This is a genomic window from Stenotrophomonas sp. SMYL11, from assembly GCF_036320005.1.
Classification (GTDB): domain Bacteria; phylum Pseudomonadota; class Gammaproteobacteria; order Xanthomonadales; family Xanthomonadaceae; genus Stenotrophomonas; species Stenotrophomonas maltophilia_A.
This window is the reverse complement of the sequence record NZ_JAWIRS010000008.1, coordinates 145,109-186,544: the sequence shown is the minus strand read 5'-3', so window position 1 is coordinate 186,544 and position 41,436 is coordinate 145,109. Positions and strand designations below refer to the sequence as shown.

The window sequence follows — 41,436 nt, the reverse complement described above, 5'->3', positions numbered from 1 at the left end:
CCGCCCCACCTCCGACAGATTCCCGCTGCTGTGGGTAGGTGTCGACCTTGGTCGACACGATAGATCCACGCCATGCGTGGATGCTCTTCGTTCAATCTTCGAAATAATAGATTTCGATGAAGATTCATCCACGCATGGCGTGGATCTACAGAAAGCAATGCCCGACAGATCGCAGAAATCTGTCGAAGGCGGGGTGGGTCCGGTTGCGGGGGGCGTGAGCGCCATGGATGGCGCGACCGAGCCTACACGGACGTATCTACGGCGCCCCCCGCAGCCGGACCCACCCCGCCATCCCACGGAATGCACGCTGTTGCTGTTGCTGTTGAGGTTGCCGGCCAGCGGCCGGCACTACCGCAGGTGCCGGGCGCAGCCCGGCCGAACACCCCCAACAGGCAGGCGGCGCCCGGAACAGGTACCCTATGCCGCCATCAGATAGCCAACGTGACATGACCGACGCCATCGTCGCTCCGCAGTGGGCCTCCCGCCTGCGCGACATCGCCGACTTCCCCAAGCCCGGCATCCTCTTCAAGGACATCATGCCGCTGCTCGCCCACGGCGAGGACTTCCGAGGTGCCATCACCGCGATGGCCGACCGCTGGCGCGACCAGAAGCTGGACGCGGTGATCGGTATCGAATCGCGTGGCTTCATCCTCGGCGCCGCGATGGCGCTGGAACTGGGCGTGGGCTTCGTGCCGGTGCGCAAGCCTGGCAAGCTGCCGGGCCAGGTGCTGCGCGAGGAATACACGCTGGAATACCGCAGCGACTGCATCGAAGTGCACGCCGATGCGCTGTCGGCCGGTGCCCGCGTAGCGATCATCGATGACGTGCTGGCCACTGGCGGCACCCTGGTCGCCGCGCTGTCGCTGGTGCGCCGCCTGGGCGTTGACGTGGTCGGCGCCGGTGTACTGGTCGAGCTCGATGGCCTCGGCGGTCGTGCGCGCTGGGAAGCGCATCTGCCGTTGCACACCGAACTGGTGTTCTGATCGAAGGGTAGCTGCGAACCGGTAGTTGCCAACCTTGGTTGGCAGCGCCTTTCGCGACTGGCGCCACGGAGGGGCCAACCAAGGTTGGCCGCCACCAGGTCAGATCGTTGCCAACCGTGGTTGGCAACGTTGCTTCAATCACATCATCCGCACGCGGAACCGACGGCCCTTGATCTTGCCGGCTTCCAGCTTGGCCACGGCCTTGTTGGCCTGCTCACGCGCGATCGCCACATAGGAGCGGGTCGGGAAGATCGCGATCTTGCCGATGAACTTGCTCGACAGGCCGGCGTCGCCGGTCAGTGCACCGAGGATGTCGCCCGGGCGCAGCTTGTCGGTCTTGCCGCCGTCGATCCGCAGCGTGCGCATCGCGGCCTGCGGCAGCTCGGCCGGGCGCGAAGTCGCCAGCGGCGTCTTCTGCCAGTCCAGCGGCTGACCCATCTGCGCTTCGATGGCTTCGGCGCGGGTCTTCTCGCGGCCGGCCACCAGGCTGATCGCCAGGCCGCTGGCACCGGCACGGCCAGTACGGCCCACGCGGTGCTGATAGCTCTCCACGTCGGTCGGTAGCTCGTAGTTGATCACCGCCGCCAGCTCTTCCACGTCCAGCCCGCGCGCAGCCACGTCGCTGGCTACCAGCACGTTGCAGCTGCGGTTGGCCAGCAACAGCAAGACTTCCTCGCGGTCGCGCTGCTCCATGTCGCCGTGCAGGGCCAGTGCGGAGAAGCCGAACTGCTGCAGCGAGTTGGCCACTTCGTCCACGTCCTTGCGGGTGTTGCAGAACACCACCGCCGATTCCGGCGTGTACTTCAGCAGCAGGCCGGCCAGCGCCTTCTGGCGATGCGCCGGTTCCACCTCGCAGAACAGGTGGCGGATGGCCGGTGCCTGGTCGGCGCCTTCCACAGTTACTTCCACTGCCTCGCGCAGCAGGTCACGCGCCATCGCGCGGATGCTGTCCGGGAAGGTAGCGGAGAACAGCAGGCTCTGCCGGTCCCTGTGGGTGCGACCGGCGATTTCGCGGATCGGCTCCTCGAAGCCCATGTCGAGCATGCGATCGGCCTCATCCAGCACCAGCGTGCGCACCGCGCCCAGGTTCAGCGCGCGCTTGCGTGCCAGCTCCTGCACGCGGCCGGGCGTACCGACCACCACGTGCGGGTCGTGGCCTTCCAGCGACGCCAGCTGCGGGCCCAGCGGCACACCGCCGACCAACAGCAGCAGCTTCAGGTTGGGGATGCCGGTGGCCAGCTTGCGGATCTGCTTGCCGACCTGGTCGGCCAGTTCGCGGGTCGGGCACAGCACCAGCGCCTGCACGCGGATCACGCTGGGGTCGATGGACTGCAGCAGGCCCAGGCCGAAGGCGGCGGTCTTGCCGCTGCCGGTCGGCGCCTGTGCGATCACATCGCGGCCATCGAGGATGGCCGGCAGGCTCTGCGCCTGCACGGGGGTGAGGGTGGTGTAGCCGAGGGCATCCAGGCCGGGCTGCAGGGCCGGGCTCAGCGGCAGGGTCGAGAAGTCAGTCATGGCGCATTGTACCCGTCCGCGCGGCAGCTCCCGTCCTGCGGCCTTCATCCATGTGGGTGCCGACCTTGGTCGGCACGCTCCTGCTCAGCCCAGCACCGCCAGCACGCCCTGGTGTATCGCCAAGCCACCGAACAGCAGCCAGCCGAACAGGATCAGCGCCAGCAGCAGCGGCTTCAGGCCGGCCTGGCGCAGCGCCGAAACGTGGGTGGTCAGGCCCAGCGCGGCCATCGCCATCGCCAGCAGCACGGTATCCAGCTGCACCAGCCCCGCCTGAAGGCCGGCCGGCAGCAGATGCAGCGAGTTGAACCCGGCCACCGCCACGAAACCAAAAGCGAACCACGGCACCACGATGCGCGCCTTGCTGCCATCGGCGCTGGCCTTGCCGCCACGCGCCAGCCACAGCGACAGCGCGACCAGGAACGGCGCCAGCAGCATCACCCGCACCATCTTGGTGATCACTGCGGTATCGGCCGCCGCTTCGTTGACCGCGCGGCCAGCCGCAACTACCTGTGCCACTTCATGCACCGTCGCACCGGTGAACAGACCGTACTGCTGCGCGTCCATCGCCAGCCAGCCGTGCGACTGCACCAGCGCATACAGGGCGGGATACAGGAACATCGCCAGCGTGCCGAACACCACCACCGTCGACACCGCCACCGTGACCTGCGCAGCACGGCCGCGCACCACCGGTTCGGCGGCCATCACCGCCGCCGCGCCGCAGATCGCGCTGCCGGCACCGATAAGCATCGCCGCCTCGCGTTGCATCTTGAACACGCGCACACCCAGCCAGCAGGCCAGGCCGAAAGTGCTGGCGACCACCAGGACGTCCATCAGTACGCCGGTGATACCGACATGGCCGATGTCCTGGAAGGTCAGGCGCAGGCCGTACAGCACGATGCCGGCGCGCAGCAGCCAGTGCTTGGAGAAGCCGACACCGGCCGCACTGCTCGGCGCCAGCCGCGGATAGAACGTGTTGCCGACCACGATGCCGGCCACGATGGCCACGGTCAGCGCGCTCAGGCCGTGCGCCTGCAGCCAGGGCAGCTCGGCCAGGTACAGCGACGCCGCCGCGAGCAGGCCGACCAGCAGCAGGCCGGCCAGGCGCGGCTGCCAGCGCTGGCGCAGGGCGGGCAGGGACCAGGGGGAGAGAGCGGGGGCGTTCATGGCAGGGGCAGGGCTGGGGTGACGTGGCAAGCGTGCGCTCCAGACGATGACCTGTAAAACGAATAATATGAGTGAAAGCAACCTATCAAGCGGGTAAATGACATGCGCCTGACCCTGCGCCAGCTTCAGGTCTTCGTCGCCATCGCCGATTACGGCAGCACCACTGCTGCCGGCCAGGCCATCGCGCTTTCGCAGTCGGCCAGCAGCGCCGCCCTGCAGGAGCTGGAAGCGCACTTCGGCACACCGTTGTTCGACCGCATCGGCCGCCGCCTGGCGCTGAACGGCCACGGCCGCGCCCTGTTGGAACCGGCGCGCACGCTGCTGGTCAACGCCGCCGACCTCGAGCGGCAGCTCGCCGCCGGCGGTGACCCCGCGCAGGGCGCACCACTGCGGCTGGTGCTGGCCGCCAGTACCACCATCGGCAATTACCTGCTACCGCCGCGCATTGCCGAACTGCTGCGGCAGGCACCGCAGGCCGAAGTCGACCTGCGCATCGACAACAGTGCCGGCGTGGTCGCCGCCGTGCAGCGGCTGGACGTGGACGCCGGCCTGATCGAAGGCCCGTGCCACGAGCGCGGCCTGCAGGTCACGGCCTGGCAGCAGGACCCGCTGGTGATTGTGGCGGCCGCCGACGCCCCCGCGCGCTGGTCGCTGGACGAACTGCGCCGCGCACGCTGGCTGCTGCGCGAACCCGGCTCCGGCACCCGCGAAGCGGTGGAACAGGCCTTGTTGCCGCACCTGCGCGGCTTCGCCCAGACCCTGCAGCTGGGCAATACCGAAGCGATCAAGCAGGCCGCCATCGCCGGCCTCGGCCTGGCCTGCCTCTCCCGCTATGCCCTGGAAGAACCCTTGGCCCTCGGCCGCCTGCGCGTGCTCGAGACCCCGCTGCCACCCCTGCAGCGCACCCTCTGGCTGGTACGCCACCCGGGCAAGCAATGGCTGCCGGGGCTGCACGCGTTGCTGGGGGAGGTGGGGTAATTCATCAGATTCCCATGTGTCGATCAAGGTCGACATCCACCAGAGCAGAATGCCGTCACGGCAGATCGCAGGAAATTGTCGAAGGCGGGGTGGGTCCGGTTGCGGGGGCGTGAGCCGCATGGGCTCGAGGCATGCCTCGGGCGGGTTGGGCAGGACGCCCGACCCCGGTCTTGCCGTGTGCGCAGGACTGCGCACACGAGCAAGCGGCGACCGAGCTTACATGGGTGAGGGCGCTTTGCTTGCGAAGCACTGCTTCGCAAGCGCCCGAACGCACAGCCGCCAGCGGCTGGGCCGGGCCCCGGAGGGGTACTTGCAGCGTCCCCCGCGACCGGACCCATCCCGCCATCCCACAGGAAACCAGCTTTTGACGCTGCTTTGGCTGCGGCCGTTGCCTCTGCGGGTGCCGGGTGCAACCCGGCCGACGCCCCCAACCCGTACAATATCCGGATGCCTCTGATTACCCTACAGAACGTCGACTTCAGCGTCGGCGGCCCGTTGTTGCTGGAAAAGGCCGAACTGTCGATCGAGCCGGGCGAACGCATCGCCCTGATCGGCCGCAACGGCGCCGGCAAATCCACCCTGCTCAAGCTGCTGTCCGGCGACCACAAGCCCGATGACGGCGAAGTCCGCGTGCAGCAGGGCGTGCGTGTCACCCGCCTGGAGCAGGAAGTGCCGCACGGCGCTGCCGGCTCGGTGTTCGACGTCGTCGCCGATGGCCTCGGCGAACTGGGCCAGTGGCTGGCCGAGTTCCACCACCTCAGCCATGCCGAAGTATTCGATGGCGAAGCCCTTGGCAACGTACAGGCCAAGATCGACGCCGCCAACGGCTGGGGCCTGGACCAGCGTGTCAGCGAAACCCTGACCAAGCTCGACCTGGATGGCGAGGCCGAGTTCGGCCGCCTGTCCGGCGGCATGAAGCGCCGCGTGCTGCTGGCCCGTGCGCTGGTGTCCAGCCCGGATGTATTGCTGCTGGACGAACCGACCAACCACCTGGACATCGAAGCCATCGACTGGCTTGAAGCGTTCCTGAAGGGCTGGAGCGGCAGCGTGGTGTTCGTCACCCATGACCGCCGCTTCCTGCGTGCCTTGGCCACCCGCATCGTCGAGATCGACCGCGGCCAGGTCACCAGCTGGCCGGGCGACTGGGCCAACTACGAGCGTCGTCGCGAAGAGCGCCTCAACGCGCAGGCGCAGGAAAACGCACGCTTCGACAAACTGCTGGCGCAGGAAGAAGTCTGGATCCGCCAGGGCATCAAGGCGCGCCGTACCCGCGACGAAGGCCGCGTACGTCGCCTGAAGGCGATGCGTACCGAACGCTCGCAGCGCCGCGACCTCAGTGGCAACGTCAAGATGGAAGCCGCGCAGGGCGTCAGCTCGGGCAAGAAGGTCATCGACGTCAAGGACATTTCGTTCGCCTTCGGCGAGCGCACCATGGTCCGCGATTTCACCACCACAATCCTGCGTGGCGACCGCATCGGCCTGATCGGTCCCAACGGCAGCGGCAAGACCACGCTGCTGAAGCTGCTGCTGGGCGAACTGCAGCCGGCCAAGGGCGAGGTCAACGCGGGCACCAATCTGCAGATCGCCTATTTCGACCAGTACCGTGCGGTGCTGCGCGAAGACTGGAGCGCGATCGAGAACGTGGCCGAAGGCCGCGATTTCCTCGAGTTCAACGGCAAGCGCAAGCATGTGCATGCCTACCTGCAGGACTTCATGTTCACCCCGGAACGTGCGCGTGCGCCGATCACCCGCCTGTCCGGTGGCGAGCGCAACCGCCTGTTGCTGGCCAAGCTGTTCGCACAGCCGTCCAACCTGCTGGTGATGGACGAACCGACCAACGACCTGGACGTGGAAACCCTGGAGCTGCTGGAAGAGCTGCTGGGCGAGTACACCGGCACGCTGCTGCTGGTCAGCCATGATCGTGATTTCATCGACAACGTGGTGACGTCCACGCTGGTGATGGAAGGCGACGGCGTGATCGGCGAGTACGTGGGCGGTTACAGCGACTGGCAGCGTTATGCGGCCAGCATCGCGGCGCCTGCCGCAGCCCCCGCCGCCAAGCCGGCGGCCGCCGCACCGGCCACCCCGACTGCCGCTGCTCCGGCCGCACCCAAGCGCAAGCTGGCCTACAAGGAAGCACGCGAACTGGAGCAGCTGCCGAAGACCATCGAGAAGCTGGAAGGCGATGTCGAAGGACTGACCTCTGCGATGAACGACCCGTCGTTCTACACCCGCAGCAGCGCGGAAGTGACCGCGCACACCCAGCAGCTGGCCAAGGTGCAGGCCGAGCTGGATGCGGCCTACGCGCGCTGGGAAGAGCTGGAAGGCTGAGCGACGGTCGGCGCCAGCGGCGCGCCGATTGATGTAGAGCCGAGTCCACGCTCGGCTCATCGCGATCTGGCCGGAGAGCAGCCGAGCGTAGGCTCGGCACTACCGAGGCATGCCAGCAGACGCTGTAGAGCCGAGCCCACGCCCGGCTGATGGATCCACGCTATGCGTGGATGGCGGCATCAGTGCGGACCAAGGTCCGCACCCACCAAAGCGGATTCCGCACCCACCGGGGGGCAGGGGGTCATTTAACCCCGTGCAGATCCCGCAGCTGGCTCGGCCGGCTGCCGAAGTACGCGGCCAGATCGGCGATGTCCTGGTCGCTCAGGTCCGTCGCCTGCGGTGTCATCAACGCATGCTGGCGGTCGCCTGCCCGGTAGGCCTGCAGCGCATGCGCCAGGTAATCACCGTACTGCCCACCCAGCTTCGGATAGGTCGGGTCGATCGGCGCATTGCCGTCGGCGCCGTGGCAGTCGATGCAGCTCTGGTTGGTGGCCTTGCTCTTCACCTTGGCGCGGGCTTCACCGGCGGCCTCGCGGCCCGGCGGCAGGCCGGCAGAGGATGAAGAACCGTGTTCGCCGCTGGCATGGCCCGGGTCGGCGGCGGATGTCTCGCTGTTTTCCACCTGCGACTGTGAACAGGCGGCCAGCAGCAGGGCAACGGACAGGGCGATGGCGTGACGCATCGGATGCGCGGCTTTCGACATGGGCGGGCCTTACTTGACGGTGGACAGGTAAACAGAGAGATCGGCGATCTCCTGTTCGCTGAAACTCATCGACTGCGCCTGCATCGTCGGATGCCTGCGCTTGCCCTGGCGGTACTCGGTCAGGGCCTGGGCCAGGTACTGCTGGGTCTGGCCGCCGATCTTCGGCACCCGGTAACTCGGGTAGGCGTTCTTGTAGCCGGTGATGCCATGGCACCCCTGGCAGGTATAGGCCAGGACACGGCCATTGTCGAAGTTGCCGGTGGGGGCGGCAGGCGCCGGGGCAGCGGCGGGAGCCGGGGCCGGGGCAGGTGTGGCAGGAGCAGGAGCGGGCTGTGCGGCGGCCCCAAGGGGCAGGAGGACGGCCAGAGCGAGACAAGCGGCGAGCGGCTGCGGGCGCATGGTGTCGTTTCCGGGGATTCGGGTCTGGTCGTTCCGGCGTGGGGTACGGAACGACCCGAGTATAGCCCCAGGTTTCATCTAGCTGAAATGGGGGGCGGGCCGACCAGTGGCGTGAAGGCACCATGACCTTTGGGATATGGTGTTGCCGTGAAGTGGTGCATTACTTTGCTACCACACCTGTCCACGCATCCTCCAGGGACCTGACGATGTCGCACCCAACCTTCCTGTCCGGCCGTCGCAGCGGAATCTGCGCTGCCGCACTGCTGATCTCCACCTCCCTGCTGCTGGGCGGTTGCGCCGCAGGGCCCAATTCCGAAGCCAAGGCCGCCGAGACCAAGGAGGAGAAGAAGGTCGACGCGGTCCCGGTCGAAGTGGCCGTGGCCAGCCACCGTGCCGTCGCCGCCAGCTACACCGGCACCGCTGCGCTGGAGCCGCGCGCCGAGTCGCAGGTGGTCGCCAAGACCTCCGGCGTGGCGTTGGCGGTGCTGGTCGAAGAAGGCCAGCGGGTCACTGCCGGCCAACCGCTGGTACGTCTGGACCCGGACCGCGCCCGGCTGGCTGTGGCGCAGAGCGAAGCGCAGATGCGCAAGCTGGAGAACAACTACCAGCGTGCGCAGAAGCTGGTGGGCCAGCAGATGGTCAGCGCCGCCGATGTCGACCAGCTGCGTTACGACCTGGAGAACATGCGCGCACAGTACCGCCTGGCGACGCTGGAGCTGTCCTACACCACGGTGGTCGCACCGATCTCCGGGGTGATCGCCTCGCGTTCGATCAAGACCGGCAATTTCGTGCAGATCAACACGCCGATCTTCCGCATCGTCGACAACTCGCGCCTAGAGGCCACGCTCAACGTGCCCGAACGCGAGCTGGCCACGCTGCGGGCGGGCCAGCCGGTGACCCTGTCGGCTGATGCGCTGCCGGGACAGAGCTTCACCGGCACCGTCGACCGCATCGCACCGGTGGTGGATTCGGGCAGTGGCACGTTTCGCGTGGTCAGTGCCTTCGATGGCGCCGCGCACGCGTTGCAGCCCGGCATGTTCGGTCGCATCCGCATCGATTACGACCAGCGTGCCGATGCGCTGGTGGTGCCGCGCCTGGCGCTGCTCGACGATGGTGAGCCGGCGGTGTTCCGGGTGCGCGAAGGCAAGGTCGCACGCGTTCCGGTCAAGCTGGGTTACGCCGAGGGCCCGTGGGTGGAGATCCGTGATGGCTTGGCGGCCGGTGATCAGGTGGTCACCGCCGGCAAGGTCGCCCTGCGCGACGGCACCGCAGTGCAGGTGATTGCCGATCCGAAGGCAAAGACGAAGACGGTCGCAGCGTCGGCCAAGCCGGCAGACAAGGCCGGGAGCAAGCAATGACCGCCGCGGGCCACGACCACGGTGCCTCGCCGGCGAGCGACGGCGCCGCCGCCAGCATGCGCGGCGGCCTGGTGGAATTCGCCACCCGCCGTCGCGTGACCATCGCCATGTGCACGGTCACGCTGCTGCTGTTCGGCCTGATCGCGCTGGGCAACCTCAAGGTCAACCTGCTGCCCGACCTGAGCTACCCGACGCTGACCGTGCGCACCGAGTACACCGGTTCGGCGCCGACCGAAATCGAAACCCTGATCACCCAGCCGGTCGAAGAGGCGGTCGGCGTGGTCAAGAACCTGCGCAAGCTGAAGTCGGTCTCGCGCACGGGCCAGAGCGATGTGGTGCTGGAGTTCGCCTGGGGCACCAACATGGACCAGGCCAGCCTGGAAGTGCGCGACAAGATGGAAGCGCTGAACCTGCCGCTGGAGGCCAAGGCCCCGGTGCTGCTGCGCTTCAATCCGTCCACCGAGCCGATCATGCGCCTGGTGCTGTCGAACAAGGTGGCGCCGACCAGCGATGCCGATGCGGTCCGCGAGCTGACCGGCCTGCGCCGCTATGCCGATGAAGACCTGAAGAAGAAGCTGGAGCCGGTCACCGGCGTGGCGGCGGTCAAGGTCGGTGGCGGCCTCGAGGACGAGATCCAGGTCGACATCGACCAGCAGAAGCTGGCCCAGTTGAACCTGCCGATCGACACCGTCATCAAGCGCCTGAAGGACGAGAACATCAACATCTCCGGCGGCCGCCTGGAGGAGGGTTCGCAGCGCTTCCTGGTGCGCACCGTAAACCAGTTCGCCGACCTGGAGGAGATCCGCAACCTGCTGGTCACCACCCAGGCGTCGAACGGCAGTGCCGCTGATTCGGCGTTGCAGCAGATGTTCAACATCGCCGCATCGACCGGTTCGGCGGCAGCCATCGCGGCGGCGTCGGCGGCGCAGAGCGCATCATCCGGCGGTGGCTCCAGCGTGGTCGCCAACGGTGTGCCGGTGCGCCTGAAGGACGTGGCCACCGTGCGCCAGGGGTACAAGGAGCGCGAAGCGGTGATCCGCCTGGGCGGCAAGGAATCGGTGGAGCTGGCGATCTACAAGGAGGGTGACGCCAACACCGTGTCCACCGCCGAAGCGCTGCGCAAGCGCCTGGAGCAGATCAAGGGCACGTTCCCGTCCGATGTCGAAATGACCACCATCGAGGACCAGTCGCGCTTCATCGAGCACGCCATCGCCGACGTCAAGAAGGATGCAGTGATCGGCGGCCTGCTGGCGATCCTGATCATCTTCCTGTTCCTGCGTGATGGCTGGAGCACGTTCGTGATCAGCCTGTCGCTGCCGGTCTCGATCATCGCCACGTTCTTCTTCATGGGCCAGCTCGGCCTGAGCTTGAACGTGATGTCTCTGGGCGGCCTGGCACTGGCCACCGGCCTGGTGGTGGATGACTCGATCGTGGTGCTGGAGAGCATCGCCAAGGCCCGCGAGCGTGGCCTGGGCATCCTGCAGGCGGCCATCGCCGGTACCCGCGAAGTGAGCATGGCGGTGGTCGCCTCGACCCTGACCACCATCGCGGTGTTCCTGCCGCTGGTGTTCGTCGATGGCATCGCCGGCCAGCTGTTCCGCGACCAGGCGTTGACCGTGGCGATCGCCATCGCGATCTCGCTGCTGGTGTCGATGACCCTGATCCCGATGCTGAGCTCGCTGAAGGGACGGCCGCCGCTGGCGTTCCCGGAAGAAGCGCCGAACGAACCGTGGCAGCCGCAGAACCGCTGGCAGAAGCCGGTGGCGCTGGGCCGTCGTGGTGCCGTGGCGACTGCGCGCTGGAGCTTCTACGCGCTGGCTTGGCTGGTGGTGCGGCTGTGGCGCGGCGTGGTGGCGGTGGTGGGCCCGGTGATGCGCAAGGCCAGCGATCTGGCGATGAAGCCCTACGCCGGTGCCGAGCGTGGCTACCTGCGCCTGCTGCCGAGCGCACTGGCGCATCCGGGCAAGGTGCTGGGCGTGGCCTCGATCATCTTCGTGGCGACCATGGCGCTGGTGCCGATGCTCGGTGCCGACCTGATCCCGCAGCTGGCGCAGGACCGTTTCGAGATGACGGTGAAGCTGCCGGCCGGCACGCCGCTGAAGCAGACCGATGCGCTGGTGCGCGAACTGCAGCTGGCACACGGCAAGGGCGAAGGCGTGGCCTCGCTGTACGGTGTCAGTGGCAGTGGCACCCGCCTGGATGCCAGCCCGACCGAGAGCGGCGAGAACATCGGCAAGCTGACCGTGGTGATGGAAGGCGGTGGCAATGCACGCACCGAGGCCGAGATCACCGAGCGCCTGCGTGACACCATGGGCCAGCACCCGGGTGCGCAGGTCGATTTCGCGCGGCCGGCGTTGTTCAGCTTCTCCACGCCGCTGGAAATCGAGCTGCGCGGACAGGACATGGCAACCCTGGAAGTGGCCGGCCAGCGCCTGGCGGCGCTGCTGCGCGGCAACGCGCACTACGCCGACGTGAAGTCGACAGTGGAAGAGGGCTTCCCGGAAATCCAGATCCGCTTCGACCAGGAACGCGCCGGTGCACTGGGCCTGACCACGCGCCAGATCGCCGACGTGGTGGTGAAGAAGGTGCGTGGCGATGTCGCTACCCGTTACAGCTTCCGTGACCGCAAGATCGACGTGCTGGTGCGTGCACAGGAAGGCGACCGCGCCAGCGTGGAGAGCATCCGCAGGCTGATCGTCAACCCGGGCAGCACCCGTCCGGTCACGCTGGACGCGGTGGCCGAAGTGGTCGCCACCACTGGCCCCAGCGAAATCCACCGCGCCGACCAGACCCGGGTTGCGGTGGTGTCGGCCAACCTGCGCGACATCGACCTCGGCGCGGCCATGCGCGAAGTGCAGCAGATGGTTGCCGAGCAGCCGCTGGGCGCAGGCGTCGGCCTGCACATCGGTGGCCAGGGTGAGGAGCTGGCGCAGGCGGCGAAGTCGTTGATCTTCGCCTTTGGCCTGGCGATCTTCCTGGTCTACCTGGTGATGGCCTCGCAGTTCGAATCGCTGCTGCACCCGTTCGTGATCCTGTTCACCATCCCGCTGGCGCTGGTCGGTGCGATCCTGGCGCTGATGCTGACCGGCAAGCCCATCTCGGTGGTGGTGTTCATCGGCCTGATCCTGCTGGTCGGCCTGGTGACCAAGAACGCGATCATCCTGATCGACAAGGTCAACCAGCTGCGCGAGGCCGGTGTGGCCAAGCACGAGGCACTGGTGGAAGGGGCGCGCTCGCGCCTGCGGCCGATCATCATGACCACGCTGTGCACGCTGTTCGGCTTCCTGCCGCTGGCGGTGGCGATGGGCGAGGGCGCTGAAGTGCGCGCGCCGATGGCGATCACCGTGATCGGCGGCCTGCTGGTGTCGACCCTGCTCACCCTGCTGGTGATCCCGGTGGTGTACGACCTGATGGACCGTCGCGGCGATGCGTATTACCGCGAACGTGGCCGCAAGCATGCCGGTGAGATCGAGCCGGGTGCAGCGGGCAGTGCGGCGGGTACGGAGGAACCGGCATGAGTGTGGCTGAGTTCTCCATCCGCCGCCCGGTCACCACCATCATGTGTTTCGTGTCGCTGGTGGTGATCGGCCTGATCGCCTCGTTCCGGCTGCCGCTGGAAGCGCTGCCGGACATCTCCGCGCCGTTCCTGTTCGTGCAGATTCCGTACACCGGCTCGACCCCGGAGGAAGTGGAACGGACCATCATCCGTCCGGTCGAGGAATCGCTGGCGACGATGACCGGCATCAAGCGCATGCGCTCGTCGGCCACCTCCGAGGCGGCGCTGGTCTACATCGAGTTCAGTGACTGGGATCGTGACATTGCGATTGCCGCTTCCGATGCGCGCGAGCGCATCGATGCGATCCGCAGCGACCTGCCCGACGATCTGCAGCGCTACAACGTGTTCAAGTGGTCCAGTAGCGACCAGCCGGTGTTGAAGGTGCGCCTGGCCAGCACAACCGACCTGACCACCGCGTACGACATGCTCGACCGCGAGTTCAAGCGACGCATCGAGCGTATTCCCGGCGTGGCCCGTGTCGACATCACCGGTGCGCCGCCGAACGAGGTGGAGATCGCCATCGATCCGAACCGCCTCAACGCACATGGCCTGAGCATCAATGAACTGAGCGACCGCCTGCGCACGCTGAATTTCTCGATCTCGGCCGGGCAGATCGACGACAACGGCCAGCGCGTGCGCGTGCAGCCAGTGGGTGAGATCACCGACCTGCAGGAAATGCGCGATCTGGTGATCAATGCCAAGGGGCTGCGCCTGGGGGACATCGCCGATGTGCGCCTGAAGCCGGCGCGGATGAACTACGGGCGCCGTCTCGATGGCAACCCGGCCGTTGGCCTGGATATCTTCAAGGAGCGCAGTGCCAATCTGGTGGAGGTGTCGCGCGCCGCACTGGCCGAGGTTGAATCGATCCGTGCCGAAGCGTCGATGCGCGACGTGCAGATCAAGGTGATCGACAACCAAGGCAAGGCGGTGACCTCCTCGCTGCTGGAACTGGCCGAGGCCGGTGCGGTCGGCCTGATCCTGTCGATCACGGTGCTGTTCTTCTTCCTGCGCCATTGGCCGTCCACGCTGATGGTGACCCTGGCCATTCCGATCTGCTTCACCATCACCCTGGGCTTCATGTACTTCGTCGGGGTGACGCTGAACATCCTGACCATGATGGGCCTGCTGCTGGCCGTGGGCATGCTGGTCGACAACGCCGTGGTGGTGGTGGAGAGCATCTACCAGGAACGTGAGCGCATGCCGGGGCAGCCGCGCCTGGCCTCCATCATCGGCACCCGCAACGTGGCCATTGCGCTCAGCGCGGGCACGCTGTGCCACTGCATCGTGTTCGTGCCGAACCTGTTCGGCGAGACCAACAACATCAGCATCTTCATGGCGCAGATCGCGATCACCATCTCGGTCTCGCTGCTGGCCTCGTGGCTGGTTGCGGTCAGCCTGATCCCGATGCTGTCCGCGCGCATGGCCACGCCGAAGCTGGTGCACTCGCAGACCGGCGTGATCGCGCGCCTCCAACGGCGCTACGCGACACTGCTGGACTGGTCGCTGCACCATCGCGGCTGGAGCCTGCTCGGCATCGTGCTGGTGGTGCTGGTCAGCCTGGTGCCGATGAAGCTGACCAAGGTCGACATGTTCGGTGGTGACGGCGGCAAGGACATCTTCATCGGCTACATGTGGAAGGGCGCCTACACCTACCGGCAGATGTCCGAGGAAGTGGCGCGTGTGGAGAACTGGATCGACGCCAACCGCGAGCGCCTGCACGTGAAGCAGGTGTACTCCTGGTACAGCGAGCAGGAAGGCAGCTCCACCGTGGTCACCCTGGACGAAAAGTACGCCAAGGACATCAAGGCGCTGCAGGAAGAGCTGCGCAAGGGCCTGCCGAAGTCGGCCCGCACCGACTACTTCGTCGGCAACCAGGGCGGTGATGGCGGCGGTGGCGGCAACCAGGGCGTGCAGGTGCAGCTGGTGGGCGACTCCAGTTCGATGCTGCAGGAGATCGGCCAGGAAGTGGTGCCGCTGCTGGCCCAGCGCGCCGAGCTGCGCGATGTGCGCATCGACAACGGCGAGAAGGGTGGCGAACTGAAGGTGCGTGTCGACCGCGAGCGTGCGGCGGCGTTCGGCTTCAACGCCGAGCAGGTGGCCAGCTTCGTCGGCCTGGCGCTGCGCGGTGCACCGATGCGCGAGTTCCGCCGCGGCGAAAACGAGGTGCCGGTATGGGTGCGCTTCGCTGGCGCCGAGCAGAGCAGCCCGGAAGACCTGGCCGGCTTCAGCGTGCGTACCGGCGATGGCCGCAGCGTGCCCCTGCTGAGCCTGGTCACCGTCGATGTCGGTTCGTCAGCCACCCAGATCGGTCGCACCAACCGCCAGACCACGCTGACCATCAAGGCCAACCTGGCCGAGAAGGTCACCGCGCCGGATGGCCGCAAGGCGATGGAGTCGGTGCTCAAGCCGATGAACTTCCCGGCCGGCTATGGCTTCACCTTCGATGGCGGTGACTATGGCAACGACGACGAAGCGATGCAGCAGATGGTGTTCAACCTGCTGATCGCGCTGGTGATGATCTACGTGGTGATGGCGGCGGTGTTCGAGTCGCTGCTGTTCCCGGCGGCGATCATGAGTGGCGTGCTGTTCTCGATCTTCGGCGTGTTCTGGCTGTTCTGGATCACCGGTACCTCGTTCGGGATCATGTCCTTCATCGGCATCCTGGTGCTGATGGGCGTGGTGGTGAACAACGGCATCGTGATGATCGAGCACATCAACAACCTGCGGCGCAGCGGCATGGGACGCACCCAGGCGCTGGTGGAGGGCTCACGCGAGCGATTGCGGCCAATCATGATGACCATGGGCACGGCGATCCTGGCGATGGTGCCGATCTCGCTGACCAACACGCAGATGTTCGGCAATGGCCCGGAGTACGCGCCGATGGCGCGCGCGATTGCCGGCGGCCTGGCGTTCTCGACCGTGGTCAGCCTGCTGTTCCTGCCGACGATCTATGCAGTGCTGGATGACCTGCGCAGTGCGGCCACGCGGTTGATCCGCCGCGCCCGCGGTCTGGATATGGTAGAGCCGGGCGCTGCCCGGCTGTAATGCGCGACAAAGTGTTGTGGTGTGGGGGAGGCCGGTCGTAGTGGGGCGGCCTCCCCCTTTTTTTTGATGTTCTGCGCAGAGCATGCTCGGCCGATCTTTGCGGTCGGCGTAAAGCGTGCCAACCAAGGTTGGCACCTACCGGTCGCGCGCGCAGACGCCGTGCGGCCGGTAGCGCCGGGCCATGCCCGGCGGGACCATCAGCCCGCCACCTTGCCCCAGACCTTGAACGTGGTCAGCCACAGGCCGAGCATGCTGCCGAGGTTGGTCAGCATGAAGGTCAGCACCACGCGGGTGACGCGGTTGCGGTACCAGCCCTTCAGGCTCTGCGCATCGTCGCGCAGCTTGAGGAAGTCCTCATATGCCGGCTTGCGCAGGCGCGCTTCCACCAGCGCCGAGAATGCGCCGGTCGGGATGCTCAGGCGGAACGGCTTGAACGGGGCCACTGCGATCGCGGTGAGGATGCTCAGCGGATGGCCGCCGGCCAGCAGGCAGCCCAGGCCCGCCAGGCCGCCGGTGTACATCGCCCAGGTGGCCAGCAGTTCGGTGCCCACGCCCAGACCGCCGCGGTAGAAGCCTACGCCGATGCCGGTCGCCACGATGGCCAGGATGCCCAGCGTGAACCACGGAATGTTGCGCTTCTTCGGCACCGCTTCCAGCTCGGTGCGCAGCGGTGCCGGTGCTTCGGTGTCGGTTTCCAGATAGCGTGCCAGACCAGCCAGGTGGCCGGCACCCACCACCGCCAGCACTTCACGCTGCTGCGGGTCGTGTTCCTCGCGCAGGCGGGTGGCCATGTAGCGGTCGCGCTCGCCGATGATGGTCTCGTAAAGCGCCGGGCTCTCGCTGGCGAACTCGCCGAAGCTCGACTCCAGCATGTCGCCCTGCTTGAGCTTCTCGATCTCGTTCTCGCCCACTTCCTCGGACGAGAACAGGCCGGCGCCAAGCCCGGCAACCAGCTTCAGCTTGCCGAAGAAGCCCAGCCGCTGCGAGGCACGGCGGAAGGTCAGGCCGACTTCACGGTCGATCAGGTGTACCGGCAGGTTGCGCTCGCGCGCCAGTTCCACCGCGCGCTTCAGTTCGGCACCCGGCTCGATGTCCAGCTGTTCGGCCAGGCGGCGCTGGTACGCGGACAGGGCCAGGTTGGCCGCGAACAGGGCCACGCGGCCCTTGCGGATCACCTCGACCAGATCGAGCTTGGCCAGCGTGTCCGGATCGCTCAGCGCCTGCAGGCGCTGCGGGTCCAATTCAACGGCAACGGCATCGAAGCGGCCGCTGTCGATGGCTTTTTCAACCGCCTCGACGCTGGCGCGGGAGACGTGGGCAGTGCCAAGCAGGGTGTAGCGCACGCCGTCGCGTTCGACGACGCGTACCGGCTGGCCGGCGAACAGGTCGTCGCCGGTCTCGGGAAGGGTTTCGGTCATGGGTTCATTCATTGGAAGGTGCGGTGTCGGCGCCATCGCCGAGCGCGCGCTGCATCTGCACGGTATCCAGCCAGCGGCCGTGCTTGCGGCCGAGGCCACGGAACACGCCCACCAGCTCGAAGCCGAAGCGTTCGTGCAGCTTGATTGAAGCGGTATTGGTCGGTTCGCCGATCACCGCCACCATCTGCCGGTAGCCACGCGCCACGCAGGCGTCGATCAACGCCTGCAGCAGGCCGGTGCCAACGCCCTTGCCCTGGAACGCGGCATCGACGTAGACCGAGTTTTCCACGGTCCACTGGTAGGCAACGCGGGTGCGGTAGGTGTTGGCGTAGGCATAGCCGGCCACCTGGCCGTCGATCTCGGCGACCAGGTAGGGGAAGCCGCGGTCGATGATGTCGCGCATGCGGCGCAGCATCTCGGACGCGTCCGGGATGTCGTACTCGTAAGTGTTGACGAAGTCGGTCACTTCCACCGCGTAGATCGCGGTGATCGCGGCGATGTCGGCCGGGCCGGCATCACGGATGAGGACGGCCATGCGAGGGCTCCGGCTCAGTCGATGTAGCGCTTGAGCAGGTCGCCGTAGGCATCGATGCGGCGGTCGCGCAGGAACGGCCAGATGCGGCGCACGTGCTCGCTGCGCTGCAGGTCGACATCGCACAGCAGCACGGTGGCGTCGGTGCCGGCTTCGGCCAGGAATTCGCCCTGCGGGCCCAGCACGTGGCTGTTGCCCCAGAACTGGATGCCGGAGGCGCCCAGCGGCGAGGCCTCGTGGCCGACGCGGTTGCAGCTCAGCACCGGCAGGCCGTTGGCCACGGCGTGGCCGCGGTGGCTCAGCACCCAGGCGTCGCGCTGGCGGGTCTTTTCGTCCTGCACGTCGTCCGGGTCCCAGCCGATCGCGGTCGGGTACAGCAGCAGCTCGGCGCCGGCCAGCGCCATCAGGCGCGCCGCTTCCGGGTACCACTGGTCCCAGCACACCAGCACGCCAAGGCGGCCCACCGAGGTATCGATCGGCTTGAAACCGATGTCGCCCGGGGTGAAGTAGAACTTCTCATAGAAGCCCGGATCGTCCGGGATATGCATCTTGCGGTACTTGCCCAGCAGCGTACCGTCCTTCTCGAACACCACGGCGGTGTTGTGGTACAGGCCGGCAGCACGGCGCTCGAACAGCGAGCCGACCAGCACCACGCCATGCTTCTTCGCCAGCGCGCCCAGGCGCTCGGTGCTCGGGCCCGGAATCGGCTCGGCCAGGTCGAACTCGTCCACCGATTCGTGCTGGCAGAAATACGGGCCGTTGTGCAGTTCCTGCAGCAGCACCAGCTTGGCACCCTGGGCAGCCGCCTCGGCCACGCGTGCTTCGATCACCGCCAGGTTGGCGGCGGCATCACCGTGGTTGCGCTCCTGGATCAGGGCGACGGTAAGGGGGCTGCGCGAGTTCATGCGGGGCGTTCCTGCGGGGGAAAACCTGCATGTTAGCGCGGATGGGCGGCGACGGCGTGTCGCGCACTGAATGGGCCCGATCCGTCCGCCTTGCGAGCGGCCGTCGAGCAAGCTCGACGCTACCAAAGGCGCCGAAGCCGTAGAGTCGAGCTCGCTCGACTGGCTCTTCGTGCGGGCTGCGTCAAAAGCCAGTCGAGCAAGCTCGACTCTACCAAGCCTGGGCCGGGCGCGGGGCCCGGCGATGTTGCATTCAAGGCGGTGCCGGGCGGAGCCCGGCGCCAGGCCCTCAGGCCTTCAACAGCCCTTCCGGCAGCTGCATGGTGATGCAGTGCAGGCTGCCGTTCTGCCAGATCAGCGAGCGGCAGGGCACCTGCACGATCTCGCGGCCCGGGTGCGCCTGGGCCAGCACGTCGCGGGCCAGGTCGTCGGCCGGATCGCCATAGGCCGGCATCAGCACCGCGCCGTTGACGATCAGGTAGTTGGCGTACGACGCAGCCAGGCGGCGACCTTCGTCGATCACCGGCTGTGCCCACGGCAGCGGGAACAGGCGATACGGCTGGCCGTCCTTGGTACGCAGCGCGGCCAGCTCATTGCCCATCGCCTGCAGTTCGGCGTAGTGCGAGTCGCTCTCGTCGTCGCAGGCCTGGTAGACGATGCTGTCAGCCGAGGCGAAGCGGGCGAGGGTATCGATGTGGGCGTCGGTATCGTCGCCTTCCAGGTAGCCGTGGTCCAGCCATAGCACGCGGTCCTGCTGCAGCCAGTCGGCCAGGTCCGCGCTCAGGCTGGCGCGGTCGCGGTCCGGGTGGCGCTCGTGCAGGCACTTCCAGGTGGTCAGCAGGGTGCCTTCGCCGTCGGTCTCGATACCGCCGCCTTCCAGCGCGAACGGAATGCTGCGCACCGGCGCGTCGTTGAACACACCGGCCTGGTCGAGCACGCCTACCAGCTGGTCATCCAGGGTGGCGTCGAACTTGCCGCCCCAGCCGGTGAAGCGGAAATCCAGCAGCTGGAAGCCGCCGTCGGCACGCCGCAGGGTGATCGGGCCGGAGTCGCGCAACCAGGTATCGTCGTAGGCCGCCGTGGTGAAGTGGACCTTGTCCATGTCGATGCGGTTGGAGCGCAGCCGCATCTCGGCATAGGTCTCCACGTCATCGTCGGCCACGCAGACCAGCACCGGCTGGAAGCGGGTGATGGCCGCGACCAGGGCGATGTAGGTCTCTTCCACCTGGCCCAGGCGGTCGGCCCAGTCGGTGTCGGCGGTGGGCCAGGCAATCAGGACGCCGCTCTGGGCTTCCCACTCGGCAGGAAAACGAAGGGTCTGGTTCATGGTCTCGCTACACAGGCCCGCCCACGGCGGGTAAAGGGATCAACGGATCGGCGGTTTCGGGCCGATTTCGTTCGGGTCCGCCTGGTTGGCCACCACGTCGATCACCTTCTGCTTCTCGAAGTAGACGGTGAACTGCGGGTACACCCAGCGGTTGATGGTCGGCCATTGCCGCTTCTGCCCGCCACGCGGCTGCAGCTGCTCGCTCGGCGCGCCGAACTGCGCCTGCACCTGCTGCATGCTCTGGCCGCGCACGGGCAGGGCGCCGGCCGGCTTCTCGCGGGCACGGTCGACAAGCAGGGTATCGGCCATCGCCGGCGTGGCGGCGGCCAGCGTGGCCATCACGGCCAGGGCGGACAGGGCGGACAGGTAACGCTTCATCTCGATCTACTCCCCAGTGGTCAAGAAAGGCGATTACAGCAAAAACGGCAGGAAAAAGCCGCATAAACAAAAAACCGCCCGAAGGCGGCTTTTTGCATCGGGTCGGCCCCGCGTAGGGCCAGCCGCAGCCGCGAAGGCTGTTGGGCTTAGCGCTGACGCGCCTTGAAACGCGGGTTCGACTTGCAGATGACGAAGATCTTGCCACGACGACGCACGACCTTGCAGTCACGGTGACGGGCCTTCGCCGACTTCAGGGAGGACAGGACTTTCATGGCATACCTCGGCGTAAACAGTAGTTGTTCGGGTGGAGCGTGGCCGCGATATGCGAAAGACAATCGGCAGTTGACGCTCGTTCAAGCCCGCCATTCTACCGGGCTTTTCCTCGTGGTTTCAAGTGGTTGCACAAAAGATCCCATTGGGGGCGTCTGACAGGGGCTAGAATGACCCCTTCACACGCTCTGGGAACCCCATGAATCCACTCGCTCCCGTCCTGACCATCGACGGCCCTTCAGGGGCTGGCAAGGGTACCATCAGCCGCATCATCGCGCGCCGGATGGGCTGGCATTACCTGGATTCGGGCGCGCTGTACCGGGCAGTGGGCGTGGCCGCGAGCTGGGCCGACATCGATACCTCCGACGCCTCGGCGCTGGTCCGCTGCACCTTTGATACCCACGTACAGTTTGTCGAGCAGGGTGAAGCCATGCGGGTCATGGTGAACGGGACCGATGCCACCGACGAGTTGCGCCTGGAGACCACCGGCGCGCTGGCCTCGGCCATCGCCGCCATTCCCGAGGTCCGGGCTGCCCTGAAGGAGCGCCAGCGCGCATTCAGGGAGCTGCCCGGCCTGGTCGCCGACGGCCGCGACATGGGCACGGTGATCTTCCCGGACGCCTCCTACAAGGTCTTCCTGACCGCCAGTGCCGAGGAGCGCGCCGAGCGCCGGCATAAGCAGTTGAAAGACAAGGGGGTTTCTGTTAACTTTGATGACCTCCTGCGCGAGATCATGGCCCGCGACGCCCGTGATGCTCAGCGTACCGTGGCGCCCCTGAAGCCGGCAGACGATGCTGTCCTCATCGACACCACAGGCATCGGCATCGCAGATGTCGTTGCCAGAGTGATGGATCTGCTTCCGGTTCCGGCTGCCTGATCCGTTCGCGCGGGAGCACTGCCAGCAGCATCGGTGGTGGTCGCGCATAGCAGTGCTGTACCAGCTCCGTCGCGCAATGATGCGTGGCGGTTTTCCTACTACACACGACCTGCGTTTCCGGGGTCGACCAACAGGCGGGCGGTCGCCATTCCCCTGAAGGGGACGCCACCGACCCATGTGTCCAACAGAGTAAATCTAATGACCGAATCATTTGCCGAACTGTTTGAAGCCAGCCAGGCCAATCTGGCCAAGCTGAAGCCGGGCGCCATCGTCAGCGGTACCGTTGTTGAAGTCCGCGGCGACGTCGTGGTGATCAACGCTGGCCTGAAGTCCGAAGGCATCGTGCCGATCGAACAGTTCCGTAACGACGCTGGCGAAATCGACGTCGCCGAAGGCGACATCGTCAAGGTCGCCCTCGACTCGATCGAGAACGGCTTCGGCGAAACCGTCCTGTCGCGCGAGAAGGCCAAGCGCGCGATGGTGTGGGACGAGCTGGAAGAAGCGTTGGAAAAGAACGAAACCATCACCGGCCGCATCAGCGGCAAGGTCAAGGGTGGTTTCACCGTGGACATCAAGGATGTCCGCGCCTTCCTGCCGGGTTCCCTGGTCGATGTGCGCCCGGTGCGCGATCCGGCCTACCTGGAAGGCAAGGAACTCGAGTTCAAGCTCATCAAGCTGGACCGCAAGCGTAACAACGTCGTGGTCTCGCGCCGCGCTGTCGTCGAAAGCGAGCACTCGGAAGAGCGCGAGCAGCTGATGGACAAGCTGCAGGAAGGCGCGATCCTGAAGGGTGTCGTCAAGAACCTGACCGATTACGGCGCGTTCGTGGACCTGGGCGGTATCGACGGCCTGCTGCACATCACCGACATGGCGTGGAAGCGCGTGCGTCATCCGTCGGAAGTCGTGAACGTCGGCGACGAGCTGGACGTCCGCGTGCTGAAGTTCGACCGCGAGCGCAACCGCGTTTCGCTGGGCCTGAAGCAGCTGGGCGAGGATCCGTGGGACAACATCGGCCGTCGTTACCCGGCCAACAGCCGCGTCTTCGGCAAGGTCTCCAACGTCACCGATTACGGTGCGTTCGTTGAGATCGAGCCGGGCGTCGAAGGCCTGGTGCACGTCTCCGAGATGGATTGGACCAACAAGAACGTCAACCCGTCCAAGGTTGTCCAGGTTGGTGATGAAGTCGAAGTGATGGTGCTGGACGTCGATGAAGAGCGTCGCCGTATCTCGCTGGGCATGAAGCAGGTTGCCGCCAATCCGTGGGAAACCTTCGCTGCCACCCACAAGAAGGGTGACAAGGTGTCGGGCCAGATCAAGTCGATCACCGACTTCGGCATCTTCATCGGCCTGGACGGCGGCATCGACGGCCTGGTCCACCTGTCCGACATCAGCTGGAACACCACCGGCGAAGACGTCGTTCGCAACTTCAAGAAGGGCGATACCCTGGACGCCGTCGTCCTGGCTGTCGATCCGGAGCGCGAGCGCATCTCCCTGGGCGTTAAGCAGCTGGAGCAGGATCCGTTCGGCCAGTACATGGCTGCCAATCCGAAGGGCTCCAAGGTCGAAGGCGTGGTGAAGGAAGTTGACGCCAAGGGCGCGATCATCGAGCTGGCTGACGGCATCGAAGGTTACGTCTCGGCGCGCGACATCGCCAACGAGCGCGTTGACGACGCCACCCAGCACCTGAAGGTCGGCGACAAGGTCGAAGCCAAGTTCGTGGGCATGGACCGCAAGGGCCGTACCCTGCAGCTGTCGATCAAGGCCAAGGACGACGCTGAAATGCGCGAAGTGCTGGAGGAATACCAGTCCTCTTCGGCTTCCAGCGGCACCACCCAGCTGGGCGCGCTGCTGCGTGCACAGCTGAACGGCAACAAGTCCGAGTAATCGGCCTTACGCTGTTCGTTGTTTCCTGGACGGCCCGGGCATTGCCCGGGCCGTTTCAGGCTGAGATACCCCTGATGTGAGCCGGTAATGACCAAATCCGAACTGATCGAAATCCTTGCGCGCCGCCAGGCGCACCTGAAGGCCGATGATGTCGATCTGGCGGTGAAGTCGTTGCTGGAAATGATGGGCGGATCGCTGTCCGCCGGGGATCGCATCGAAATCCGTGGTTTTGGCAGCTTCTCGCTGCACTATCGTCCGCCGCGCCTGGGTCGCAACCCGAAGACCGGCGAATCGGTTGCCCTGCCGGGCAAGCACGTCCCTCATTTCAAGCCGGGCAAGGAACTGCGCGAGCGGGTCAGCAGTGTGCTGCCGCTGGACGCCGATCCGGCCTGAGTATCCCGTCGCGCCACCGCGTGCGAATCCAGCCGCGAGTCGGATAAGCTACGGACTCCTGCCACTGGAGCTGTCGCATGAAGGTTTTTCGTCTGCTGGTCCTGCTGGCGGTTCTGATCCTTGGATTGATCATCGGTGCGGTCAACATGACCGCGATGTCGATCAACCTGCTGTTTACCCAACTGCATACCTCGGTGGGCGTGGCCCTGATCGCCGCGCTGCTGGTGGGTGTCATCGTCGGTGCCGGCCTGGTGCTGGTGAGCGTGGTCATTCCGCTCTACAGCCAGTTGCGCCGCGCCAACAAGTCCGCTGTCGCCACGTCGGCACCGGTTGCTTCCCCCCAATCTTTTGATGGACGCTGATCGAAGATGGATTTCGTCACCGAGTGGTTCTGGTTCTTCCTGTTCGTTCCGCTGGCCGCACTGGCCGGGTGGGTGATCGGACGGCGTGGTGGTCAACGCCACGGTGACAGCCAGGTCAGCCGCCTGTCCAGCACCTACTTCCGCGGCCTGAACTACCTGCTCAACGAGCAGCCGGACAAGGCCATCGAACTGTTCCTGCACATCGCCGAGCTGGACAAGGAAACCTTCGAGACCCAGGTCGCGCTGGGCCACCTGTTCCGCCGCCGCGGCGAAGTCGACCGCGCCATCCGCCTGCACCAGGGCCTGGTCAACCGCCACGACCTCAGCGATGCGCAACGCGTGCAGGCGCTGCTGGCGCTGGGCGAGGACTACATGAAGTCCGGCCTGCTGGACCGCGCCGAGACTGTGTTCACCGAACTGGCCCAGCTGGACCAGCGTGCGCCGCAGGCACTCAAGCACCTGATCGGTATCTACCAGGCCGAGCGCGACTGGGAAAAGGCGATCGACAACGCGACCCGTTTCGAGGACGTCACCGGCGAGCCGATGGGCAAGCTGATCGGGCAGTTCGAGTGCGAACTGGCCGAACGCTTCCGCGGTGCCGGCAAGCTGGAAGAGGCGAGGGCAGCGATTGCCCGGGCCTACCAGGCCGATGCGATGTCGGTGCGTGCCGGCATCATCGAAGGACGCCTGGAAACCGATGCCGGCAATCCGGAAGCGGCCGTGCGCGCCTTCGAGCGCGCTGCGCGCAACGATCCGGAGTACCTGCCGGAGCTGCTGCCGGCGCTGATGCAGAACTACCGCAAGGTGGGCGATCTGGCCGGCGCGCGCGCCTTCCTGTCGGAGATGACCGAGCATTACCGTGGTATCGCCCCGGTGCTGGCGCTGACCCGACTGATGGAAGAGCAGGAGGGCGTGGCCCCGGCCCGTGCCTACCTGGGCCGCCAGCTCAAGGATCGCCCGTCGGTGCGTGGCGAGTCCGCGCTGATCGACCTGACTCTGGCTGAAGGCGCCGATTCCACGGCGACCCTGCACGACCTCAAGCACATCACCGACCAGTTGCTGGTGCGCAATCCGGCCTATCGCTGCACCCGTTGTGGTTTCGGTGCGCGCACCCACCACTGGCAGTGCCCGAGCTGCAAGGAGTGGGGTACGGTCAAGCCGCTGCTGAACTACGCGGTGCTCTGATCCATGCCGTGGCTCGTGATGGGCGCGCTGCTGGGCCTGGCCCTGCTGAGTGCGGCACTGACCTGGGCAGCGCGGGGCTACGCGCTGCGCCGGCAACTGTTTGACCAGCCGGGCGAGCGCCGCAGTCACAGCGTGGCGACCCCCCGCGGCGGCGGCATCGCCATTGTCATCAGCCTGCTGGTGACCGCCGGTGTTGCCATGTGGGCCTGGCCCGAAGCGCGTCCGGGCCTGCTGGTCGCCAGCCTTGGCCTGGCGCTGGTGGCGGGTATCGGCTGGTGGGACGACCACCGGCCGCTGCCGGCCATGCGCCGCCTGATGGTGCACTTCATCGCCGCCGCGCTGCTGGCCGCGCTGGTCAAGGTCCACGGAGGCAGCTGGCTACTGGCCGTACTGGTCCTGCTGTTCACCGCCTCGCTGATCAACATCTGGAATTTCATGGATGGGATCAACGGCATCGCGGCCAGCCAGGCCATCGTGGTCGCGCTGGGGCTGGCACCGCTGCTGCCCTGGCCGTACTCGCTGGCGGCGGTCGCGTTGGGCCTGGCCTGCCTGGGCTTCCTGCCGTTCAACTTTCCGCGGGCCCGGATCTTCATGGGCGATGTCGGAAGTGGCGCGCTGGGCTACGCGGTGGCGGCAGTGCTGGCACTGGCCAGCGTCAAGACCGACATCCACTGGATCCTGCTGCTGGTGTCGGCATCGCCGTTCCTTGTGGACGCGGGCTTCACACTGCTGGCGCGCATCATTTCCGGGCAACGCTGGATGGAACCCCATACCCAGCATGTCTACCAGCGCGCGGTGCAGGCAGGAGCCAGTCACGCCCAGGTGACAGGGATGTACTTTGCTTTGGGCCTGTTCAGTATTACAGTGCTTAATGTCTGCTCCAATTTGCAGCCGAGGTGGGAGGCTGCCGTGGCGATCGCGTGGTTCATTGCGCTGAGCGTCCTCTGGCTCCTCCTGCGCAATGGATTGCGCCACCCAAAAGGAAATACCTGACTTATGGCTTCACCCTGGCGGGACAGAATCCTCGGCCTGATGCCGCGTTCGGCCATCGTCTGCCACGACCTGTTCATGGTCTGGGCATGCTGGCAGCTGCTCCACGCGGGGCGGTATTCGATCCTGGCCAACGCCCCCGAGCTCCCTCTCTGGAACGTCGACACCACGCTGGTGCTGCTGCTGCAGGGCATGGTGTTCTGGCGCGTGGGCCTCTATCGGGGCCTGTGGCGGTTCGCCAGCGTCAGCGACCTGCTGAACATCTTCAAGGCCAGCTTCATCGGCATGGTCGCCATCGTGCTGGTGCTGATGTGGAAGCGCTTCGACGGCGTGCCGATGTCGGTGCTGGTGATCTATCCGTTCGCGCTGTCGGCGCTGCTGGGCGCGCCGCGCCTGCTGTACCGGGCCTGGAAGGACTATCAGGCACTGCAGTCGGACTCGTCCGCGCGCCGCGTGCTGATCCTGGGTGCCGGCCAGGCCGCCGAGACCCTGGTCCGTGACCTGCGCCGTTCCGGTAATTTCGAGCCGGTCGGCCTGCTGGACGACGCGCCACACCTGCGCGGCGCCAAGCTGCAGGGCCTGCCGATCCTCGGCACCCTGGACGATGCGCCGACAGTGGTCCGGGAGACGGCGGCCAAGCTGCTGGTGATCGCCATTCCGTCGCTGGACGCGGCGGGCATGCAGCGGATCGTCGCCATCTGCGAAAGCACCGGTGTGCCGTTCCGTACCGTGCCCAAGCTCAGCGACATCCTGCAGGGCCAGTCGCTGCCGGGGCAGCTGAAGGAAGTGGCGATCGAGGATCTGCTGGGCCGCAAGCCGATCATGCCGGACTGGAACCTGATCCGTGGCTGGCTGGGCGGGCGTACGGTGATGGTCACCGGTGCCGGCGGTTCGATCGGCTCCGAGCTCTGCCGCCAGTGCGCACGGCATGGTGCCGGCCGCATCATCCTGCTCGAGATCAGCGAACTGCTGCTGCTGACCATCGAAGGCGAGCTGCGGCGCAGCTTCCCCGATGTCGAGATCGAGGCGGTGCTGGGTGACTGCGGTGACCCGGCGGTGATCCGCCACGCCCTGTCGCTGCATCCGGTCGACACCGCCTTCCATGCGGCTGCCTACAAGCACGTTCCGGTGCTGGAGCGGCAGCTGCGCGAAGCGGTGCGCAACAACATCCTGGCCACCGAGAACGTGGCCCGCGCCTGCCTGGAAGCGCGCGTTGAACATTTCGTGTTCATCTCCACCGACAAGGCGGTCGACCCGGTCAATGCACTGGGCGCCAGCAAGCGCTATGCGGAGATGATCTGCCAGAGCCTGGACCAGAAGTCCACGCATACCCGTTTCGTTACGGTGCGCTTTGGCAACGTGCTGGCTTCGGCCGGCAGCGTGGTGCCGCTGTTCCGCGAACAGATCCTGCGTGGCGGTCCGGTGACCGTCACCGACCCGGAAGTCAGTCGCTACTTCATGACCATCCCGGAGGCCTGCCAGCTGATCCTGCAGGCGGCCGCTTCGGCATCGCATGGTGCGATCTATACGCTCGACATGGGCGAGCCGGTGCCGATCCGCGTGCTGGCCGAGCAGATGATCCGCCTGGCCGGCAAGCAGCCGTACAAGGACATTCCGATCATCTACACCGGGCTGCGTCCGGGCGAGAAGCTGCACGAGACGCTGTTCTATTCGGACGAGGACTACCGTTCCACCGCGCACCCGAAGATTCTCGAGGCCGGTGTACGTACGTTCTCGCGTGACCTGGTGCTGGGCAATGTCCCGCGCCTGCGCGATGCCGTGGCTGGTTACGACACGACCAGCATCCAGGAGATCCTGTTCGCGACGATGCCGGAGTTCTCGCCGATCGAACAGGATGCTTACATTTCATCCGCTAAAGTCGTGCCCTTTCCGGCACGTGAGGCCAACAGGCACCAATGAGCAAGCGAATTCGCAAGGCAGTTTTTCCAGTGGCAGGGCTCGGGACGCGCTTTTTGCCGGCAACCAAGACGGTTCCGAAGGAAATGTTGCCGATCATTGATCGTCCGCTGATCCAGTACGCGGTCGATGAAGCGATCGAAGCAGGCTGCGACACGCTGGTGTTCATCACCAACCGCTACAAGCATGCGGTGGCCGACTACTTCGACAAGGCCTACGAACTGGAGCAGAAGCTCGAGCGCGCCGGCAAGCAGGAGCAGCTGGAGATGATCCGCCATGTGCTGCCCAATGGCGTGCGCGCGATCTTCGTGACCCAGGCCGAAGCACTGGGCCTGGGCCATGCGGTGCTTTGCGCCAAGGCCGTGATCGGTGACGAGCCGTTCGCGGTGCTGCTGCCGGACGACCTGATCTGGAACCGCGGCGATGGCGCGCTGAAGCAGATGGCCGACCTCAACGAAGCCAGTGGCGCCAGCGTGATCGCGGTGGAAGACGTGCCGCATGACAAGACCGCCAGCTACGGCATCGTGGCCACCGACGCGTTCGATGGCCGCAAGGGCCGTATCTCGCAGATCGTGGAGAAGCCGAAGCCGGAGGACGCGCCGAGCGACCTGGCCGTGGTGGGCCGCTACGTGCTGAGCCCGAAGATCTTCGAGCTGCTGGAGCAGACCGGCAGTGGTGCCGGTGGCGAGATCCAGCTGACGGATGCGATCGCGCAGCTGCTGAAGACCGAAGAGGTCGATGCCTACCGCTTCGAGGGCACCCGCTTCGACTGCGGCACGCACCTGGGGCTGGTGGAGGCGACGATCCGCTTCGCGCTGGACAACCCGAAGCTGGCTGGCCCGGCGCGGGAGAAGCTGGCGGCGATGTTGGCGGAATAAGGGTTTTATCAAGCGCTCCGTGCTGCGCCTTGATTGATACGTGGGGGAGGGGGCGGATGGCCCTCTCCAAAACACGCCAAAGCCCTTCCATGGTGCTCGATGGCGCCTTGCTCGTGTGCGCTGTCCTGCGCACACGGCAAGACCGGGGTTGGGCGTCCTGCCCAACCCGCCCAAGGCATGCCTTGGGCCCATGGCGCCAACGGTTTTGGAGAGGGCCATCCGCCCCCTCTCGACAGTTTCCGTGCGGCGCGGACGGGAAGGGCGGAATCAAGGGCAAGAGCAAAAGCAAAAACAAGAAGGCAGCCATAGGCTGCCTTTTTGTTTCCAGAACATCCACGCACTGGTGTGGATCTGAGTGGATCTCTTTGCGCAGCTAAGCGTTCTGGCCCTGGCCTTTGACCTTGCCTTTGCTCACCCCTCCGCCGCGCGGAATGATGGGTGGCGCGGGTGGGTGAGGCTGACCGGGACTGTCAGCGGCATGGATGCCGCTGCCAAGCCCCCAGGGACGGGTTCACGGCGTGTCCCGGGCAGCCTCACCCACCCGGGCGCCACAGCCAACCAGCAATCAGCCGGCAACGCTTTGAACCTTACAGCGCCTCGAAAATACCCGCTGCGCCCATGCCGGTGCCGATGCACATCGTCACCATGCCGTACTTCTGCTGGCGACGACGCAGGCCGTGCAGCAGGGTTGCAGTGCGGATCGCGCCGGTCGCACCCAGCGGGTGGCCCAGGGCAATCGCGCCACCCAGCGGGTTGACCTTGTTCGGGTCCAGGCCGCAATCGCGGATCACCGCCAGCGACTGCGCGGCGAACGCTTCGTTCAGTTCAATCCAGTCCAGCTGGTCCTGGCTCAGGCCCGCCTGCTTCAGTGCCTTCGGGATCGCGGCGATCGGGCCGATGCCCATCACTTCCGGGCGCACGCCGGCTACCGAGAAGCTGACGAAACGGGCCAGCGGGGTCAGGCCGTAATCCTTGATCGCCTGTTCCGAGGCCAGCAGCACGGCGCCGGCGCCATCGCTCATCTGCGACGAGTTGCCAGCAGTGACGGTGCCGCCGAACTGGCCGTTGCGGAACACCGGGCGCAGCTTGGCCAGGCCTTCGGCCGAGGAGTCCGGGCGCGGGCCTTCGTCGGTGTCGGCGATCTTGTTGCGGGTGATGATGCGCTGGCCATCGGCCAGGTCCGGCAGGTGCGAGACGATCTCGTACGGGCTGATCTCGTCCTTGAACTCGCCGTTCTGGATCGCGGCCATGGCCTTCTGGTGCGAGGCCAGGGCGAAGGCGTCCTGGTCTTCGCGCGAGACCTTCCACTCTTCGGCGACCTTCTCGGCCGTGATGCCCATGCCGTAGGCGATGGCGACGTGGTCGTTGTCGAACACGCTCGGCGCCATGGCAATCTTGTTGCCCATCATCGGCACCATCGACATCGACTCGGTGCCGCCGGCCAGCATCAGGTCGGCGTTGCCCAGGCGGATCGCGTCGGCGGCCTGCGCCACGGCCTGCAGGCCGGAGGAGCAGAAGCGGTTCACGGTCTGCGCGGCGATGGTGTTCGGCAGGCCGGCCAGCAGCACGCCGATGCGCGCCACGTTCATGCCCTGCTCGGCTTCCGGCATGGCACAGCCGATGATTGCGTCATCGATGCGGTTGACGTCCACGCCCGGGGCCTGGGAGACGACGCTGCGCAGCACGTGCGCAAGCATGTCGTCGGGGCGGGTATTGCGGAACATGCCCTTGGGCGCCTTGCCAACCGGGGTGCGGGTGGCGGCGACGATGTAGGCGTCCTGGATTTGCTTGGTCATTGCAGTGATCTCTCGAATGGGGTTTGTAGAGTCGAGCCATGCTCGACTGCCACAGCAGGTGGTGCCGGCCGCAGCCGGCACCCGCCATCAATCAGTTGCGCAGCGGCTTGCCGGTCTTCAGCATGTGCGCGATGCGGGCCTGGGTCTTTTCCTGCTGGGCCAGTTCAACGAAGTGCTTGCGCTCCAGGGTCAGCAGCCACTCTTCGTCGACCAGGGTGCCGCGGTCGACCTTGCCGCCGCACAGCACGGTGGCGATGCGCTCGGCGATCTCGTAGTCGTACGGGCTGATGAAACGGCCTTCCAGCATGTTGACCAGCATCATCTTGAAGGTGGCGATGCCGACGTCACCAGCAACCTGGATGCGGCGTGCCGGCAGCGGCGGACGGTAGCCCGCTTCGGCCAGCGCGCGTGCTTCGGCCTTGGCGATGTGCAGCGCCTCGTAGCTGTTGAACACCACCTTGTCGGTGCTGCGCAGCAGGCCCAGCTCCTTGGCGTTGACCGCCGAGTTGGAGACCTTGGCCATCGCCACGGTCTCGAAGGTCTTCTTCAGTTCGGCGAACACGTCACCGCCCGGGCCAGCGGCCTGCGAGGCGCGCACGGCCAGTTCCTTCAGGCCGCCACCGGCCGGCAGCAGGCCCACTCCGGCCTCGACCAGGCCGATGTAGCTTTCCAGGAAGGCCACGGTCTTGGCGCTGTGCATCTGGAACTCGCAGCCACCACCCAGCGCCAGGCCGCGCACGGCAGCCACCACCGGCACCAGCGAGTACTTGATGCGCTGGCTGGTGCGCTGGAAGTTGGCGACCATCTCTTCGAACTGGTCGACCTTGCCGGCCTGCAGCAGGCCCAGCGCACCGGCCAGGTCGGCGCCGGCGGAGAAGGGTTCCTTCTGCTGCCAGATCACCAGGCCCTGGAAGTTCTTTTCGGCAAGTGACACGCATTCCTGCAGGCCGTCGAGCACGTGGTCGGACACGGTGTTCATCTTGGTCTTGAAGCTGACCACGGCGATGCCGTCGCCGTCGTGCCACATGCGCAGGCCGTCGTTCTCGAACACGGTCTCGCCCGGGGCAAACTTCTCGCCCAGCAGCGGATCGGGGAAGCGCTGGCGCTGATACACCGGCAGCGACGAGCGCGGCAGCTTGGCGTTGCGCGACGGGCTGTAGCTGCCCTCGGCGGCGTGCACGCCGTCGCGGCCATCGAACACCCAGTCCGGCAGCGGGGCGTTGCTCATGCTCTTGCCGGCGACGATGTCATCGGCGATCCACTGCGCCACCTGCTTCCAGCCGGCGGCCTGCCAGGTTTCGAACGGGCCCAGCGACCAGCCGTAGCCCCAGCGGATGGCCAGGTCGACGTCGCGCGCGGTCTCGGCGATGTCGGCCAGGTGGTAGGCGCTGTAGTGGAACAGGTCGCGGAAGGTCGCCCACAGGAATTGCGCCTGCGGGTGCTGGCTCTCGCGCAGCTTGGCGAACTTCTCGGCCGGGTTCTTGATCTTCAGGATCTCGACCACTTCCGGCGCGGCGGTGCGGTCGGCCGGGCGGTAGTCCTGCTTTTCCAGGTCCAGCACCACGATGTCCTTGCCGACCTTGCGGAAGATGCCGGCGCCGGTCTTCTGGCCCAGTGCGCCCTTGGAAATCAGCGCGTCCAGCCACTTCGGCGACTTGAAGAATTCGTGCCACGGGTCATTCGGCAGGGTGTCGCCCATGGTCTTGATGACGTGGGCCATGGTGTCCAGGCCGACCACGTCGGAGGTGCGGTAGGTGGCCGACTTCGGGCGGCCAACCAGCGGGCCGGTCAGGCCGTCCACTTCATCGAAGCCCAGGCCGAACTGCTGGGTGTGGTGGATGGTGGACAGGATCGAGAACACGCCGATGCGGTTGCCGATGAAGTTCGGGGTGTCCTTGGCGTAAACCACGCCCTTGCCCAGGGTGGTGACCAGGAATTCTTCCAGGCCTTCCAGCACGGCGGCGTCGGTGGTGGTGGCCGGGATCAGCTCGGCCAGGTGCATGTAGCGCGGCGGGTTGAAGAAGTGCACGCCGCAGAAGCGGTGGCGCAGCTGCTCGGGCAGCACGTCGGCCAGCTTGTTGATGCCCAGGCCCGAGGTATTGGAGGCCAGCACGGCGTGGTCGGCCACGAACGGCGCGATCTTCTTGTACAGGTCCTGCTTCCAGTCCATGCGTTCGGCGATGGCCTCGATGATCAGGTCGCAGTCCTTCAGCTGCTCCAGGCCGGACTCGTAGTTGGCCGGGGTGATGGCTTCGGCCAGCGACTTGCTGGCCAGCGGCGCCGGGCTCAGCTTGCCCAGGTTGGCGATCGCCTTCAGCACGATGCCGTCGGCCGGGCCTTCCTTGGCGGGCAGGTCGAACAGCACGGTGTCGACGCCAGCGTTGGTGAGGTGGGCGGCGATCTGGGCACCCATGACGCCGGCACCCAGCACGGCGGCGCGGCGGACTAGCAGGGAATTGGACATGGTGTAGGGCCTTTGTTGGTCAGCAGTTACTGGGTGGAATCAAGGGGAAGCGGGCAGGGCGCTGGCGCGTGCGGCGGCGCGGAACCCGGCTTCGGCGAAATGGATCAGTTCGTGGGCGGCATGGGCACGATGCGCCGCTTCGGTGACACCGGCGGGACGCTTGATCAGCCCGAAGTCGGCCATGGCATAGGTGAGCGAGCCGGCCAGGAAATCCAAGCGCCAGTACAGCTCTTCCTTGCTCAGGTCGGGTGCGCATTCGGCAATCGCCTTGCCGAACGCACGCAGCACGTGGCCGTAGTGGTCGGACAGGAACTTGCGCAGGTTGTCGTTCTTCTCGGCGTAGGCGCGGGCGATCACGCGCACGAAGGCGCCGCCGTTCTGGCGGTCCTGGGCCAGTGCCAGCGCCGGTTCGACGAAGGCGGCCAGCACCGGGCGCAGCTGCCCGGGGTGTTCGCTGCGCGCGCGCTCAAGCTGCGCCAGGCGCGCGCCGGTCATCTCGTCCATGCGGCGGCGGAACACCTCGTTGACCAGGTTTTCCTTGGAGCCGAAGTGGTAGTTGACCGCGGCGATGTTGACGTCGGCCTGGCTGGTCACCTGGCGCAGCGAGGTGCCGGCGAAGCCGTGCTGTGCGAACAGCTCCTCGGCCGCGCCGAGGATCCGGTCCTTGGTCGAGAAGTGGGCGGGTTTGGCCATCGGCGGGCGGACCTTAATCAAACGATTGTTTGATACTAGGACCAGACGCTAGCGTATGGCATTTTGCAGTGCAGCAAAAATGCCCGGACCGGTCAGATTTCACTCAGGTGGGTGAATGGGCGCAAAGGGTAGTGCCGGGGGGGGGGGGGGGCCCCCCCCCCCCCCCCCCCGGCGGCGGCCTGCGGCGCCCGGGCCGCTCCCCCCCCCCCCCCTCCCCCCCGCGGCGCCGCCCCCCCCCCCCCCCCCCCCCCCCACTACCACCCTGCCGCTTTATCTTTTACAATTCGCCTACGTTTATCAGGCTAAGCCCGCGTCCCGACGCGGGTTTTTTTCATGTTACCCTTCGGGCCATCAGCGGCCCGATTCCATTGGAGACATCCCATGGCGCTGGAGCGCACCCTTTCGATCATCAAGCCGGACGCCGTTGCCAAGAACGTCATCGGCGAAATCTACGCCCGCTTCGAGAAGGCCGGCCTGAAGGTCGTGGCCGCCAAGTACAAGCAGCTGTCGCGCCGTGAAGCCGAAGGCTTCTACGCCGTGCACCGCGAGCGTCCGTTCTTCAACGCGCTGGTCGAGTTCATGATTTCCGGCCCGGTGATGATCCAGGCCCTGGAAGGCGAGAACGCCGTCCTGGCCCACCGCGACCTGCTGGGCGCCACCAACCCGAAGGAAGCCGCTGCGGGCACCATCCGCGCCGACTTCGCCGAATCCATCGATGCCAACGCCGCCCACGGCTCGGACTCGGTCGAGAATGCCGCGATTGAAATCGCCTACTTCTTCGCCGCCACCGAAGTCGTTTCGCGCTGAGAGTAATGCCGTGAACGAGGTCGTACAGTCCCCCGCCATCCAGCCGCTGCCGAAGTCGGCACCCACGGCTGGCAAGCAGAACCTGCTCGACCTCGATCGCGCGGGCCTGGAGAAGTTCTTCGTCGAGGTTCTCGGCGAGAAGAAGTTCCGTGCCCATCAGGTGATGAAGTGGATCCACCATCGCTACGTCACCGATTTCGATGAAATGACCGACCTCGGCAAGGTCCTGCGCGCCAAGCTGCAGGCCCATGCCGAGGTGCTGGTTCCCAACATCGTGTTCGACAAGCCCTCCGCCGACGGCACCCACAAGTGGCTGCTGGCGATGGGCGTGGATGGCAAGAACGCCATCGAGACCGTGTACATCCCGGACAAGACCCGCGGCACGCTGTGCGTGTCCTCGCAGGTCGGTTGCGGCCTGAACTGCACGTTCTGCTCCACTGCCACCCAGGGCTTCAACCGCAACCTGACCACCGCCGAGATCATCGGCCAGGTGTGGGTTGCCGCACGCCACCTGGGCAACGTGCCGCACCAGATGCGCCGCCTCACCAACGTGGTGATGATGGGCATGGGCGAGCCGCTGATGAATTTCGACAACGTCGTGCGCGCCATGAGCGTGATGCGCGACGACCTGGGCTACGGCCTGGCCAACAAGCGCGTGACCCTGTCCACTTCCGGCCTGGTACCGCAGATTGATCGCCTGTCTGCCGAAAGCGACGTGTCGCTGGCGGTGTCGCTGCATGCGCCGAACGACGCGCTGCGCGAGACCCTGGTGCCGCTCAACAAGAAGTACCCGATCGCCGAGCTGATGGCCTCGTGCGCACGCTACCTGCGCGCCAACAAGCGCCGCGAATCGGTCACCTTCGAATACACCCTGATGAAGGGCATCAACGACAAGCCCGAGCATGCACGCGAATTGGCCCGCCTGATGCGGCAGTTCGACAACGCGGTGCAGGCCAAGGATTCGGGCAAGGTCAACCTGATCCCCTTCAATCCGTTCCCGGGCACCCGCTACGAGCGTTCGGAAGAGGCGCACATCCGCGCCTTCCAGAAGATCCTGCTCGACAGCAACGTGCTGACGATGGTCCGCCGCACCCGTGGCGACGACATCGACGCCGCCTGTGGCCAGCTCAAGGGCCAGGTGATGGACCGCACCCGCCGCCAGGCGGAGTTCAACAAGACGCTGCAGGCGGGGAAGGGGAGCGATGCCGCGGCCTGACCGCCTTTGGCTGGTTCTGCTCGCAGGCGTGCTGGCCGTTGCGGTCGGCGGCTGCAAATCCCATCCCAAGGCCAAGCTGGGCCCCAGCGAGGCGCCGTTCTACTCGGTCCGTGATCCGGACAGCGTGCGGCGCCAGGTGCGCCTGCAGGACCTGCTGGCCCTGGCCGCCCGCGACATGCAGGTGGGCAACCTCGATGCGGCCGAACGCAAGGCTCGCGAGGCGCTGAAGCTGGCCCCCGAGTCGCCCGATGCGCTGGTGCTGCTGGCCGGCATCGACGAGCGCCGTGGCCGGACCCAGCAGGCTGGCGAGAGCTTCCGCAGGGCTGCCGAACAGGCGCCGCAGCGCGGGGACATTCTCAACAATTACGGCGCGTGGCTGTGCCAGCAGGGCCGGCCGGCCGAGTCGCTGGTCTGGTTCGATCGTGCGCTGCAGGCGCCGGGCTACGCCACGGCGGCCGAAGCACAGGCCAATGCCGGCGGCTGTGCGCTGGATGCGGGCCAGTTCGAACGTGCCGAGCGCGACCTGCGTGCGGCGCTGGCAACGCTGCCGGGAAACCCGGTCGCGCTGGAGGCGATGGCCCAGCTCAGCTTCCGCCAGGGCCGCTTCATGGAGGCCCGGGCCTTCGCCGAACGTAGGATTGCGGCTGCACCCGCAACGCGTTCCGTGTTACAACTTGCGTCTCAAATCGAAGCGCGGCTGGGTGATCGGGCGGCATCTGACCGCTATCTTCAGCGCATTCGACAGGAATTTCCGCAGGAAGCGGGCTCCTAACTCCAGGGTTGATGCATTGTGATTGATGACCAGACTGTGAGCGCTCTCGAGACTGCGGCCGGCTGCGGCAGCCGCCTGCGCCAGGCCCGCGAGGCGGCCGGACTGACCCTCGAAGATGTCGGCTCGCGCCTGCGCATGCCGGTCCAGGTGGTCAAGTCGCTGGAAGAGGAACAATGGCAGAAGCTCGGCGCGCCGGTGTTCGTGCGCGGCCAGCTGCGCAGCTACGCGCGCCTGCTGGACGTGGATGTGAGCCAGCTGCTGGAGCAGGCCCAGGTCGGCCCGGTGGTGCCGCCCACCCTGGTCAGCCATACCCATACCCCGCGTGCGCGCCGCATTGCCGAGAATTTCGGCCGTCGCGTGCTGTATGTCGGTATCACCGCGGTGCTGGCGGTGCCGGTGTGGTTCGCCACCCGTGGTCATTTTGATGGCAGTGCGACGCCGTCGCCGAACACCGCTTCGCTGGACGCGATCCCGGCCGCTGTGCCGGTGACCCCGTCTGCCGCCGGCGTCGAGCCGGCCGCCGTGGCTGACGTGGCGAGCGCCCCGGCCAGCAAGCCGGCCGCCACCCCGTACGTAGCCTCGCTGGCCCCGGTGCCGCGTTCAGCCCCGGCACCAGCGGCTGCCGCCAACACCCTGGACATGCAGTTCAGTGGCGACAGCTGGGTCGATATCGGCGGCCCGGACGGCGCTACCGTCGAGAAGGCGCTGATCAAGTCCGGCGAGAGCCGCAGCTTCACGCCGGGCCAGGTGGCCCGGGTGACCCTGGGCAACGCCTCGGCGGTCCAGGTTCAGCAGAACGGCGCTATCGTCGATCTGACCCCCTACCAGCGAGCCAACGTGGCACGCTTTCAGGTATCCTCTGAAGGCTCCGTAGTCCCGGTTTCGCACTGAGGCGCGGTTTCACCACCTTCGATTAATCCCAATGGTCCCTCCCGATGGGCGGGGCGAGAGTACGCATGGCGATCGACGATCTGCTCGACGAGCACGAACAAAGTGAACGCGTCCGCAGCTGGCTGCGGAAGAATGGCGCCAGCATCCTCGGTGGCGTAGTCATCGCCATCGGTGCCATTGCCGGCTGGCAGTGGTACCAGAAGGATCAGGGCGGCAAGCTGGCCTCGGCCAATGTCGAGTACCAGAAGGTGCTCGTTGGCCTGCAGCAGAACAAGCTCGACGACGCCTCCAAGGCGGTCAAGGCGCTCGAAGCCGGCCCGTCCAGCATCTACGGCGACCTTGCGGCGCTGCAGCTGGCCAAGGCCCAGGTCGACGCCGGCAAGAACGAAGAAGCCCTGGCCACCCTGCGCGGCGTGAAGGTCGAAGGTGACCTGCAGCGCGTGGTCGACCAGCGTGTGGCCCGCCTGCTGGTGGCCACCGGCAAGAGTGACGAGGCGATCAAGCTGCTGGGCAGCGCCACCGACAGCAGCAGCCTGGAAATCCATGGCGACGCGCTGATGGCGCAGGGCAAGCGTGATGACGCCCGGGGCCAGTACGAGAAAGCGCTGAAGTCGCTGGACGTGGCAGCGCCGCAGCGGCGCCTGCTGGAAACCAAGGTTATGGACGCCGGCGGCACCGTTGCCGCCCCTGCGGAGTCGGTTTGATGAGTCAGAAGGTCATGATCACCCGCGTCGCCACCGTGCTCCTGATGGGCATGGCCCTGACCGGCTGCAGCACCGTGAAGGGCTGGTTCGCCGGCAAGGACGCGGCCGCGAAGAAGGCACAGGAACCGGCTGAGCTGGTCAAGTTCGAGCCGACCCTGAAGGTCAACAAGGCCTGGTCGGTCAACCTCGGCAAGGGCGAGCGCCGCATCGGCGTGCGCCAGGGCCCGGCCGTTGCCAACGGCCACGTGTTCGCTGCGGCACTCACCGGTGGCGTGCACGCCATCGACCTGCAGACCGGCAAGAAGGTCTGGACCTGGGAGCCGAAGAAGGAAAAGAAGAAGGCCAAGCTGCGCCTGTCCGGCGGCCCGGGGGTCGGTGAGAACCTGGTCGTGATCGGCACGCTTGATGGCCAGGTCATCGCCCTGGACATCAACGATGGCAGCGAGAAGTGGCGCGCCCGTGTTCCGGGTGAAGTCATCGCCGCGCCGGCCATCGCCCAGGGCGCGGTCTACGTGCGCAGCAATGACGGCCGCATCACCGCGTTCGATGCAGGCAACGGCACCCAGAAGTGGTTCAACCCGAGCGAGCTGCCGGCGCTGACCGTGCGTGGCAACGCGCCGGTGGTGACCGGCCCGGGCGTGCTGTTCATCGGCAAGGACGAGGGCGCGGTTGCCGCCCTGGCCCAGCAGGATGGCCGCACCCTGTGGGAACAGAATGTGGGCAACGGTGAAGGCCGTACCGAGCTGGAGCGCATGGCCGATGTCGACGGTGCGCCGGTGCTGGATGGCAACACCCTGTTCGTGAGCAGCTTCAAGAACCAGACGATGGCCATCGAAGGCCCGACCGGTCGCCCGCTGTGGGCGCGCGACCATGGCGGTGCCGGTGGCGTGGCGGTCTCGTCTGGCAATGTGTTCGTCACCGACAACAAGGGCGGCGTGTTCGGCCTGGACAAGGCCAGCGGTGCGGCGATGTGGTCGCAGACCGCACTGGCCCGTCGCTCGCTGACCGGCCCGGCACTGCACGGCGACTACGTCGTGGTCGGCGACTACAAGGGATACGTGCACTGGCTGCAGACCTCCGATGGTGCGATGGCGGCACGGGCAAAGAGCGGCGGTGACGCCCTGCTGGCCCAGCCAATCGTCGTAGACGGGGTGCTGCTGGTGCAGAACGTTGATGGCAAGCTGACCGCCTTCCGGTTGGCAAATTAAAAATTGGAGTAATCGCGATGCTGCCTTTGGTCGCCCTGGTTGGACGGCCGAATGTCGGCAAGTCGACTATTTTCAATGCGCTTACGCGCACCCGTGACGCGCTGGTCCATGACCAGCCCGGCGTCACCCGCGACCGCAACTACGGTGTCTGCCGTCTGGACGAGGACAATCATTTCCTCGTCGTCGACACCGGCGGTATCGCGGAAGAGGAAGAGGGTCTGGCAGGGGCTACCACCCGCCAGGCCCGTGCCGCTGCGGCGGAAGCCGACCTGATCCTGTTCGTGGTCGATGCCCGTGAGGGTACCTCGGCGATGGACGACGAGATCCTGGCCTGGCTGCGCAAGCTGTCGCGCCCGACGCTGCTGCTGATCAACAAGATCGACGGCACCGACGAGGACACCGTGCGTTCGGAATTTGCCCGTTACGGCTTCGGCGAGATGCTGACCGTGTCGGCCGCGCACCGCCAGGGTCTGGACGACCTGCTGGACGAAATGGTCCAGCGCCTGCCGGAAGAAGGCAGTGGCGAAGAGCTGGACAACGATCCGAACCGCATCCGCATCGCCTTCGTCGGCCGCCCGAACGTGGGCAAGTCCACCCTGGTCAACCGCATCCTCGGCGAGGAGCGCATGATCGCCTCCGACGTGCCGGGCACCACCCGCGACTCGATCGCAGTGGACCTGGAGCGTGATGGCCGCGAATACCGCCTGATCGACACCGCCGGCCTGCGCCGTCGTTCGCGCGTGGACGAGGTCGTCGAGAAGTTCTCGGTGGTCAAGACCATGCAGTCGATCGAGCAGTGCCAGGTGGCCGTGCTGATGCTCGACGCCACCGAAGGCGTGACCGACCAGGACGCCACCGTGCTCGGTGCCGTGCTTGACGCCGGCCGCGCGCTGGTCATTGCCATCAACAAGTGGGATGGCCTCACCGAGTACCAGCGCGAGCAGGCCGAAACCATGCTGTCGCTGAAGCTGGGCTTCGTGCCGTGGGCCGAGTCCGTGCGCATCTCGGCCAAGCATGGCTCGGGCCTGCGTGAGCTGTTCCGTGCGGTGCACCGCGCGCACGAATCGGCGAACAAGACCTTCACCACCAGCGAAGTGAACAAGGCGCTGGAAGTGGCGTACGAGACCAACCCGCCGCCGACCATCCGCGGCCATGTCTCCAAGCTGCGTTACGTGCACCCGGCCGGGGCAAACCCGCCGACCTTCATCGTGCATGGCACGCGGCTGAAGGAGCTGCAGGAATCGTACAAGCGCTACCTGGAGAACTTTTTCCGCAAGCGCTTCAAGCTGATCGGCACGCCGGTGAGCTTCATCTTCCGCGAGGGTACCAACCCGTACGAGGGCAAGAAGAACGTCCTCACCGAGCGGCAGGTCAAGGCCAAGCGGCGCTTGATGAAGCACGTCAAGGGCAAGTGATGCAGAGAAAGGCGGCCGTAGGGCCGCCTTTTTCGTTTGTGGTAGTGCCGGCCGCTGGCCGGCAACCCGATGATGCCTGGCGTGTGAGCGAGGTTGGCGGCCCCCGGCCGGCCAGAGCGTGTATC

General features: G+C 66.4%; 34 protein-coding genes. 21 read left to right on the top strand and 13 right to left on the bottom strand.

The annotated features are described in order from the left end of the window. The first annotated feature begins 446 nt into the window (after positions 1–446). Complete coding sequence (locus V3B46_RS13245) at positions 447–983, top strand: adenine phosphoribosyltransferase (RefSeq protein WP_154263257.1); 537 nt, start codon at positions 447–449, stop codon at positions 981–983. Positions 984–1,121: 138 nt separating this feature from the next. Here V3B46_RS13245 and dbpA read toward each other — a convergent pair whose 3' ends face one another. Both dbpA and V3B46_RS13235 read right to left on the bottom strand, forming a co-directional pair. Beyond that, positions 1,122–2,498, bottom strand: a complete 1,377-nt coding sequence (gene dbpA / locus V3B46_RS13240) for an ATP-dependent RNA helicase DbpA (protein WP_329892109.1) — start codon at positions 2,496–2,498, stop codon at positions 1,122–1,124. A gap of 84 nt (positions 2,499–2,582) precedes the next feature. Beyond that, a complete protein-coding gene (locus V3B46_RS13235) occupies positions 2,583–3,662 on the bottom strand; it encodes a YeiH family protein (RefSeq protein WP_329892108.1) in 1,080 nt (359 codons plus the stop codon). Positions 3,663–3,764: 102 nt separating this feature from the next. Here V3B46_RS13235 and V3B46_RS13230 point away from each other — a divergent pair, with 102 nt between their 5' ends. Both V3B46_RS13230 and V3B46_RS13225 read left to right on the top strand, forming a co-directional pair. Next, complete coding sequence (locus tag V3B46_RS13230) at positions 3,765–4,640, top strand: LysR substrate-binding domain-containing protein (RefSeq protein WP_329892107.1); 876 nt, start codon at positions 3,765–3,767, stop codon at positions 4,638–4,640. Positions 4,641–5,087: 447 nt separating this feature from the next. Then, a complete protein-coding gene (locus tag V3B46_RS13225) occupies positions 5,088–6,971 on the top strand; it encodes an ATP-binding cassette domain-containing protein (protein WP_329892106.1) in 1,884 nt (627 codons plus the stop codon). A 241-nt stretch (positions 6,972–7,212) separates the two neighbouring features. Here the strand turns inward: V3B46_RS13225 and V3B46_RS13220 are convergent, their stop codons facing one another. Both V3B46_RS13220 and V3B46_RS13215 read right to left on the bottom strand, forming a co-directional pair. After that, positions 7,213–7,674: a c-type cytochrome gene (locus V3B46_RS13220; protein ID WP_329892105.1), complete on the bottom strand. Its 462-nt coding sequence runs from the start codon at positions 7,672–7,674 to the stop codon at positions 7,213–7,215. 9 nt (positions 7,675–7,683) lie between these two features. Then, the gene (locus V3B46_RS13215; protein ID WP_005413034.1) at positions 7,684–8,073 is read right to left on the bottom strand and encodes a c-type cytochrome; all 390 of its coding nucleotides are present in this window, start codon (positions 8,071–8,073) and stop codon (positions 7,684–7,686) included. A gap of 206 nt (positions 8,074–8,279) precedes the next feature. On the opposite strand from V3B46_RS13215, the gene V3B46_RS13210 reads away from it, so the two are divergent. From V3B46_RS13210 to V3B46_RS13200, 3 genes are read left to right on the top strand one after another with little or no spacing between them, the layout of a single operon-like run. Beyond that, positions 8,280–9,431 carry an efflux RND transporter periplasmic adaptor subunit gene (locus tag V3B46_RS13210; RefSeq protein WP_329892104.1) on the top strand — a complete coding sequence of 384 codons (1,152 nt, stop codon included), beginning with the start codon at positions 8,280–8,282 and terminating at the stop codon, positions 9,429–9,431. Beyond that, positions 9,428–12,949: an efflux RND transporter permease subunit gene (locus V3B46_RS13205; protein ID WP_164171548.1), complete on the top strand. Its 3,522-nt coding sequence runs from the start codon at positions 9,428–9,430 to the stop codon at positions 12,947–12,949. The genes V3B46_RS13210 and V3B46_RS13205 overlap by 4 nt, the downstream gene beginning before the upstream one ends. Beyond that, positions 12,946–16,032 (top strand): efflux RND transporter permease subunit, encoded by a 3,087-nt coding sequence (locus tag V3B46_RS13200; RefSeq protein ID WP_329892103.1) that lies wholly within the window; start codon positions 12,946–12,948, stop codon positions 16,030–16,032. The genes V3B46_RS13205 and V3B46_RS13200 overlap by 4 nt, the downstream gene beginning before the upstream one ends. 197 nt (positions 16,033–16,229) lie before the next feature. Here V3B46_RS13200 and V3B46_RS13195 read toward each other — a convergent pair whose 3' ends face one another. From V3B46_RS13195 to ykgO, 6 genes are all read right to left on the bottom strand, one after another. Further along, positions 16,230–17,450 (bottom strand): TraB/GumN family protein, encoded by a 1,221-nt coding sequence (locus tag V3B46_RS13195; RefSeq protein WP_154263268.1) that lies wholly within the window; start codon positions 17,448–17,450, stop codon positions 16,230–16,232. Between the two features lie 4 nt (positions 17,451–17,454). Further along, positions 17,455–17,985, bottom strand: coding sequence for a GNAT family N-acetyltransferase (locus V3B46_RS13190; RefSeq protein WP_005409279.1), 531 nt, complete (start codon positions 17,983–17,985; stop codon positions 17,455–17,457). 14 nt (positions 17,986–17,999) lie between these two features. Next, complete coding sequence (locus V3B46_RS13185; protein WP_005409280.1) at positions 18,000–18,887, bottom strand: carbon-nitrogen hydrolase; 888 nt, start codon at positions 18,885–18,887, stop codon at positions 18,000–18,002. Between the two features lie 286 nt (positions 18,888–19,173). Further along, positions 19,174–20,211: an agmatine deiminase family protein gene (locus tag V3B46_RS13180; protein WP_329892102.1), complete on the bottom strand. Its 1,038-nt coding sequence runs from the start codon at positions 20,209–20,211 to the stop codon at positions 19,174–19,176. Positions 20,212–20,250: 39 nt separating this feature from the next. Further along, the gene (locus tag V3B46_RS13175) at positions 20,251–20,550 is read right to left on the bottom strand and encodes a hypothetical protein (RefSeq protein ID WP_226053522.1); all 300 of its coding nucleotides are present in this window, start codon (positions 20,548–20,550) and stop codon (positions 20,251–20,253) included. Between the two features lie 185 nt (positions 20,551–20,735). Then, positions 20,736–20,861, bottom strand: coding sequence for a type B 50S ribosomal protein L36 (ykgO, locus tag V3B46_RS13170; protein ID WP_005409283.1), 126 nt, complete (start codon positions 20,859–20,861; stop codon positions 20,736–20,738). A 197-nt stretch (positions 20,862–21,058) separates the two neighbouring features. On the opposite strand from ykgO, the gene cmk reads away from it, so the two are divergent. The 8 genes from cmk (at position 21,059) to galU (ending at position 29,345) form a co-directional block, all read left to right on the top strand. Next, positions 21,059–21,736: a (d)CMP kinase gene (gene cmk, locus V3B46_RS13165; RefSeq protein WP_032130077.1), complete on the top strand. Its 678-nt coding sequence runs from the start codon at positions 21,059–21,061 to the stop codon at positions 21,734–21,736. A 198-nt stretch (positions 21,737–21,934) separates the two neighbouring features. Continuing rightward, positions 21,935–23,620: a 30S ribosomal protein S1 gene (gene rpsA, locus V3B46_RS13160; RefSeq protein WP_005416230.1), complete on the top strand. Its 1,686-nt coding sequence runs from the start codon at positions 21,935–21,937 to the stop codon at positions 23,618–23,620. A gap of 87 nt (positions 23,621–23,707) precedes the next feature. Next, positions 23,708–24,013: an integration host factor subunit beta gene (locus V3B46_RS13155; RefSeq protein WP_005409286.1), complete on the top strand. Its 306-nt coding sequence runs from the start codon at positions 23,708–23,710 to the stop codon at positions 24,011–24,013. 77 nt (positions 24,014–24,090) lie between these two features. Then, on the top strand, positions 24,091–24,375 hold the full coding sequence (locus V3B46_RS13150) for a LapA family protein (RefSeq protein WP_154263270.1): 285 nt from the start codon (positions 24,091–24,093) through the stop codon (positions 24,373–24,375). Positions 24,376–24,381: 6 nt separating this feature from the next. Then, positions 24,382–25,560 (top strand): lipopolysaccharide assembly protein LapB, encoded by a 1,179-nt coding sequence (gene lapB, locus V3B46_RS13145; protein WP_005416232.1) that lies wholly within the window; start codon positions 24,382–24,384, stop codon positions 25,558–25,560. Positions 25,561–25,563: 3 nt separating this feature from the next. Continuing rightward, positions 25,564–26,553, top strand: coding sequence for an MraY family glycosyltransferase (locus tag V3B46_RS13140; protein ID WP_329892100.1), 990 nt, complete (start codon positions 25,564–25,566; stop codon positions 26,551–26,553). 3 nt (positions 26,554–26,556) lie between these two features. After that, a complete protein-coding gene (locus V3B46_RS13135; protein ID WP_032130079.1) occupies positions 26,557–28,470 on the top strand; it encodes a polysaccharide biosynthesis protein in 1,914 nt (637 codons plus the stop codon). After that, positions 28,467–29,345 carry a UTP--glucose-1-phosphate uridylyltransferase GalU gene (gene galU, locus V3B46_RS13130; protein WP_197594203.1) on the top strand — a complete coding sequence of 293 codons (879 nt, stop codon included), beginning with the start codon at positions 28,467–28,469 and terminating at the stop codon, positions 29,343–29,345. The genes V3B46_RS13135 and galU overlap by 4 nt, the downstream gene beginning before the upstream one ends. 587 nt (positions 29,346–29,932) lie before the next feature. On the opposite strand, the gene V3B46_RS13125 is transcribed toward galU, so the two are convergent. The 3 genes from V3B46_RS13125 to V3B46_RS13115 form a co-directional block, all read right to left on the bottom strand. Then, positions 29,933–31,141 (bottom strand): acetyl-CoA C-acyltransferase, encoded by a 1,209-nt coding sequence (locus V3B46_RS13125; RefSeq protein ID WP_329892099.1) that lies wholly within the window; start codon positions 31,139–31,141, stop codon positions 29,933–29,935. A 91-nt stretch (positions 31,142–31,232) separates the two neighbouring features. After that, a complete protein-coding gene (locus tag V3B46_RS13120; RefSeq protein ID WP_154263274.1) occupies positions 31,233–33,605 on the bottom strand; it encodes a 3-hydroxyacyl-CoA dehydrogenase/enoyl-CoA hydratase family protein in 2,373 nt (790 codons plus the stop codon). Between the two features lie 39 nt (positions 33,606–33,644). Next, positions 33,645–34,298, bottom strand: coding sequence for a TetR/AcrR family transcriptional regulator (locus V3B46_RS13115; RefSeq protein WP_006431024.1), 654 nt, complete (start codon positions 34,296–34,298; stop codon positions 33,645–33,647). A gap of 381 nt (positions 34,299–34,679) precedes the next feature. On the opposite strand from V3B46_RS13115, the gene ndk reads away from it, so the two are divergent. The 7 genes from ndk (at position 34,680) to der (ending at position 41,311) form a co-directional block, all read left to right on the top strand. Next, the gene (gene ndk / locus V3B46_RS13110; RefSeq protein WP_008265389.1) at positions 34,680–35,105 is read left to right on the top strand and encodes a nucleoside-diphosphate kinase; all 426 of its coding nucleotides are present in this window, start codon (positions 34,680–34,682) and stop codon (positions 35,103–35,105) included. A gap of 10 nt (positions 35,106–35,115) precedes the next feature. Then, positions 35,116–36,321: a dual-specificity RNA methyltransferase RlmN gene (gene rlmN, locus V3B46_RS13105; RefSeq protein WP_005409296.1), complete on the top strand. Its 1,206-nt coding sequence runs from the start codon at positions 35,116–35,118 to the stop codon at positions 36,319–36,321. After that, positions 36,308–37,093: a type IV pilus biogenesis/stability protein PilW gene (pilW, locus tag V3B46_RS13100; protein WP_329892098.1), complete on the top strand. Its 786-nt coding sequence runs from the start codon at positions 36,308–36,310 to the stop codon at positions 37,091–37,093. Before rlmN ends, pilW begins: the two co-directional genes overlap by 14 nt. A gap of 18 nt (positions 37,094–37,111) precedes the next feature. After that, positions 37,112–37,984: a RodZ domain-containing protein gene (locus V3B46_RS13095; RefSeq protein ID WP_154263276.1), complete on the top strand. Its 873-nt coding sequence runs from the start codon at positions 37,112–37,114 to the stop codon at positions 37,982–37,984. Between the two features lie 65 nt (positions 37,985–38,049). Beyond that, positions 38,050–38,688 (top strand): YfgM family protein, encoded by a 639-nt coding sequence (locus V3B46_RS13090; RefSeq protein ID WP_154263277.1) that lies wholly within the window; start codon positions 38,050–38,052, stop codon positions 38,686–38,688. After that, positions 38,688–39,896 (top strand): outer membrane protein assembly factor BamB, encoded by a 1,209-nt coding sequence (gene bamB, locus V3B46_RS13085; protein WP_121503076.1) that lies wholly within the window; start codon positions 38,688–38,690, stop codon positions 39,894–39,896. The genes V3B46_RS13090 and bamB overlap by 1 nt, the downstream gene beginning before the upstream one ends. Positions 39,897–39,913: 17 nt before the next feature. Then, entirely contained in the window at positions 39,914–41,311 is a 1,398-nt protein-coding gene (gene der / locus V3B46_RS13080; protein WP_329892097.1) for a ribosome biogenesis GTPase Der, read from the top strand. Positions 41,312–41,436 lie beyond the last annotated feature (125 nt).

What these genes read in the sequence shown, in the direction of transcription:
- V3B46_RS13220 (WP_329892105.1), bottom strand. Translation starts at nt 7,674, where the DNA reads ATGTCGAAAGCCGCGCATCCGATGCGTCACGCCATCGCCCTGTCCGTT.
- V3B46_RS13190 (WP_005409279.1), bottom strand. Translation starts at nt 17,985, where the DNA reads ATGGCCGTCCTCATCCGTGATGCCGGCCCGGCCGACATCGCCGCGATC.
- V3B46_RS13230 (WP_329892107.1), top strand. Translation starts at nt 3,765, where the DNA reads ATGCGCCTGACCCTGCGCCAGCTTCAGGTCTTCGTCGCCATCGCCGAT.
- V3B46_RS13140 (WP_329892100.1), top strand. Translation starts at nt 25,564, where the DNA reads ATGCCGTGGCTCGTGATGGGCGCGCTGCTGGGCCTGGCCCTGCTGAGT.
- rpsA (WP_005416230.1), top strand. Translation starts at nt 21,935, where the DNA reads ATGACCGAATCATTTGCCGAACTGTTTGAAGCCAGCCAGGCCAATCTG.
- V3B46_RS13175 (WP_226053522.1), bottom strand. Translation starts at nt 20,550, where the DNA reads ATGGCCACGCTGGCCGCCGCCACGCCGGCGATGGCCGATACCCTGCTT.
- V3B46_RS13115 (WP_006431024.1), bottom strand. Translation starts at nt 34,298, where the DNA reads ATGGCCAAACCCGCCCACTTCTCGACCAAGGACCGGATCCTCGGCGCG.
- dbpA (WP_329892109.1), bottom strand. Translation starts at nt 2,498, where the DNA reads ATGACTGACTTCTCGACCCTGCCGCTGAGCCCGGCCCTGCAGCCCGGC.
- der (WP_329892097.1), top strand. Translation starts at nt 39,914, where the DNA reads ATGCTGCCTTTGGTCGCCCTGGTTGGACGGCCGAATGTCGGCAAGTCG.
- V3B46_RS13195 (WP_154263268.1), bottom strand. Translation starts at nt 17,450, where the DNA reads ATGACCGAAACCCTTCCCGAGACCGGCGACGACCTGTTCGCCGGCCAG.
- V3B46_RS13200 (WP_329892103.1), top strand. Translation starts at nt 12,946, where the DNA reads ATGAGTGTGGCTGAGTTCTCCATCCGCCGCCCGGTCACCACCATCATG.
- lapB (WP_005416232.1), top strand. Translation starts at nt 24,382, where the DNA reads ATGGATTTCGTCACCGAGTGGTTCTGGTTCTTCCTGTTCGTTCCGCTG.
- V3B46_RS13235 (WP_329892108.1), bottom strand. Translation starts at nt 3,662, where the DNA reads ATGAACGCCCCCGCTCTCTCCCCCTGGTCCCTGCCCGCCCTGCGCCAG.
- V3B46_RS13090 (WP_154263277.1), top strand. Translation starts at nt 38,050, where the DNA reads ATGGCGATCGACGATCTGCTCGACGAGCACGAACAAAGTGAACGCGTC.
- V3B46_RS13245 (WP_154263257.1), top strand. Translation starts at nt 447, where the DNA reads ATGACCGACGCCATCGTCGCTCCGCAGTGGGCCTCCCGCCTGCGCGAC.
- V3B46_RS13205 (WP_164171548.1), top strand. Translation starts at nt 9,428, where the DNA reads ATGACCGCCGCGGGCCACGACCACGGTGCCTCGCCGGCGAGCGACGGC.
- bamB (WP_121503076.1), top strand. Translation starts at nt 38,688, where the DNA reads ATGAGTCAGAAGGTCATGATCACCCGCGTCGCCACCGTGCTCCTGATG.
- ndk (WP_008265389.1), top strand. Translation starts at nt 34,680, where the DNA reads ATGGCGCTGGAGCGCACCCTTTCGATCATCAAGCCGGACGCCGTTGCC.
- V3B46_RS13225 (WP_329892106.1), top strand. Translation starts at nt 5,088, where the DNA reads ATGCCTCTGATTACCCTACAGAACGTCGACTTCAGCGTCGGCGGCCCG.
- V3B46_RS13135 (WP_032130079.1), top strand. Translation starts at nt 26,557, where the DNA reads ATGGCTTCACCCTGGCGGGACAGAATCCTCGGCCTGATGCCGCGTTCG.
- cmk (WP_032130077.1), top strand. Translation starts at nt 21,059, where the DNA reads ATGAATCCACTCGCTCCCGTCCTGACCATCGACGGCCCTTCAGGGGCT.
- V3B46_RS13150 (WP_154263270.1), top strand. Translation starts at nt 24,091, where the DNA reads ATGAAGGTTTTTCGTCTGCTGGTCCTGCTGGCGGTTCTGATCCTTGGA.
- V3B46_RS13155 (WP_005409286.1), top strand. Translation starts at nt 23,708, where the DNA reads ATGACCAAATCCGAACTGATCGAAATCCTTGCGCGCCGCCAGGCGCAC.
- V3B46_RS13125 (WP_329892099.1), bottom strand. Translation starts at nt 31,141, where the DNA reads ATGACCAAGCAAATCCAGGACGCCTACATCGTCGCCGCCACCCGCACC.
- V3B46_RS13120 (WP_154263274.1), bottom strand. Translation starts at nt 33,605, where the DNA reads ATGTCCAATTCCCTGCTAGTCCGCCGCGCCGCCGTGCTGGGTGCCGGC.
- pilW (WP_329892098.1), top strand. Translation starts at nt 36,308, where the DNA reads ATGCCGCGGCCTGACCGCCTTTGGCTGGTTCTGCTCGCAGGCGTGCTG.
- ykgO (WP_005409283.1), bottom strand. Translation starts at nt 20,861, where the DNA reads ATGAAAGTCCTGTCCTCCCTGAAGTCGGCGAAGGCCCGTCACCGTGAC.
- V3B46_RS13185 (WP_005409280.1), bottom strand. Translation starts at nt 18,887, where the DNA reads ATGAACTCGCGCAGCCCCCTTACCGTCGCCCTGATCCAGGAGCGCAAC.
- V3B46_RS13210 (WP_329892104.1), top strand. Translation starts at nt 8,280, where the DNA reads ATGTCGCACCCAACCTTCCTGTCCGGCCGTCGCAGCGGAATCTGCGCT.
- galU (WP_197594203.1), top strand. Translation starts at nt 28,467, where the DNA reads ATGAGCAAGCGAATTCGCAAGGCAGTTTTTCCAGTGGCAGGGCTCGGG.
- V3B46_RS13215 (WP_005413034.1), bottom strand. Translation starts at nt 8,073, where the DNA reads ATGCGCCCGCAGCCGCTCGCCGCTTGTCTCGCTCTGGCCGTCCTCCTG.
- V3B46_RS13180 (WP_329892102.1), bottom strand. Translation starts at nt 20,211, where the DNA reads ATGAACCAGACCCTTCGTTTTCCTGCCGAGTGGGAAGCCCAGAGCGGC.